The organism is Streptomyces chlorus, from assembly GCF_042655885.1.
Classification (GTDB): Bacteria; Actinomycetota; Actinomycetes; order Streptomycetales; family Streptomycetaceae; genus Streptomyces; species Streptomyces chlorus.
In genome coordinates, this window is record NZ_JBHSOA010000064.1 from 80,783 (window position 1) to 137,246 (window position 56,464).

The 56,464-nt window shown below is 69.0% G+C and carries 53 protein-coding genes, 2 tRNA genes and 5 pseudogenes (1 of these 60 only partly in view); 27 read left to right on the top strand and 33 right to left on the bottom strand.

The window, feature by feature from the left end; all coding sequences use genetic code 11:
* Window positions 1-83: 83 nt before the first annotated feature.
* The 7 genes from rho to ACFPZI_RS27565 all read right to left on the bottom strand — a co-directional run bounded on the left by rho (window position 84) and on the right by ACFPZI_RS27565 (window position 9,656).
* Window positions 84-2,165, bottom strand: coding sequence for a transcription termination factor Rho (gene rho / locus ACFPZI_RS27535; protein WP_381368332.1), 2,082 nt, complete (start codon window positions 2,163-2,165; stop codon window positions 84-86).
* A gap of 402 nt (window positions 2,166-2,567) precedes the next feature.
* Window positions 2,568-3,485 (bottom strand): homoserine kinase, encoded by a 918-nt coding sequence (gene thrB, locus ACFPZI_RS27540; RefSeq protein WP_381368334.1) that lies wholly within the window; start codon window positions 3,483-3,485, stop codon window positions 2,568-2,570.
* Between the two features lie 460 nt (window positions 3,486-3,945).
* Window positions 3,946-5,004: a threonine synthase gene (gene thrC / locus ACFPZI_RS27545; protein ID WP_381368337.1), complete on the bottom strand. Its 1,059-nt coding sequence runs from the start codon at window positions 5,002-5,004 to the stop codon at window positions 3,946-3,948.
* Between the two features lie 6 nt (window positions 5,005-5,010).
* Complete coding sequence (locus ACFPZI_RS27550) at window positions 5,011-6,303, bottom strand: homoserine dehydrogenase (protein ID WP_381368340.1); 1,293 nt, start codon at window positions 6,301-6,303, stop codon at window positions 5,011-5,013.
* Window positions 6,304-6,499: 196 nt separating this feature from the next.
* Entirely contained in the window at window positions 6,500-7,891 is a 1,392-nt protein-coding gene (gene lysA, locus ACFPZI_RS27555) for a diaminopimelate decarboxylase (RefSeq protein WP_381368343.1), read from the bottom strand.
* 15 nt (window positions 7,892-7,906) lie between these two features.
* Window positions 7,907-8,962 carry an ArgS-related anticodon-binding protein NrtL gene (gene nrtL / locus ACFPZI_RS27560; RefSeq protein WP_381368346.1) on the bottom strand — a complete coding sequence of 352 codons (1,056 nt, stop codon included), beginning with the start codon at window positions 8,960-8,962 and terminating at the stop codon, window positions 7,907-7,909.
* A gap of 94 nt (window positions 8,963-9,056) precedes the next feature.
* On the bottom strand, window positions 9,057-9,656 hold the full coding sequence (locus tag ACFPZI_RS27565) for a response regulator (protein WP_381368349.1): 600 nt from the start codon (window positions 9,654-9,656) through the stop codon (window positions 9,057-9,059).
* 59 nt (window positions 9,657-9,715) lie between these two features.
* Here ACFPZI_RS27565 and ACFPZI_RS27570 point away from each other — a divergent pair.
* Window positions 9,716-9,787 (top strand) — tRNA-Arg (locus ACFPZI_RS27570).
* Window positions 9,788-9,962: 175 nt separating this feature from the next.
* Here the strand turns inward: ACFPZI_RS27570 and ACFPZI_RS27575 are convergent.
* From ACFPZI_RS27575 to ACFPZI_RS27645, 15 genes are all read right to left on the bottom strand, one after another.
* Window positions 9,963-10,340, bottom strand: coding sequence for a DUF6083 domain-containing protein (locus tag ACFPZI_RS27575; RefSeq protein WP_381368352.1), 378 nt, complete (start codon window positions 10,338-10,340; stop codon window positions 9,963-9,965).
* Window positions 10,341-10,533: 193 nt separating this feature from the next.
* Window positions 10,534-11,907, bottom strand: a complete 1,374-nt coding sequence (locus ACFPZI_RS27580) for a tyrosine-type recombinase/integrase (protein ID WP_381368355.1) — start codon at window positions 11,905-11,907, stop codon at window positions 10,534-10,536.
* Complete coding sequence (locus ACFPZI_RS27585; RefSeq protein ID WP_161270550.1) at window positions 11,904-12,074, bottom strand: helix-turn-helix transcriptional regulator; 171 nt, start codon at window positions 12,072-12,074, stop codon at window positions 11,904-11,906. Before ACFPZI_RS27585 ends, ACFPZI_RS27580 begins: the two co-directional genes overlap by 4 nt.
* A 16-nt stretch (window positions 12,075-12,090) precedes the next feature.
* Entirely contained in the window at window positions 12,091-13,467 is a 1,377-nt protein-coding gene (gene repSA, locus ACFPZI_RS27590; RefSeq protein ID WP_381368358.1) for a replication initiator protein RepSA, read from the bottom strand.
* Window positions 13,468-13,470: 3 nt separating this feature from the next.
* Complete coding sequence (locus ACFPZI_RS27595; RefSeq protein ID WP_381368560.1) at window positions 13,471-13,653, bottom strand: hypothetical protein; 183 nt, start codon at window positions 13,651-13,653, stop codon at window positions 13,471-13,473.
* A 95-nt stretch (window positions 13,654-13,748) separates the two neighbouring features.
* Window positions 13,749-13,988 carry a hypothetical protein gene (locus ACFPZI_RS27600; RefSeq protein WP_381368361.1) on the bottom strand — a complete coding sequence of 80 codons (240 nt, stop codon included), beginning with the start codon at window positions 13,986-13,988 and terminating at the stop codon, window positions 13,749-13,751.
* An 18-nt stretch (window positions 13,989-14,006) separates the two neighbouring features.
* Window positions 14,007-14,552 (bottom strand): GGDEF domain-containing protein, encoded by a 546-nt coding sequence (locus tag ACFPZI_RS27605; protein ID WP_381368363.1) that lies wholly within the window; start codon window positions 14,550-14,552, stop codon window positions 14,007-14,009.
* 3 nt (window positions 14,553-14,555) lie between these two features.
* Complete coding sequence (locus tag ACFPZI_RS27610) at window positions 14,556-14,876, bottom strand: SpdD-like protein (RefSeq protein ID WP_381368366.1); 321 nt, start codon at window positions 14,874-14,876, stop codon at window positions 14,556-14,558.
* A gap of 22 nt (window positions 14,877-14,898) precedes the next feature.
* Window positions 14,899-15,054 carry a hypothetical protein gene (locus tag ACFPZI_RS27615; protein WP_381173338.1) on the bottom strand — a complete coding sequence of 52 codons (156 nt, stop codon included), beginning with the start codon at window positions 15,052-15,054 and terminating at the stop codon, window positions 14,899-14,901.
* A gap of 10 nt (window positions 15,055-15,064) precedes the next feature.
* Entirely contained in the window at window positions 15,065-15,256 is a 192-nt protein-coding gene (locus ACFPZI_RS27620) for a mobile element transfer protein (protein ID WP_381368368.1), read from the bottom strand.
* Window position 15,257: 1 nt separating this feature from the next.
* Window positions 15,258-15,452 carry a hypothetical protein gene (locus tag ACFPZI_RS27625; protein WP_381368371.1) on the bottom strand — a complete coding sequence of 65 codons (195 nt, stop codon included), beginning with the start codon at window positions 15,450-15,452 and terminating at the stop codon, window positions 15,258-15,260.
* Between the two features lie 20 nt (window positions 15,453-15,472).
* On the bottom strand, window positions 15,473-16,156 hold the full coding sequence (locus ACFPZI_RS27630) for a DUF2637 domain-containing protein (protein WP_381368374.1): 684 nt from the start codon (window positions 16,154-16,156) through the stop codon (window positions 15,473-15,475).
* 21 nt (window positions 16,157-16,177) lie between these two features.
* Window positions 16,178-16,378 carry a hypothetical protein gene (locus ACFPZI_RS27635; RefSeq protein ID WP_381368377.1) on the bottom strand — a complete coding sequence of 67 codons (201 nt, stop codon included), beginning with the start codon at window positions 16,376-16,378 and terminating at the stop codon, window positions 16,178-16,180.
* Between the two features lie 20 nt (window positions 16,379-16,398).
* A complete protein-coding gene (locus ACFPZI_RS27640; protein ID WP_381368379.1) occupies window positions 16,399-17,754 on the bottom strand; it encodes an FtsK/SpoIIIE domain-containing protein in 1,356 nt (451 codons plus the stop codon).
* A gap of 3 nt (window positions 17,755-17,757) precedes the next feature.
* Entirely contained in the window at window positions 17,758-18,111 is a 354-nt protein-coding gene (locus ACFPZI_RS27645) for an SCO3933 family regulatory protein (protein ID WP_381368382.1), read from the bottom strand.
* Between the two features lie 427 nt (window positions 18,112-18,538).
* Between ACFPZI_RS27645 and ACFPZI_RS27650 the strand changes: the two genes are divergently transcribed.
* Window positions 18,539-19,582, top strand: a complete 1,044-nt coding sequence (locus ACFPZI_RS27650; protein ID WP_381368563.1) for a tetratricopeptide repeat protein — start codon at window positions 18,539-18,541, stop codon at window positions 19,580-19,582.
* Here the strand turns inward: ACFPZI_RS27650 and ACFPZI_RS27655 are convergent.
* The 5 genes from ACFPZI_RS27655 to ACFPZI_RS27675 form a co-directional block, all read right to left on the bottom strand.
* Entirely contained in the window at window positions 19,566-20,360 is a 795-nt protein-coding gene (locus ACFPZI_RS27655; protein WP_381368385.1) for an NUDIX domain-containing protein, read from the bottom strand. The two genes, ACFPZI_RS27650 and ACFPZI_RS27655, sit on opposite strands and share 17 nt — an antisense overlap.
* Window positions 20,361-20,905: 545 nt before the next feature.
* Window positions 20,906-21,442 (bottom strand): hypothetical protein, encoded by a 537-nt coding sequence (locus ACFPZI_RS27660; RefSeq protein WP_381368388.1) that lies wholly within the window; start codon window positions 21,440-21,442, stop codon window positions 20,906-20,908.
* Window positions 21,443-22,368: 926 nt separating this feature from the next.
* Window positions 22,369-25,803 (bottom strand): DEAD/DEAH box helicase family protein, encoded by a 3,435-nt coding sequence (locus ACFPZI_RS27665; RefSeq protein WP_381368390.1) that lies wholly within the window; start codon window positions 25,801-25,803, stop codon window positions 22,369-22,371.
* 44 nt (window positions 25,804-25,847) lie between these two features.
* Window positions 25,848-27,011 carry a restriction endonuclease subunit S gene (locus ACFPZI_RS27670; protein WP_381368393.1) on the bottom strand — a complete coding sequence of 388 codons (1,164 nt, stop codon included), beginning with the start codon at window positions 27,009-27,011 and terminating at the stop codon, window positions 25,848-25,850.
* Complete coding sequence (locus ACFPZI_RS27675) at window positions 27,008-28,528, bottom strand: type I restriction-modification system subunit M (protein WP_381368396.1); 1,521 nt, start codon at window positions 28,526-28,528, stop codon at window positions 27,008-27,010. Before ACFPZI_RS27675 ends, ACFPZI_RS27670 begins: the two co-directional genes overlap by 4 nt.
* A 422-nt stretch (window positions 28,529-28,950) precedes the next feature.
* On the opposite strand from ACFPZI_RS27675, the gene ACFPZI_RS27680 reads away from it, so the two are divergent.
* From ACFPZI_RS27680 to ACFPZI_RS27725, 10 genes and pseudogenes are all read left to right on the top strand, one after another.
* Window positions 28,951-29,069 (top strand) — tRNA-Arg (locus tag ACFPZI_RS27680).
* 448 nt (window positions 29,070-29,517) lie between these two features.
* Window positions 29,518-30,177: a formylglycine-generating enzyme family protein gene (locus ACFPZI_RS27685; RefSeq protein WP_381368399.1), complete on the top strand. Its 660-nt coding sequence runs from the start codon at window positions 29,518-29,520 to the stop codon at window positions 30,175-30,177.
* Window positions 30,178-30,385: 208 nt separating this feature from the next.
* Window positions 30,386-31,957, top strand: a complete 1,572-nt coding sequence (gene istA / locus ACFPZI_RS27690) for an IS21 family transposase (protein WP_381368401.1) — start codon at window positions 30,386-30,388, stop codon at window positions 31,955-31,957.
* Window positions 31,954-32,769 (top strand): annotated as a pseudogene (gene istB, locus ACFPZI_RS27695) (IS21-like element helper ATPase IstB). Before istA ends, istB begins: the two are co-directional and overlap by 4 nt.
* 346 nt (window positions 32,770-33,115) lie before the next feature.
* Window positions 33,116-33,721, top strand: a complete 606-nt coding sequence (locus ACFPZI_RS27700) for a hypothetical protein (RefSeq protein ID WP_381368404.1) — start codon at window positions 33,116-33,118, stop codon at window positions 33,719-33,721.
* A gap of 549 nt (window positions 33,722-34,270) precedes the next feature.
* On the top strand, window positions 34,271-34,852 hold the full coding sequence (locus ACFPZI_RS27705; RefSeq protein WP_381368406.1) for a hypothetical protein: 582 nt from the start codon (window positions 34,271-34,273) through the stop codon (window positions 34,850-34,852).
* Between the two features lie 788 nt (window positions 34,853-35,640).
* Window positions 35,641-36,534: a serine hydrolase gene (locus tag ACFPZI_RS27710; RefSeq protein WP_381368409.1), complete on the top strand. Its 894-nt coding sequence runs from the start codon at window positions 35,641-35,643 to the stop codon at window positions 36,532-36,534.
* 329 nt (window positions 36,535-36,863) lie between these two features.
* Window positions 36,864-37,202, top strand: coding sequence for a hypothetical protein (locus ACFPZI_RS27715; protein ID WP_381368412.1), 339 nt, complete (start codon window positions 36,864-36,866; stop codon window positions 37,200-37,202).
* A 221-nt stretch (window positions 37,203-37,423) separates the two neighbouring features.
* Entirely contained in the window at window positions 37,424-37,957 is a 534-nt protein-coding gene (locus ACFPZI_RS27720) for a GNAT family N-acetyltransferase (protein WP_381368566.1), read from the top strand.
* Window positions 37,958-38,006: 49 nt separating this feature from the next.
* Window positions 38,007-38,253: pseudogene (locus tag ACFPZI_RS27725) on the top strand (mycothiol transferase); the annotation flags it as partial.
* Between the two features lie 80 nt (window positions 38,254-38,333).
* On the opposite strand, the gene ACFPZI_RS27730 reads toward ACFPZI_RS27725, so the two are convergent.
* The gene (locus ACFPZI_RS27730) at window positions 38,334-39,917 is read right to left on the bottom strand and encodes a Na+/H+ antiporter (protein WP_381368415.1); all 1,584 of its coding nucleotides are present in this window, start codon (window positions 39,915-39,917) and stop codon (window positions 38,334-38,336) included.
* 60 nt (window positions 39,918-39,977) lie between these two features.
* Between ACFPZI_RS27730 and ACFPZI_RS27735 the strand changes: the two genes are divergently transcribed.
* The 4 genes and pseudogenes from ACFPZI_RS27735 (at window position 39,978) to ACFPZI_RS27750 (ending at window position 44,207) form a co-directional block, all read left to right on the top strand.
* Entirely contained in the window at window positions 39,978-40,238 is a 261-nt protein-coding gene (locus tag ACFPZI_RS27735; protein ID WP_332424962.1) for a UBP-type zinc finger domain-containing protein, read from the top strand.
* Between the two features lie 299 nt (window positions 40,239-40,537).
* Window positions 40,538-40,894: pseudogene (locus ACFPZI_RS27740) on the top strand (MMPL family transporter); the annotation flags it as partial.
* 82 nt (window positions 40,895-40,976) lie between these two features.
* On the top strand, window positions 40,977-42,650 hold the full coding sequence (locus ACFPZI_RS27745; RefSeq protein WP_381368418.1) for an SDR family oxidoreductase: 1,674 nt from the start codon (window positions 40,977-40,979) through the stop codon (window positions 42,648-42,650).
* Between the two features lie 165 nt (window positions 42,651-42,815).
* The gene (locus ACFPZI_RS27750) at window positions 42,816-44,207 is read left to right on the top strand and encodes a cryptochrome/photolyase family protein (protein WP_381368421.1); all 1,392 of its coding nucleotides are present in this window, start codon (window positions 42,816-42,818) and stop codon (window positions 44,205-44,207) included.
* Window positions 44,208-44,337: 130 nt separating this feature from the next.
* Here ACFPZI_RS27750 and ACFPZI_RS27755 read toward each other — a convergent pair whose 3' ends face one another.
* A complete protein-coding gene (locus tag ACFPZI_RS27755) occupies window positions 44,338-44,511 on the bottom strand; it encodes a hypothetical protein (RefSeq protein ID WP_381368424.1) in 174 nt (57 codons plus the stop codon).
* 284 nt (window positions 44,512-44,795) lie between these two features.
* Between ACFPZI_RS27755 and ACFPZI_RS27760 the strand changes: the two genes are divergently transcribed.
* The 4 genes from ACFPZI_RS27760 (at window position 44,796) to ACFPZI_RS27775 (ending at window position 48,170) form a co-directional block, all read left to right on the top strand.
* Window positions 44,796-46,082 (top strand): ABC transporter substrate-binding protein, encoded by a 1,287-nt coding sequence (locus ACFPZI_RS27760; protein WP_381368427.1) that lies wholly within the window; start codon window positions 44,796-44,798, stop codon window positions 46,080-46,082.
* Window positions 46,079-47,017, top strand: a complete 939-nt coding sequence (locus ACFPZI_RS27765) for a carbohydrate ABC transporter permease (RefSeq protein WP_381368430.1) — start codon at window positions 46,079-46,081, stop codon at window positions 47,015-47,017. The genes ACFPZI_RS27760 and ACFPZI_RS27765 overlap by 4 nt, the downstream gene beginning before the upstream one ends.
* Window positions 47,014-47,874, top strand: a complete 861-nt coding sequence (locus tag ACFPZI_RS27770) for a carbohydrate ABC transporter permease (RefSeq protein WP_381368433.1) — start codon at window positions 47,014-47,016, stop codon at window positions 47,872-47,874. The genes ACFPZI_RS27765 and ACFPZI_RS27770 overlap by 4 nt, the downstream gene beginning before the upstream one ends.
* Before the next feature lie 155 nt (window positions 47,875-48,029).
* The gene (locus ACFPZI_RS27775) at window positions 48,030-48,170 is read left to right on the top strand and encodes a hypothetical protein (RefSeq protein WP_381368436.1); all 141 of its coding nucleotides are present in this window, start codon (window positions 48,030-48,032) and stop codon (window positions 48,168-48,170) included.
* Window positions 48,171-48,203: 33 nt separating this feature from the next.
* On the opposite strand, the gene ACFPZI_RS27780 is transcribed toward ACFPZI_RS27775, so the two are convergent.
* The 3 genes from ACFPZI_RS27780 to ACFPZI_RS27790 all read right to left on the bottom strand — a co-directional run bounded on the left by ACFPZI_RS27780 (window position 48,204) and on the right by ACFPZI_RS27790 (window position 50,951).
* Window positions 48,204-48,971 (bottom strand): hypothetical protein, encoded by a 768-nt coding sequence (locus ACFPZI_RS27780; protein ID WP_381368439.1) that lies wholly within the window; start codon window positions 48,969-48,971, stop codon window positions 48,204-48,206.
* Window positions 48,961-49,476, bottom strand: a complete 516-nt coding sequence (locus ACFPZI_RS27785; protein ID WP_381368441.1) for a SigE family RNA polymerase sigma factor — start codon at window positions 49,474-49,476, stop codon at window positions 48,961-48,963. Before ACFPZI_RS27785 ends, ACFPZI_RS27780 begins: the two co-directional genes overlap by 11 nt.
* A 671-nt stretch (window positions 49,477-50,147) precedes the next feature.
* Window positions 50,148-50,951 (bottom strand): NERD domain-containing protein, encoded by an 804-nt coding sequence (locus ACFPZI_RS27790; protein ID WP_381368444.1) that lies wholly within the window; start codon window positions 50,949-50,951, stop codon window positions 50,148-50,150.
* Between the two features lie 106 nt (window positions 50,952-51,057).
* Between ACFPZI_RS27790 and ACFPZI_RS27795 the strand changes: the two genes are divergently transcribed.
* From ACFPZI_RS27795 to ACFPZI_RS27815, 5 genes and pseudogenes are all read left to right on the top strand, one after another.
* The gene (locus ACFPZI_RS27795; protein WP_381368446.1) at window positions 51,058-51,564 is read left to right on the top strand and encodes a protein-tyrosine phosphatase family protein; all 507 of its coding nucleotides are present in this window, start codon (window positions 51,058-51,060) and stop codon (window positions 51,562-51,564) included.
* A gap of 149 nt (window positions 51,565-51,713) precedes the next feature.
* Complete coding sequence (locus tag ACFPZI_RS27800) at window positions 51,714-51,911, top strand: SH3 domain-containing protein (protein ID WP_381368568.1); 198 nt, start codon at window positions 51,714-51,716, stop codon at window positions 51,909-51,911.
* Window positions 51,912-51,954: 43 nt separating this feature from the next.
* Window positions 51,955-53,343: an FtsW/RodA/SpoVE family cell cycle protein gene (locus ACFPZI_RS27805; RefSeq protein ID WP_381368449.1), complete on the top strand. Its 1,389-nt coding sequence runs from the start codon at window positions 51,955-51,957 to the stop codon at window positions 53,341-53,343.
* Window positions 53,340-54,797 carry a penicillin-binding transpeptidase domain-containing protein gene (locus ACFPZI_RS27810; RefSeq protein ID WP_381368451.1) on the top strand — a complete coding sequence of 486 codons (1,458 nt, stop codon included), beginning with the start codon at window positions 53,340-53,342 and terminating at the stop codon, window positions 54,795-54,797. The genes ACFPZI_RS27805 and ACFPZI_RS27810 overlap by 4 nt, the downstream gene beginning before the upstream one ends.
* Before the next feature lie 49 nt (window positions 54,798-54,846).
* Window positions 54,847-55,113: pseudogene (locus ACFPZI_RS27815) on the top strand (DUF3291 domain-containing protein); the annotation flags it as partial.
* Between the two features lie 25 nt (window positions 55,114-55,138).
* Here the strand turns inward: ACFPZI_RS27815 and ACFPZI_RS27820 are convergent.
* Window positions 55,139-55,738, bottom strand: coding sequence for a Uma2 family endonuclease (locus ACFPZI_RS27820; protein ID WP_381368454.1), 600 nt, complete (start codon window positions 55,736-55,738; stop codon window positions 55,139-55,141).
* 225 nt (window positions 55,739-55,963) lie between these two features.
* Between ACFPZI_RS27820 and ACFPZI_RS27825 the strand changes: the two are divergent.
* A pseudogene (locus tag ACFPZI_RS27825) lies at window positions 55,964-56,360 on the top strand (diiron oxygenase); the annotation flags it as partial.
* Between the two features lie 54 nt (window positions 56,361-56,414).
* A protein-coding gene (locus ACFPZI_RS27830; protein WP_381368456.1) for a TetR/AcrR family transcriptional regulator crosses the window boundary here: on the top strand, window positions 56,415-56,464 show its 5' end (the start). The gene runs 604 nt beyond the window's last position; 50 of the gene's 654 nt are visible here — the first part of the coding sequence; the start codon lies at window positions 56,415-56,417; its stop codon lies beyond the right edge, outside the window.

Consider the following 56,464-nt stretch of genomic DNA (forward strand, 5'->3'; position numbering starts at 1 on the left):
CCCGGCGAGGGGAGCGGCCCTTGTGACAGGTACAGCAGGTCAAGCAGGTCGAGCAGGTGTAGCCGATGCGAGCGGGACGGACGTCAGTCGCTGTTGCCCGGCGTCGGCGTCGTCTTCTGGATCTGCAGCAGGAACTCGCCGTTCGACTTCGTCTGCTTCATCTTGTCGAGAAGCAGCTCGATCGCCTGCTGGGAGTCGAGCGCGTGCAGCACCCGGCGGAGCTTCCAGGTGACGGCCAGCTCGTCGCTGCCGAGCAGGATCTCCTCCTTGCGGGTGCCGGACGCGTCGACGTCCACCGCGGGGAAGATGCGCTTGTCGGCGAGCTTCCGGTCGAGCTTGAGCTCCATGTTGCCGGTGCCCTTGAACTCCTCGAAGATCACCTCGTCCATGCGGGACCCGGTGTCCACCAGGGCGGTGGCGAGGATGGTCAGCGAACCGCCGTCCTCGATGTTGCGGGCCGCACCGAAGAAGCGCTTCGGCGGGTACAGCGCCGTCGAGTCGACACCACCGGACAGGATGCGGCCGGAGGCGGGGGCGGCGAGGTTGTACGCACGGCCCAGACGCGTGATCGAGTCGAGCAGCACGACGACGTCGTGACCCAGCTCCACCAGGCGCTTGGCACGCTCGATGGCGAGCTCGGCGACCGTGGTGTGGTCCTCGGCCGGGCGGTCGAAGGTCGAGGAGATGACCTCGCCCTTCACCGACCGCTGCATGTCGGTGACCTCTTCCGGACGCTCGTCGACGAGGACGACCATCAGGTGGCACTCGGGGTTGTTGTGCGTGATCGCGTTGGCGACCGCCTGCATGATCATGGTCTTGCCGGTCTTCGGCGGGGCCACGATCAGACCGCGCTGGCCCTTGCCGATCGGCGACACGAGGTCGATGATCCGCGTGGTGAGAACACCGGGGTCGGTCTCCAGGCGGAGGCGGTCCTGCGGGTACAGCGGGGTGAGCTTGTTGAACTCCGGTCGGCCGCGGCCGTGTTCGGGTGCCATGCCGTTGACGGAGTCGAGGCGGACCAGCGCGTTGAACTTCTCGCGCCGCTCGCCGTCCTTCGGCTGGCGCACCGCACCGGTGAGGTGGTCGCCCTTGCGCAGGCCGTTCTTGCGGACCTGGGCGAGGGAGACGTACACGTCGTTCGGGCCGGGCAGGTAGCCGGAGGTCCGGATGAACGCGTAGCTGTCGAGGATGTCGAGGATGCCCGCGACCGGGATCAGGACGTCGTCCTCGGCGATCTGCGGCTCCTGCACCTCGTCACGACCGCGCCGGCCGCGACGGTCGCGGTAGCGGCCGCGCCGGCCGCGACGGCCGCTTCCGTCGTCGTCGTAACCGTCGTCCTGACGGCCGCCGCTCTGCTGCTGGCTCTGCTGCTGGCTCTGTTGCTGGCTCTGCTGACGGCCCTGGCCGCCCTGGCTCTGCTGCTGGTCGTCGCCCTTGCCGCGACGGTCCGCGCGGTCGCCCCGATCGCCGCGCTCACTACGGTCGTTGCGGTCACCGCGGTCGTTGCGGTCACGGCCGCGCTCGCGGCGGTCACGGCGGCGGGCGTCACCGCCGTCGTGGTCGGACTTGGCGTCGCCCTGCGACGGGGACTGCTGCGGCTGCGCCTGGCCCTCGGCCTTCGCGTCGCTCTTCACCTCGGCGGGAGCCTGCTCGGCCGCGGCGACCGGAGCGCCCGCGTCCGCGGTGGCTCGACGGCGACGCGCGACGGGGGCCTGCTCGGCCGGAGCCGTCTCGGCCGGGGCGGAGGCCTTCGGGGAGGGCTGGCCGGGAATGTCGATCTGCTGCTGGGCGGTGGCCTGTTCGGCGGGGGCCTCGGCGGCGGACGTCTTCTCGGCGGGGTCACCCGTACGGGTCCGGGAGGTGGCGCGACGCTTGGGCTTGGTCTCCGCGGCCTCGGCCGGGGCCTCGCTCTTCGGCGCGGCGGAGCCGCCCGACGCCTGGGCCTCCTTGATGACCTCGATCAGCTGGCTCTTGCGCATACGCGCGGTGCCCCTGATACCGAGGCCGGATGCGACCTGCTGAAGCTCGGCCAGCACCATGCCTTCGAGGCCGGTACCCCGGCGCCGCCGGGAGCCGGCACCGCTGGCAGGCGCGGAGGCGTCCGTGGCGGGCGCGGCAGCGGTCTCCTCGACACGTGCGCCCATCAGATCGGTGGTGTCGCTCACGAAGGGTCCTTCCCTGGAGCGGACGTCGGCCTGTCTGGCTCGGCGACCGGTTGTGCTGTCCGGCTTCGGTCCTTGCTGTGCGAACCGTGCCGGGGCGGTGGTCCGCCTGAACGGCGGAAGGGATATCTGGTGATGGCGCTTCCCCGAGCCGTGGCATTCAGTGTCACGTGGCGTGGTCGCACCGGTTCCGGAGCGTGCCCGGCGGGCCGTTCAGTGTCCTCGTACGACGTACTGCTCACGTACGAAGCAGAGAACACAGTTGGGCTTGGGGGGCTCCCGGAAGAATGTCTGTCCCGAGCGGGGACACGAGGCACCTCGCCATGGTGGGGTCGGGTGCAGACTTGAGGTTAACACTACCGGATCCAACAAACATTCCCCCTCTCCTTATCCGGCAACCGTGTGTCAGGTGGCGAGCGGAAGCACGCTCGCTCCCCGCAGATCGAGGCTGAGCCGGTTGGCGGCCCAGTCGTTGCCGGCCAGCGCTTCGACCTTGTCGGCGGTGTCCGCGTCGGCCAGTGCCATGACGGTGGGGCCGGCTCCGGAGATCACCGCGGGGACGCCGTCCGCGCGCAACCGCTCGACCAGCGCGGCGCTCTCGGGCATGGCGGGGGCGCGGTACTCCTGGTGCAGACGGTCCTCGGTGGCGGGCAGCAGCAGTTCGGGGCGCCTGGTCAGAGCCTCCACTAGCAGGGCGGCACGGCCCGCGTTGGCGGCGGCGTCGACATGCGGCACGGTGCGCGGCAGCAGGCCGCGCGCGGTCTCGGTGAGGACGGGTTTGCCGGGTACGAACACCACCGGCACGACGGAATCAGCGGGCTCCATCCTGATCGCGCGGGCCGCGCCGCTCTCCATCCAGGAGAGGGTGAAGCCGCCCAGCAGACAGGCCGCGACGTTGTCGGGGTGGCCCTCGATCTCGGTGGCGAGTTCGAGCAGCGCGGTGTCGTCGAGCCTGGCCTCGGCGCCTATGGTCACGGCGCGGGCGGCGACGATTCCGGCGCAGATGGCGGCGGAGGAGGAGCCCAGGCCCCGGCCGTGCGGAATGCGGTTGGCGCAGACGATCTCCAGGCCGCGCGGCTGTCCGCCGAGCAGGTCGAAGGCGGTACGCAGGGAGCGTACGAGCAGATGGTTCTCGTCGCGGGGGAGGGTTTCACCGCCCTCGCCGGCTATGTCGATATGCAGCCCGGCGTCGGCCACCCGGACGACGATGTCGTCGTACAGGCCCAGCGCGAGGCCGAGGGCGTCGAAGCCCGGACCGAGATTGGCGCTGGTGGCGGGGACGCGCACCCGGACGGCGGCGGCGCGGAACGCGGGACCGGCCATCGCTCGATGACTCTCCTTGTGCTGGGGACTGTGGCTGTGGCTGTGGCTGTGGCTGTGGCTGTGGCTGTCGAAGAATGTCGAAGAATGTCGAACGACATTCGATGACGTGCAAAACCCCTGGGATCGTCGCCGACCAGGGTGGCCGGCCGCTTCCCGAACCCCTCCGAGCCCCTCCGGGCCATGGTCCGGACCACGGAGACGACGCGGGACCGCGGCATATGCGGCGGTGGGTTGAGTACAGCCTATCGAAGGAAGGTTCTGTGTCGACATAGGGCGCACGGGAGGCGCACGATGCGTGCCGTAAGCCCCCCGTGCCCCCTGTGTGGGGAACTTTCCCGGGCAAGCGCCTTCTTACGCCCGTCCTGTCGACGCATGCTGCCGCCGCCAGGTGTGGAACGCCCGGGGCCGCGGCGGCCGGAAGGCCCGGGGCGCGCTGCCCGGGGCCTTCCGGTAGCGACGGTCAGGCCAGTCCGAGCCGCTCGGCGGCAATCGCGGCGTCCACGGGGACGGTGACCGGCTGCGGTGCGCCGGCGACGGCCCAGTCCGGGTCCTTCAGGCCGTTGCCCGTGACGGTGCACACGATGCGCTGGCCCGGGTCGACCTTGCCCTGCTCGGCGGCCTTCAGCAGACCGGCGACCGACGCGGCGGAGGCGGGCTCGACGAAGACGCCCTCCTGCGCGGCCAACAGCCGGTAGGCGCGCAGGATCTCACGGTCCGTCACCTCGTCGATGTGGCCGCCGGACTCGTCCCGCGCTGCGAGCGCGTACTGCCACGAGGCGGGGTTTCCGATCCGGATGGCGGTGGCGATCGTCGCCGGGTCCTTGACGACCTCGCCGCGCACGATCGGGGCGCTGCCGGACGCCTGGTAGCCCCACATCCGGGGGGTCCGGGTGGAGATGCCGTCGGCGGCGTACTCCCGGTAGCCCCTCCAATAGGCGGTGATGTTGCCCGCGTTGCCCACCGGCAGGACGTGGATGTCCGGTGCGTCGCCCAGCATGTCCACGATCTCGAACGCGGCCGTCTTCTGCCCCTCGATACGCGCCGGGTTGACCGAATTGACCAGCGCCACGGGGTAGTTGTCGCTGAGCGCGCGGGCGAGCGTGAGGCAGTCGTCGAAGTTGCCGTCGACCTGGAGGATCTTCGCGCCGTGCACCAGGGCCTGGCCCATCTTGCCGAGCGCGATCTTGCCCTGCGGTACAAGCACCGCGGAGACCATCCCGGCGCGCACCGCGTAGGCGGCGGCGGACGCGGAGGTGTTGCCGGTGGAGGCGCAGATGACGGCCTGCGCGCCCTCCTCCTTGGCCTTGGAGATGGCCATGGTCATGCCCCGGTCCTTGAAGGACCCGGTCGGGTTCGCGCCCTCGACCTTGAGGTGGACCTCGCAGCCCGTGCGCTCGGAGAGCACCTGCGCGGGCACGAGCGGCGTACCGCCCTCACGGAGCGTCACGATCGGCGTGGTGTCGGCGACCGGCAGCCGGTCCCGGTACTCCTCGATGATTCCGCGCCACTGGTGGGTCATTGCTGCTTACTCTCCTTCAACCCGCATGATGCTGGCGACACCGCGCACGGTGTCGAGCTTGCGCAAGGCGTCGACGGTGCCGTCGAGGGCCGCGTCGGACGCACGGTGGGTGACGACGACGAGGGAGGCCTCCCCGTCCTTGCCCTGCTGGCGAACCGTATCGATCGAGACACCGTGCTCGGCGAACACGGTCGCGACCTGGGCGAGAACACCCGGTTTGTCGGCCACGTCGAGGCTGATGTGGTAGCGCGTGACGACCTCGCCCATCGGGGAGACGGGCAGCGCCGCGTAGGCGGACTCGCCCGGTCCGGTCGTCCCGGCCAGCCGGTTGCGGCAGACCGCGACGAGGTCGCCGAGCACGGCGGAGGCGGTGGGCGCCCCGCCGGCGCCGGGCCCGTAGAACATCAGCTGCCCGGCGGCGTCCGACTCCACGAACACGGCGTTGTACGCGCCGCGGACCGAGGCCAGCGGGTGGGTGAGCGGGATCATCGCCGGATGCACCCGCGCGGTGACGGATCCACCGTCCGCGGCCCGCTCACAGATGGCCAGCAGCTTGATGGTGCAGCCCATCTCCTTCGCCGAGGCGAAGTCGGATGCGGTGACCTCGGTCATGCCCTCGCGGTGCACGTCGTCGAGCCGCACCCGCGTGTGGAAGGCGATTCCGGCGAGGATGGCGGCCTTGGCGGCAGCGTCGAAGCCCTCGACGTCCGCGGTCGGGTCGGCTTCCGCGTACCCGAGGGCGGTGGCCTCGTCGAGCGCCTCCTGGTAGCCGGCGCCGGTGGAGTCCATCTTGTCGAGGATGAAGTTGGTGGTGCCGTTGACGATGCCGAGCACCCGGTTGACCTTGTCGCCGGCGAGCGACTCGCGCAGCGGCCGGATCAGCGGGATGGCGCCGGCGACGGCGGCCTCGTAGTAGAGGTCCTTGCCGTGCTCCTCGGCGGCGGCGTACAGCGCGGCCCCGTCCTGGGCGATCAGCGCCTTGTTCGCGGAGACGACGGACGCGCCGTGTGCGAAGGCGGTGGTGATCAGCGTCCGCGCGGGCTCGATCCCGCCGATGACCTCGACGACGACATCGAGGTCGCCGCGTTTGACCAGGGCGGTGGCGTCGGTGGTGACCAGCCCCGGGGCGATGCCCTCGCGCACCCTGTCCGGGCGCCGCACGGCGACCCCGACGAGCTCCACCGGGGCCCCGATGCGGGCGGCGAGGTCGGCGGCCTGCGTCGTCATGATGCGCGCCACCTCTGAGCCGACCACTCCACAGCCCAGCAGAGCCACCTTCAGCGGACGCGTACGCATCATCCGACCTCGTTTCCTGATTACCGTCTAGGTTGCACCAGTCTCACTCACCGGACGGAAGTTTCTTCCCTTTGTCCGGATCGTGAGACATCAATTTCATCGGGAAGCCGGAAGAACCGAAGATCTTCCGCCCTCCCGCTTCTGTTGCTTCCGTTGCTTCTGTTGCTTCTGTTGCTTCCGCTGTTGTTCTCTTCTCTCCTCATCCGACGTCGAGGCGGAGGAGGTCGTCCTCCGTCTCGCGCCGGACGATGACCCGGGCCTCGCCGTCCGCGACGGCGACGACGGGCGGGCGGAGCACATGGTTGTAGTTGCTCGCCATCGACCGGCAGTAGGCGCCGGTGGCCGGTACGGCGATCAGGTCGCCCGGCGCCAGGTCCCCCGGCAGGAAGGCGTCACGCACCACGATGTCACCACTCTCGCAGTGCTTGCCGACGACCCTGCAGAGCATCGGCTCGGCGTCGGAGCTACGGGAGACGAGGGAGACGCTGTACTCGGCGTCGTACAGCGCGGTGCGGATGTTGTCCGACATCCCGCCGTCGACGGAGACGTACGTGCGCAACCCGTCGAGCGGCTTGATGGTGCCGACCTCGTACACCGTGAAGGCGGTCGGCCCGACGATGGCCCGCCCGGGTTCGACGGAGATGCGCGGGGTGGCGAGGCGGGCGCCCTCGCACTCGCGGGTGACGATCTCGGTCAGCGCCTTGGCGATCTCGTGCGGCTCACGGGGGTCGTCGTCGCTGGTATAGGCGATGCCGAGGCCACCGCCGAGGTCGATCTCGGGCAGTTCGATCCCGTGCTCGTCCCGGATCTCCTTGAGCAGCCCGACGACCCGGTGGGCGGCGACCTCGAACCCGGACATGTCGAAGATCTGCGACCCGATGTGCGAGTGGATTCCGATGACCTCCAGCCCGTCCAGCTGGAGCGCCCGCCGCACGGCCTCGGCGGCCTGACCGCCGGCGAGCGGGATCCCGAACTTCTGGTCCTCGTGCGCGGTGGCGATGAACTCGTGCGTGTGCGCCTCGACGCCGACGGTGATACGGATCTGTACCCGCTGCCGCCTGCCGAGCGACTGCGCGATGTGCGCGACCCGGACGATCTCCTGGAAGGAGTCGAGCACGATCCGGCCGACCCCGGCCTCGACGGCCCGGCGGATCTCGGCCACGGACTTGTTGTTGCCGTGGAAGGCGATCCGGTCGGCGGGCATACCCGCGGACAGGGCGGTGGCCAGCTCCCCGCCGGAGCAGACGTCGAGGTTCAGCCCTTCCTCGTGGAGCCACCGCACGACGGCCCGGGAGAGGAACGCCTTGCCGGCGTAGAACACGTCGGCGTCGTTCCCGAAGGCGGTGCGCCAGGCCTGCGCGCGGGCCCGGAAGTCGGTCTCGTCGAGGATGTAGGCGGGGGTGCCGAACTCCTCGGCGAGCCGTGTGACGGGAATCCCGCCGACGGTGAGCGCGCCGTCCTCGTCACGGCTGACGGTCTGCGCCCACACCTTGGGGTCGAGGGCGTTGAGATCGGCGGGCGGTGCGGAGTAATGCCCCTCGGGCAGGACGTCGGCGTAACGGGGCCCGGCGGGATGTGCGGAACGGCTCATTCTTCGCGTGCTCTCTCAAAGGTGGTGGGGTGCGTCGATGCCGAGCAGGGACAGGCCGTCGGCCAGCACCGTCCCGGCGGCTTCGGCGAGCGCTAGCCGGGCACGGTGGACGGCCGAGGGTTTCTCCGCGCCGAACGGCAGCACGGCGGGGAGCAGCGGCTGCGTGGCATCGGCGACGGTGACGAGATGCCGGGCGAGCCGGTCGGGAGCGCGGTGCCGCGCGGCGGCCGCGAGAACGCGGGGGTGGTCGGCGAGGGCGGCGAGCAGCGGCCGGGTTCCGCTCACGCCGACGGGGCCGGGCTCGGGACGGAACCCGAGGCCGGCGGCGTTGCGCAGGAGGGCGCGGGTCCGGGCGTGGGCGTACCGCACCCGGAAGAGGGGGTTGCTCTCCCGCTGGGCCAGGTGCTCCGCACCGATCCGCGGCCGGTCGTGCGCCGCGGGCCGCAGCAGCGCCCACCGCGCGGCATCCCGGCCGAGCGGCAGCGGGTCGGCGGGTGCGGGCACGGGGCGGACGTCGATACGGGTGGTGTCGGGGGCGCGGGCGGGCTGGTGATCGATGCCGCCGCCGAGCACGGCGATCCACTCGGGCTCGGGCGGAACATCGCAGCCGGCCCGCACGAGGTGCCCCTGGGACCGCAGGATCCGAGCAAGCACATCCATCTGAACGAAGGCACGCACCTCGGCCGCACCCTGCAGCAGCAGACGCTCCCCACTCCCCTCCGGCAGATGCCCGTAAGGGGTGTCACCCGCGCTGAGGATCTCCTCCACGAGGGCGGGGGGAACGGCGGACCCGCGCAAGCTGATGTTGATGAACCCGGGTCCGGTGATGACGACATCGCCGATGCCGTCGGCGCGAAGGAGGCGGGCCCGGAGAACCTCGGCAACGTGCTGCGACGTCCGCCCGGCCGGGCGGGCCAGCTGAAGGGCGACGTTGGTGGCGTACTCCCCGCACCCCCCGGGCCCCGGCGGAGCGACGACGACCCTCTCGGGCACGGCCACCCGCAGCTCACCGTCGTCGACAGCACAACGCACCGCGTGCAGCACGGTACGGGAGAGCTCGACGGGGGTCACGGGACAAGGGTAGGGGAGGAGGGGGGTCGGGAGGCGAGCCGGTTCGGCCGGGATCCCGCCATGTGGACGCCCGGGTGGACAGACCCGGGCCCGGCTACCCCGGAGCGTGCCCGGCGGCCCGCTCGGCACCCCCGAGGCCACTGCCACCGCTCATCCCACCGCCGCTCCCGCTGCTCCCACCGCTACTCCCCCGCCTCCGCCGCTCGACCAGCTGCCAGACGACCCGCACGAGTTCCGTGGGCTCGAAGGGCTTGGCGAGGAAAGCGTCAACGCCGACCTCAAGCCCGCTCTCGACCTCGTACTGGGTGCAGGCACTGATGATGGCGAGCGGAAGGTCACGGGTCCGGGGATCGGAACGCAGCCGGGCCGCGGCCCTGAGCCCGTCGAGCCGCGGCATGGCGACATCGAGGGTGACCAGGTCGGGCCTCACCTGATGGACGACTTCCAGACACTCGGCACCATCGGCCGCGGTCACGACCTCGATGCCCTCAAGCTCGAGATTGACCCTGATCAACTGCCGGATGACCTTGTTGTCGTCCACAACAAGCACCCTGCGCGACACCCCTGGCACAACTCGAGAGTAGGTCGAGACCGGCCACCGCGTCCGCGTTTTCCCTACTTCCACCCCCAGGGGTGACTCCTCGAACGCGCAGGGAGACCCCCACCTCCCCCGACCCACGGAAAACGGGTTCATGACCACCCCGCCAGAACTGGTACTGTTCTACCCGTCGAAGCGATCATCGCAACCGACACGCCCCCGTAGCTCAGGGGATAGAGCAACGGCCTCCGGAGCCGTGTGCGCAGGTTCGAATCCTGCCGGGGGCACCTTGCATGAGGTGCCCAAAGACCCCGCCATCAGCGCTTTCGCTGAGAACGGGGTCTTCGCGTATGTGCAGCCGTGTGCCGCCCTGAGCGGCCGTATGCCGGGGCCTGTGGACTATTCGTGGACAGGAACATGGGCTGTCTCCCCTGGTCAGCCCCAGGGTTTCCGGAGCGTCCATCAGCCGGCGTCCGGCCACTCCTCAGGAGGCTGCTCCGGATCGTTCTGTCGCTCCACTTGCCGCGCGTTCTCCCCTCGCAGGGACGTCAACCACGGCCATAGATCCGGCAGAGGTTGCGCGGGGCAGGCGAGGCGGTGCTCGACGCGGCACCGCTGGAACTGATCTGGCGGACACACCCCGTAGACCGTCACCCGCCCATTGGACAGTTCGATCCACCGATGCTCCGCCGGCACCGTATGAGCCAGGGGATTCATGTCCGGCTCCAGCAGCACCCAGTCCTGCTCAAGCGTCGGCACCCGGTCCTGCAATAGCCCACAGTCAGGGCAACGGGACTGCCCACCACTCAGCCGCCGCGGTTCCTTCTCTAAAAGCCCCATACCGTGAGGGTCGCTAGTCCGTCAGCCCAGGCGTAGAGCGTGAACCGGACGCAACCCCTGGGGCAGCAGTCCACCAGCGATACAAAATGCGACGCGGCAGGTGCAGCCAACAACCAACGACCGACGACACACGGCCGAGATACGGCGAAGCCCCCAGTCCATGCGGGCTGGGGGCTAACGACTCACGTACGTGTCACTCGTACTCGCGCAGCAACTCTTCGATCTTGCGATTGACAACCTCTTGCCGCCCGTCGATGCATTTTGCGTACCGGCTCAGCAAGACCTCCACGCTGTTACCTGCGCGTTCGGCGACCTCCGTCGGGTCGACACCGGCGTTGAGCCAGGTGGACAACGCCGAGTGTCGCAGGTCGTAGGGACGGGCAGCGAGTGGTGAGGCCTCCGCGGCCGGCGGAAGAGCGAGCGCACGAGCCTCCTGCCATACGCGGTAGTACGTCGAGGAGCCGACCACTCCCCCACGCTCATTGGTGAACAGCCGCCCGTCCTCGGCGGTGCCGAAGGTACCGAGGTGCTGTCTAAGGACGGCGACGAGCTGGGGCGGGATCGGCACGAGCCGCACCTCCTCGGCAGGCCGATTCTTCAGGCCCCGGTCATCGTGGGTCTCCCCCGAGTCCGTCCACTGCTTGCCGGCACTGGGGCGCGTCCGGTGCAGCAACGCCGTGCCCCAGCCTGTCTCCGGCAGCTTCAAATCTGCCGCGGTGAGGCCCACAGCCTCAGCGGGACGGAAGGCCCCGTAATACATGCAGGCGAACAGGCCGACCAGTCGACGGCCGCGAGCCCGACCATACCCACCGACGTACGACACAGCGGTCAGCAAGGAGCGCACCTGCTCTGGATTGGCCACCACCCGTGGATCGACTTCTCCGGCGACCTTCGGTTTCTTCCAGCGAATGCCAGTGATCGGGTTCTCTTTGAACTCCCCGAGGTCCACCGCGTAGTGCAGGGCGTTGACGAGTGTCCGGCGCTTGCGCCGAACAGTCTCCGCAGCTGCCGCTGTGCCGTCCAGTTTCAGCTTCAACGCGTCCAGCACGGCCCTGGCAATCGCAGCATCGCCGAGATCGGCGAGGGGACGGGAAGCCTTCGACACCCAGTGCAGCGCATGCGCGATCTCATCCGGCAGTTCGCGGTCATCCGGACCAGGAAGGACAAAAGCCCAGTTACGGAGCGCCCTCCTGATCAGTTCCTCCGGCGGCCGGCCCGGTCGATCGTCGAGCAGGGTCATGGTCACCGCGGTCAGCGACTCGTTGATGCCATTACGCGTGTTGGGAGCGGCGTGCGGCCACTTCATGGCGAGGTACCTCAGAGCGAAGGCGTACCAGCTCATAGAGGACGCCTTTTCGACCATCGAGTCAGGCAGCCCCGTGACCGTGTCGAACTCCTCGCCTCCATGAGTGGCCCGGAGGAGCTTGGAACGGTAGTGATCCGCCAGCCCCTTGGTGCGGAACTGGTCGGAGAACACATTCCCGGCCACGATCCACCGGACGTCATAGGACGACTTTTTCGTGTTCCTCTTTCGAACCCCCCAGACCTTCACGTCGAGAGACTTCACGCGGCGGCCTCCAACTGCCGCAACCAGGTCCGGAAGTCGCTCCGCCAAACTCGCAGTTCCCCGTTGGGAAGCTTGAAGGCAGCTGGCCCCTGCCCCAGCTCGCGCCACCGGTAGAACGTCCGCCGCGACACTCCGCCGAGCTCATCAAGGATCTGCGGGACGGTCATCAGCTCGTCTTTCACGTCAGGCTCCTTCCAGGGCTGCGAGTTCTTCGCGGGCGGTTTGGCGGTTGAGTTGGATGTCGCGGGCGATGGTGGCGGCGAGGGCGGATTCACCGGGGGTGTGGCCGTGTCCGGCGTACTGCCAATCGGCCAGGACCAGGACGGTGTCCGGCTCGCGGCCCTCGAGGCCGAGGGCGGCGTGTTCCTGAGCGGCGCGGTAGTCGGCGCGTGCCTGGCGCAGTTCGCCGAGGGTGGTGGAGTAGCGGCGGGACTTGGAGGAGAAGTGGCCGCGGAAGCCGAGCATGTGCGCCCAGGCCCACAGCCGCCGGTCCGGATACAACGCGTCGAGATCGCGGCATGCGGTGATCAGGCGGCGGGTGTGGTCGGGCACGCCGTGGCGGTCGAGTTCGGCGAGTTCGCCGATGCGGCGATCCAGGGTGCCGGTGTTCTCGGCCGCCTTGGTGGCGTACTTGGCGACGTAGGAGGCGACGGCCTGTTCGGTGATGTCGGAGCCGTCGCCGAACGCCTTCACCGGCCGGACGTCGAGCTGGGTGCCCCAGCGGAAGGTGCGGGCGGGTTGGTCGGCGACCGCGGGGACGGAGACCGAGGTGTAGGAGTGCGCGGCGGCGGCGCGGATCGCGTCGGTGAGCAGGTCGACCGTCGCCCAGGAGGGCGGCGGGGTGTCCGTCCCGTCGGGTCCGTCGAGGCGGACCACGGCGTGGAAGTGCACGGCGCCGCGTTTTTGGAACTCGGCGACCTTGCCGTACGACAGCCGGGCCGACTCCTTCAGCTCCCGCTGGGTGAGGCCGGCGCGGGCGGCGATCTCGCGGCGGAGTCGGTTGGTGAAGCGCTGCCACAGCTGTCCGGCGTGGTTGTTGAACAGCACCGCGCCCGCATAGTCGTAGGTGGCCGGGTCCAGGGCGGTGCCCAGCTCCGGGGCGTCCGGGGCGTGGCGGGTGCCGCAGCGGCAGACGCCGCGGTCGGGCCGGTTGTGGACCGGGCCGAACGAGGGCGCGGTGAGCGTGGCAAAGACGCGGGGGTGGTCTCGGACGGTGGCGGGGATGCCGCGGCGGTCGTCCCCGGCGAGGCCGGCGCGGATGAGGTGGTAGGTGTCGCCGGCGTAGGTCCAGGCGCAGGCGGGGCAGCGGGAGGCGCGGCGGTTGCCGCAGGCGACGCGGAGCCGTCCGCCCGGCTCGTGTTCGGTGGTGTAGTGGTGCAGGGTGGCGCCGGTGGTCTTGTCCTTGGTCAGGGTCCAGCCGGTCAGGTGGATCGGGTCGGCGCAGCCGCCGGTGCGGCGGATCTGCTCGTGCCAGCGGTCGAAGCCGGGGGACCCGGCCACCCGCAGCAGATCGCCGAGGGTGACCGGGTCCAGGCCCGCCGGGGTGGCGGTGTCGCTCACGTCCTACCTCCCGGCCCGGACGAGGCCGGCGGCGGGGTGGGTGTGGCCGGTGCCCTGACAGGCCGGGCAGGCGATGCGGAGGGTGGTGCGGGTGCCGTCGCTGTGGTGGGTGCCGGTGGTGATGGCGACGATGGGAAAGCCGTCGCAGGCGCGGCAGACGCGCGTGGCCGGGGTGCGCTGGGGCATCATGGGATCTCCCTTTTCGGGTCCGTTGGATCTGGAAGGTGGGAAGGCGCCCGGAGCGGCGGAAGTTTGGCGACCGAGGCCGCTCCGGGGGCCGGTTAACGGCGGCGGTTGCGCGACCGGCTGTAGGCGGGCGGGATGGCCTCGTACTCCTGGCGGCCCTGCTCGAACGAGGTCCGGTCGCTCTCGTTCAGGCCGGACGTGCCGATCTGCCGGGTGATGCGGCCGAGGGTCTTGCGGTCGCCGTGGCGCTTGGCGATGGCGTACTCGCGGCCCAGTTCGGCCATCTCGGAGTTGGCCGGCGGGGCGTCGTTGGTCTTGCGGCTGAAGAGGCCCATGGATCCTTCTTCCTGAGATCAGTGGTGGGTGTTGCGGCGGCCGTGGCCTTTGACCGCGTACATCGCGGCGTCGGCGGCGGACAGCGCGTCGGTGAGAGCCGGTACCGGCAGGTCGGTGCGGTGGCAGAGGCCGACCGAGGCGGAGACCGGCAGCAGGTGTCCGTCGTGAGCGACGGGCCGGCTCAGCGCGGTGTGCAGCGCGCTCGCCCCCAAAGTGCGGGCGGGGTCGGTGACGATGGCCGCGAACTCGTCTCCGCCGAGGCGGGCGGCGACGCCGTGGCGACCGCTCCAGTCCCGCAGCCGGCGGGCGGTCGCGGTGAGGACGGCGTCCCCGGCGGCATGGCCGTGCGTGTCGTTGATGCTCTTGAAGTCGTCCAGGTCGATCAGGACGACCAGCGCGGCCGGGTGCCGGTTGAGCAGGTGCTCGGCGCGGGTGGTCCATCCGACGCGGGTGTGCAGGCCGGTCAGCGGATCGCGGCGGGCGCTGGCCAGGCGGCGGACGAGGAGGCCGCCGTGAACGGCCCAGCCGAGCGCCGGTAATGCGGCGGCGATCAGGGTTTCCACGGCTCACCGCCCCTTGTGCAGGTCGTTGACAAGCAGCCGCAGGACGACGGCGACCACGGCGACCGAGACACCGGTGACGGCGACCGCCAGCAGCAGTGAGACGAGGACCGCGCCGACGACCAGGACCACGGCGGTGCCGCCGCCGACCAGGGCGAGCGCGGTACCGGGCGTGAGCTGAACCGTCGAGCGGGACGGCGCCGGGACGATGGGGGCCGGCGGCGGGGCCGAGGCGGCGGGGGTGATGGTGGTCGGCTGGACGACGACCGCGGGCGAGGTGAGGTGGCCGGTGGGCTGGGGCATGGTCGGGGGCTTGGGCCTAAGCACGGGCGGATCTCCTTTCAGCGGGTTACTTGACGGCGGTGTCGATGACCGGGGACAGGAGGCTGTCGGCGAGGAGGTAGCCGCCGAGGAGGAGCACGGCGATCAGCCACCAGGGCGGGCGGATGAGCTTGACGCCGAGGACCCCGACGCAGAGCAGGGCGAACCAGAGCGGAACATCCACGGGTGGCCTCCTAGCGGACCGTGCAGCGGTGGGTGCGGGCGGCGAGCTGGGCGGCGGACTGGCTGGTGTAGTCGGCGGACCAACCGCAGCCGTCCAAGCCACAGACGGCGGCGTGCTTGGTCCGGCCGTGGCGGTCGCGGTGGGTGCCGATCTGCACCGGGCCGATCCGCATCACGGAGTGGAAGAAGTCGCGGGCGGGCATGTCAGTCGGTCTCCGTCCGGGTGGTGGTCGGGTCGGGGAAGGAGGCGCGGATACCGGCGGCGGCGGCCGGGTCGGCGGTGCGCTGGGCGGCCTCCTCGGCGAGCAGGTGGGCGAGGTAGGGCCGGTCGGCGGCGGTCATCTCGCGGGCGGCGTCGAGGTGGTCGGCGGCGGTCAGGTCGGCCGGGTCACGGGTCACGGGTGCTTCTCCCTTCGGTGTCAGGTGAGTTGGGCGGCGATGGCGTCGGCCAGGTGCGGCGGGACGCCGAGCCGGGCGCGGAGGGTGTCGGGGTCGATGCGGGTGCCGGTGCGGGCGTGGTGGTCGTCGGCGACCTTGCGGGCGTGGTCGACCAGCGCGGCCGGGACCGGCACCGCCGGCGTCGGGGTGGGAGCCGGGTCGGCGGCCGGGAGGGCCGGGGTGTCGTCGGCGGCAGCCACCGGGGTCGGGTCCGGGTCGGCGACGGTGGGCGGCTCCGGTTCCACCTCGGGCACGGGGTCCGGGTCCGGGGCGGTGGGTGCCGGCGAAGCCGGGGAGGGGTCGGCGGAGGAGTGGGCGAGGAGGGTGCCGCCCATGAAGGCCAGGGCGGGCCAGGCGGCGACCAGGATGCGCAGCCAGGCCGGGACGTCGGTCAGGTCGAGCAGTCCGGCGGTGGCCACGTTGGCGCCGAGCGAGGCGACCAGGGCGATCAGGAACCAGCACCAGGCCAGCCGGGACGGCCCGTCGGTGCGCAGTCGACGCCAGGCGGCGACCAGCAGCAGATCCACGCTGACCGGGTAGGCCCAGGCCTTCCAGCCGTCCTGTCCGGCGGCGGCGGCGAGGTCGTGCAGGTGGGCGAAGGACAAGGCGCCGGCGATGACGGCCTGGACCAGGACGGCGTCCACGCGCAGGGCGGAGCGGGCCATGACGGGTGTGTCCTTCCTTGCTCAGTCGGCGGCGTGGCCGGTGCCCCAGCAGGTGAGGCACAGCGCGGTCTGGTGGTTGTCGGTGGCGCGGCCCTTGCGAGCGCCGACGCGGACGGTTTCGGCGGTCTCGCCCCTGCCATCGCAGTCGGGGCACTTCGCGGGCTCCGGCTTCGGCTTCGGTGTGGTCATGCGGCGGGTGGCGGGCTTCTTCGCGGCGGGCATGAGGGACCTCCCAAGCGGGGTCAGGCGGCGGCCGGGGCGGACTCGACGGCCGGGGCCGGAACCGGGGCAAGGGTGCCGAGGGCGGGCCGGAACGGTGCGAGGGCGGGCAGGTCCGGGGTCAGGTCGGCGTGCCGGTTGCAGGTGTTCACGGCCTGGCGCAGCGAGGTGTGCGGGGCACGGATGCGGGCCCAGCCACCGGACGAGTCACCGGTGACGGCGACGCCCGGGGTGTCGGTGGGGATCTGGATCGCGGCCAGCACGGCATCCGGGGCGATGTCGCCGAAGGCCATGTTCGCCGAGGATTCGTCGTTGACGCGGTGCGCGGTGCGGCCGGTGAGCTGGGCGCGGAGCATGGTGATGCCCTTGCCGAGTTCGGAGCCGAAGCGCTGCCCGCAGATCTCCAGGTAGATCCCGGCGGCGCGGCCGAGCTGAGCGAGTCGGGCCAGGGCGGTGATGATGCGGTCCCGCCGTTTCTCCTCCTCCTTGCTGGCGAAGAGGGCGAGTTCGGCGACCTCGTCGACCAGGACCACGACCGGTACCGGGCGCAGGTCCTCGCGCAGGTCCCAGATGTCGGCGGCGATCTCGGCATCCGGCACGTCGGCGGTGATCCGCTGCTCGGCCCGGATGAGCCGGTAGACGTCCTGCATGTGAGAGACCAGCGCGTCGAGGAGTTCGGCGGCGGTGTCGGGGTTGTCGGCGAGCGCGGAGAACCGGCGGGCCAGCGGGAACAGTTCCACGCCCTGCTTGCAGTCGATGCCGACCAGGGCCACATGGTGCGGGGCGAGCGCGGCGACGAGGTTGCGCTGATAGACGGACTTGCCGGACTCCGTGGCGCCGAGGGTGAGCGCGTGCGGGACGGTCCGGTAGTCGCGGTAGTGCACGGCTCCGTCCTCGCGCAGGGCGACCGGGACCCGCATCGGCCGGGTGTCGACCAGGGCCGGCATCTGCACCCGCTTGAGCACGTCGTAGCCGGTCATCCGCACCTCGACCACGCCCGAGCGCAGCTCCCGGGAGGTGACGCCGTACAGGGCGAAGGAGTGGCGCAGCCGGTCGCACGAGGCGGCGACGTCGAAGGCGTCCTGACCGGGGCGGAGCTTGAGCCGCAGGACCAGGCCGGTCCGGGTCACCCGCACCCGCAGGATGCGCGGGGCGCGAGGACCTGGGACGGGCCGGTTGGCCACCCGGGCCACGGTCAGGCGCCAGCGGGGGGCGGGGACGGTCAGGCCGCAGGCGTCCATGACCGAGCCGTACCGGAGAAGGACCCGCAGCGCGGCGAGGGTGACCCCGAAGGTCAGCCAGTACCAGGCGGGGCGCCGCCACCGCAGGAGACCCGCAGCGACGACGACCAGCACCAGGGCGACTAACAGCCACGTCATGGCTCAGGCCGCCTTCGAGGCCGAGCCAGTGGCGGCGAGCGAGGTGACCGCGACCGCGCGGAAGGCGATGCCGTGCCGCTTCTGGCCGTTGAACTCGTTCTCCCACGCCGAGGCGACCAGGCCCGTCAGCGCGACCGGGGTGCCCATGGTCAGGTCCTCGGAGACGCCGGGCTGCGGGACGGTGAGCTTGAGGATCTCGACCTCGTCGGGCGTGGAGAACATGACCTCCACCGTCATCAGCGTGACGCCGTCCTTGTCGAGGGCGATCTCACCGGTGCGGCGGTCCTTGACCTTGGGCTGCGGGGCCTTGGCGACCATCACGGTCGCGTTGGAGGTGTCGACGGGGATCTGACGCATGATGGAACTCCCTTTCGGAGGGGCGGGAGCGGCGTACTTGCTTGGCGGTGGGTCGCCGCTCCTGTGCGTTGGCGGAAGCCCGCAGCACAACCGCAGGCTTTGCGCGCTCTCATCTGGTGCGCACCAGTAGATTGCATCTGGTGCGCACCAGATGTCAAGCGCTGCCGCGGCTCGGGCGCTTCAACTGCCCTTGCTGCGACAGTTCCAGGGAATCGCTCATGCCAACGCCCCGGTAGCCAACAGGGGTTAACAGGAGTCTGGTTAACCCCTGACGACCTGCGTTGATGTGAGGCATGCTGCTGTTACGGCTCAACACCCATACGCAGGGCGGCACTAGGCGATGAACGGGCTCAAGTCGGCAAGAAACGCGCGTGAGTGGTCACAGGAGCGCCTAGTTCGAGAGATCGAACGCCACGCGCGCCAACACATGCTCACCGTGGCATCGACGGCGAGTCTGCGGGTGTACGTCTCGGAGTGGGAGAACGGCCGGCGTCCCATCTCTGCGCGGTACGCGAAGATCCTTCGTGTCCTGCTCGGCGTCACGGACGACGAGCTGACCGGCAAGCCGGAGGCATCGCCTGCCGTCCCTGCGACTGATGGTTACGACGAACTCATGAGCCGTATCGATGCGGCCCGCAGCGTCAGTCTGACGATGGTCGAGACGTTCATGGACCAAACGGAGCTACTCCGGACCATGGACCGGCAGCTGGGTGCCGCGAGTCTGGTCGACCAGATGACCGCGCACCTGTCGACCCTTGAGGACGCTCTCACGTTCGCAGTGCTTCCCGAGACTCGACGCCCGGTCGCCCGAGCGTTGGCAGGGGCGGCAACCCTGGCCGCTTGGCAGGCGCTCGATGTCGGCGCGGTTGAACGAGCCTGGCGGCACTACGAGCTGGGCAAGCGAGCGGCTCAAGAGGCCGAAGAACCGATGTACCTGGCCCACGCCACAGCAGAGCAGGCGTACGTACTTTGCGACGCCGGACGCCCATCCATGGCGATCGGGCTGATACGGGACGCGCAGCGACTCGGCGGCAAGGCCATGTCCCCACGTCTCAGGGCTTGGCTGTACGCCGCCGAAGCCGAGATCTGTGCCCGGTCTGGGCTCCAGGACGAGTGCCGACGAGCGCTTGACAACGCAGTGCGGTGCCTACCGCCGGGAGAGGAGGCCCGGGACCCGGACATGCTGAGCATCTTCCTGAACGCGGGGCACCTTGCCAGGTGGCGCGGTAACGCACTGGCGCTGATAGGTGATGACGACGCAGTGAGCAACCTCTATTCCGCGCTGGAAACGGCCGACCCGACGTTCGTACGGGCATCGGCCGGACTGCGCTGCGATCTCGCACAGGCACACCTCGCCCGCGGCGAGTACGACCAGGCGCACGAGCATCTGCGGCAGGCCCGATTGGTGGCGAGCCGGACCGGGTCAGTGCGTCATCGACGACGGATCGAGCAGCTCACGCAGCGGTTGTAGGCGAAGCGCCGGCGCCCCGGGAAGCGAGCACGTGCAGCAGGGCGACGAGGGTGCCCGAGCCCATGAGTTCGCCACGTTCCATCAAGCCGGGAATGTCGGCGAGGGGCACCCAGGCGATGTGCCCGGCTTCCTCGAGGTCGGTCGGTTCGCCGACCAGCTTCGCGCCCTGGCCCACGTAGATCTCATGCGGTGAGTCGACCATGCCGACCATGGGCTGATAGGTGACCACGTGCTCCAGAGAGTTGGGCCGCCAGCCGGTCTCTTCCTCGAACTCACGCATGGCCGTCTGCAAGGGGTCTTCTCCCTCGTCGACGATCCCACCGGGAAGCTCCCAGCCGAAGGACTGCGGGACGAAGCGGTAGCGCCACATCATCAGGACGCGGTCCTGGTTGTCGAGGACGGCGGCGATGGCCACGTGGTGCAGGCGCACGACGTGATGTTCGAAGCGCTTCACGCCGGGCGGCTCGACGTCGACGAGCGCCAGCTTCACCCAACGGTTGTCGTAGAGCGTCCGCTCACCATGGATCTGCCAGGGCTCGACATCTGTCGGCGCCTCGGTCGTCACGGACCGATCAGGAACACGGTAGGAACTACGGCCGTGCACCTCGACGACGTGCTCAGCCACGAGCTTGGCCAACACCTGACGCAGTGCCGTACGGCCAATGCCCAACTCTTCTGACAGGGTCCGCTCGGACGGGAGCCTGGAACCTGGCGAGTACTTGCCCGTCGCGATCCACTCGCGAATCGTGCGGTACACCCGCTCCGACTTGGGTCCCATCCGCTGAGCACGCTCCCGTTGCCTAGTTGTCCTGGTCGACCCCAGCGTAGCTACCTACTCACGTGAGTAGGTAGTCCCAATGGAGACGACCCACAGCCAGGAGCGCGGTAAGACTTTCTCTACTTCATCAAGCCCGCGCACGGCGCGGGTGCGCGCCGCCTTGTCGGCGGGGCCGCCGCCCTGTCTTCGCCAGCGGCGGCCCCGCCCGGCGGCGCGCTGCGTGCAAGCGGGCAAGGGCGGGACGTCATCCGCGGGCACAAGATGATGCCTCCGGCGGGGGATCGGCCGGCACCGGGATGGAGGGGGCGGCGTTGCCGACCGCAGGCCCGTAGTGGTGCGCGTGGGGTGCTCCCCTCCCGTCCACCGTCGACCCAGGCAGAGCCGAGCAGACGCGGCCCCTGGCGTCCAGGTCGTTCGTACAGTGGCGCGCTCCACCTGGACGCCAGGAACCACGCCCGCTCCACGGTGTGTGGGTCGACGGCGGACGGGATGGGAGCTGGGGAGAGTGGTGGGCTGAGATGGACGACCTGTCCAGCACGCCGTCGTCATTCGAATGAGTAAGAGGCTTCCGTCCACCACCGTGGCTGCGCACGACGCTGACGCCAAACCGCGACAGCCTGATCAAGGTGCCCCAAACTGGTGAATGAGACGAAAGCTGTATCCGCTAGCTCCCCAGTTTGCCGTTCAGCTTGCCGAAGCTCTGCAGGTTGATTCCGATCAGTCTTCAGGGCTTCCTCAACGGAGGCTGCTAGTCGGCGGTGTAGAGACTGCCTGGTGACGCCGTACGAACTTGCAAGAACATCCCAAGGGATGCCGCTATGGCGGAGCACCGCGATGATGAGAGTTTCCATCTCCTGTTGCTGGTGAGCGATCTCCCGCGCGAAGCGCAATCCGAAGACGGGCCCGTCCACTGGTTGAGAGATGGTCGCTGCCGAAGCCGCCAGGTCTAGTGCTGCCTTGGACAGGCTGGTGATCAGCCCGAGCCAGCGTTCATCCATGTCAGGAGGCATGCGCTCAGGCTGCCAGACGCTTGTCAGCAAAATGCTGACATCGACGAAGAAGCCTCCCTTGAAGCTGGTCACGCAACCGCAGTCGCCCAGCTTGGGCGTCCCGCTGACGTGGCCACAGGAGGCTCGCATGCAATCCATGAACCGCAACACCAACGCCAGCACAGAGACTCCAACGACACCTTCTGTCCCCGAACCCACCGAAAGCGTTACCGGGCGAGCCGCTGCGCCAATCGCGGGATCAATCGCTGCTTGGTCGGTACTGAGTGGTGGTGAAGCGGTCATCGTTGCCACTACCAAGTTGATTGCTGTCTTGACTATCTACGTCATAGCGGTGACTATCCGTGACGCTCTCACCGGCCGCGTGCAACTGCTAGGGCGAGTTAGGCAGGCGTTCAACGGCCGCAGTCGGATGCTGCTTCGTAGGCGTCGCAATCCTGGCGTACCGCAGACGGACCACCAGGAGGACGACCACAGGCGACGATGATTCATAGCAGGTCGAGAGGGTTCGCCCGCATACACAAGACGCTGGAGTAGGCCATGATCTTCATGGAAAGCGTGGCCTACCCCAGCCGTCTTCACCCCGCCTGTCGGGCCGTCGCGGGGCCGTCGAAGGGCACTCAACAGCAACCAACACTGACAATCACCGACAGCTAAGTCGCAGGTCGCAGCGTTGATCGATTACACGGCCACAGGTTAGAGACCCGGCCCTTCACTTCTTTGACTACTGGTGGCACTCGACGGCGTTGACTCGCCCATTAAGACTCCACCGACCTCCGGGAGCACGTTGTCATCGCCGGTGGGATTCCACTTCAGGCGCAGCGGGCGTCGTCCATCCACTCGGCTGCAGCCCGCAAGGTCATGTCCACCACGTGCGCGGCGCGCCGTGAACGGCGGGCCGAGAGTGTCGGGATAGTTGACCTAACGCCCGGCCCGGCCAACGGATCACGGATTCATCGATGCAACGCACACGCACTCCAGACTCCCCGGAGGTTACACCGCTACGACGCCTGTTCCAGCGGAATCGCCGTGACGCGAATCGCGTCCAAGATCGCCACGACAGTATCGACGTCCTCCTCCGCAAAAATGTCCTCGGGGCCGGTCGGCGCGATGGCGGTGAACGGCGCCTCGTAGAGATCCCCAGCTTCCATAATCCCGCGCTGGGCAAGGAAGTCGACGATCTGCTGGAGGAAGTCCATCTGCTCGGAGGCGAGGGCCCGTCCCGCCTGAAACTGGTCGAACGCGGCAGTCGCGGCCCCACGGTCCAGCCCGCCCAACGACCGCAAGAACAAGCCAAGCCCGCCAGCCCCCTGCTTAGCCCTCTCCAGGTCAGCGTCGGTACCGATGCCCTGCTCGATGAAAGTGCGTTCCAGCTCGGTCAGGTCGGCCGAGGTGATCTGGCGGTTGCGACGCAGCTTCTGTACAGCCAGATGATCCTCGTGTTTGCGCAGGTACGCCCGCACCTTCTGCTCGAAGCGCGACCACTCGGTACCCAGGGCCACGCCGCGCAGTTCGGTGGAAGTGATCTCGCCGAGCTCGTCCTCGAAGTCGGTGTAGACGATGGTGCGGGCCTTGCGTGGTATCAGTTTGACCAGTCCCCGGATACGGCGGCGCATAGCCTCGAGCATGGGCAGCGTCACGTCTTGCCACCAGGCCTCCCCGGACATCTCCTCAAGGAGCTGTTGCTGTGCACGAATGGCCGGGATGGTCGTCGAGTCCAGCAACGCAGAGGCGATCTCCTGCACCTGCGTACGGAGCCGGTCCCAGCCGGGCTCAGCGTTCAACTGGGTGAGCTGGAGGCGCAGCGCGAGCAGATCGAAGCGCTTGGCCTCCTCGCTCATGTCGTCATCCCGGTACTGGGTGGGCAACGCAGCCAAGTGTTCGGTCAACTCGGTGTGCGACTCGGGGGTGAGGCGGTGCCAATTGGAGAAGTCGGCATAGACCTCGACCTGCTGGCGGTGGGGGCGAACCAAGAAATTGTCCGGGTTCATGTTCTCCACCGTGCGGTGGAGATTGCGGGCGACAGCCCAGCGCAGCCCGGCCTCGGTGCGGATGCCCTCAGGGTCGTCGTCGGATTCGGCAGCGGCGAGGTCCGGGTGCCGCTGGTCCAGGACGAGCAACAGGTCGACACGGTTCTGGAACAGCCTCTCGCCGAGCGAGGGGGCGAGTCGGCCTTCGGCCGGCATGAGGTCCTGGTTGAAGAACTCCACGTTCTGGCACAGGTCAAAGACCATGAACTCGCTCTTGTCCTGGCTCGGCCCGAACAGGTCTGGGCACAGGCGGGTGCCGCGGCCGATCATCTGCCAGAACTTGGACTTGGAGCGAACCAGCTTGAAGAAGAGCAGGTTGACGACCTCGGGCACGTCGATACCGGTGTCCAGCATGTCGACAGAGATCGCGATGTGCGGGTCCTTCTCCTTCTGCGCAAACTTGTCGATCAGGTCCTGGGCGTAGTCGTATTGGTAGGTGATGACCCGCGCGAAGTCGCCGCGGTACTCGGGATAGTTGACGTTGAAGCGCTCGGCGATGAAGTCGGCGTGCGCGTTGTTCTTCGCGAAGATGATGGTCTTGCCGAGCCGATCCCCACCCGCGACCTTCAAGCCGTGGGTCATCAGGGCCGCCAGGGCCTTGTCCACGGTGTCGGAATTGAACAGGTACTTGTTGAGCTCCTCGGAGTTCACCGAGTCGGGGATGTTGCCCTCATCGTCCCACTCCATCTCGTCCCAGCGCTCCTTGTCCTCCTCGGACAGGTCTGCGTAGCGTATGCCCTCCCGCTGGAACTTCAGCGGGACGTCGACGGTGCGCGGTGGCACGAGATACCCCTCGTCTACGGCCTCGTCGAGGCTGTAGACATCGGTGGGGACGCCATCCTCCAGGTGGAACCGGCGGTAGGTGTTGCGGTCGACCTCATCCTTGGGAGTCGCGGTCAGGCCGACGAGGAGCGCGTCGAAGTAGTCGAAAATCGCACCATATTTCTGATAGATCGAGCGGTGGGCCTCGTCGATGACAATGAGGTCGAAATAGCCGGGTCCAAAGATCCGCAGGTCGTCACTGGTCTCGTTGATCAGCCCCATCATGGTCGGGTACGTGGAGATGTAGACCCGGGCATCGGGGTTCTTCTCGGTCAACAGGTTGATCGTCGGCACGCCAGCGAGGTGCTGTTTGAAGGCGTTCGTGGCCTGCGTGACTAGGGCCTTGCGGTCGGCGAGGAAGAGGACGCGCTTGGTCCAGTTGGCGCGGATCAGCAGATCGACCAGGCCGATGACGGTACGGGTCTTGCCAGCACCAGTCGCCATCACCAGCAGCGCCTGCCGCTGCAGGTCCCGCTCAAACGTCTCGCCAATCCGGCGGATCGCCCGGGTTTGGTAATGGCGGTCGGCGATCTGCTCGTTGATCCGTACTCCAGCCAGGGCCTGTCGGCTTACCCGGCGCTGGACGAGCAGTCGCAACTCGTCTTTGGTGTAGAAGCCCTGAACCTCGCGGGGCGGGTAGCGGAGGTCGTCCCAGAGGTGGGTCTTGTAGCCGTTGGTGTAAAAGATGATGGGCCGCTGTCCGTACATCTGCTCAAGGCAGTCGGCATATAGCTTCGCCTGCTGTTGCCCCTTCGTCACATCGTGTGTGGTCCGCTTGGCCTCGACCACGGCCAGTGGCTTGCCGTCGTCTCCCCACAGGACGTAGTCCACGTACCCGGTACCAGTCCCATACGGCATCCCGGTGACCTCGAATTCCCGGTCCCGGGGATTGTTTAGCGCCCACCCGGCCTCCTTGAGGAGGAGGTCGATGATCAGGTGCCGGGTCGCGGCCTCGTTGTAGTCATGGGTATCGGGCCGAGCGGCATTGGCCGCCTTGGCCGCCTCAATCTCGGCCCGGAGCCGTGTAATTTCCGCTTCCTTGTTAGCGTCCCGCTCCTTGATGGCGGCGAGCTCGGCATCCAGTTTGGTGTACTTCTCGGCCTGTGCCTTGAGCTCGGCCTGCTTCTTCAGCCGCACCTCGGCGGGAAGCGGCCGGGGGATGACCGCTTGATCGAAGGCCAGGCCAGCGGCGGGCAGGTCGGCGGGGTTACGGGAGTACCGCCGAGCTATCCAGTACATGACATGGAACAGCTCGGCGACCACCTTCACCGAGTCGTTCGCGGCCACAGGCCCGGGCCGATGCACGGCGGCGTTTCCCTGCCGCCGGATGATGTCCATCTTCGTCCGGATGGCAGGACCGACCAAGTTCACCATCGTCGGCTCAGCGATCATTGCCGCCAGGTCGTTCTTGTAGGGCGGCCGAAGCGTGCTGTCCGCCCGATACAGCCACGTCACCGCGACCTCCAGCGCGCGCCGCGCGTAAAAGCACGACGCGCGCGGGTCCGCAAACGCGATCCGTTCGGCCCTCGTGGTCTCGTCATGGAGCTCAGGCCACTCGGCCTGCAGGAACACAAAGTTGCTCACGAAGTGACCTTCCCCGGGGTGACGGTTACGGCTGGCGGCACGGCTTACGTGAGCGAATCGTCCCACAACTCCCCACTGAAAGCGCGGTGTTGCGCGGAATCGAAGAGGGCGTCGAGTTCGGCGAGATGCGTTTGGTGTGAGGACTTAAGCCGGGCAAGTTGATTGATTCGCTGGTCAAACTCCTTCTGCATTTCGAGTGGCGGAAGAAGGACGGGAAGCGCTTTGATTTGCCCTTGGAATAGATTTGCCTGACTTGACGCATTTGCCCGCTGTAGCATGCGCGCCTTGAGGGCCGATGTCTGGAGAAGGCCGGCAAGATAACCGGTGGTGATTACATCCCTCTTTGGTCTGATCAGAGCTACACTTCGAACTAGAGTGAACGGTTCATCGGTCTCGACTGGCGCAACTCGCCCAATAGTCCCCGAACAGGAAATGAGTACATCTCCGCGACGAGGGTCGCATCGTCTCTTGATTCGCTCGTATTCGTCGACCCCTACGTAGTCGACATTTCCAAAATCAAGGTGCCCGCTTCTCACATTGCGAGCAGATAGCAGCTTAATTCCTTCCGATTCCCTCTTAGGCGTCAAGTGCTCTCCATCGGTCACCTTCTCGGCGATCTCTTCCACGGTGGATTCACGCAGGCAGTGCGGGTTTGCGATTGGCTCTCCGAACATGTCGGTGAAGATGGACTGAGTGAGATCATCGAGAAGGGCCATGGCCTTCCGACGCTTAGCGCGCAGCGCATCGATCCGCCCCAGCACCTCTGCGATTCGCCGCTGCTCTGAGAGGTTAGGAGCGAAGAATCTTGTAGCCAGCAAGTCGCCCTTGTTGACGTGCTTCATAGTGGCGCCATGTAGATGGCGCTGCGCTTGATCAAGGACGCGTACAAGTGCGTATCTTAGATACAGTTTATCGACCTTGGAATAATCTGGCTCTACCCGAAAGATGTGCTGATTCAGGACAGCCACATCCGGCCCTTGCCATTCGAATACTCCAAGGGTGGCCGACCATGAAACCAGCAGATCTCCCGGATGAACTTGGATGCTCGAGGGGGTGGGTCGGCGCGTACGGTTGAACGGCTTCTTGGAATCGGTAAGATTCTGAATGCGAATGATCCGGGAGCCGTCCTCGCTCCATTCGGACGACTTGAAGGCGGCGCCATTCGTGAACCTGGCCACTTCACCCAGGGTGGAGTACTGCGACATCATCCCAGCAGTCCCTTCAGCTCCGACATTCCCTGCTGGATTTCAGTTTCGATCTGTGCCAGCTCGTTTATGATCTCGACCGGGGCACGGTGCGCGATCTCCTCGTGGACGATTTCCTTGTAACGGTTCAGGCTCAGGTCGTACCCCTGCGCTGCGATGTCCGCCTTCGGGACGCAGAAGCTCTGTTCAGTTCGCTTGCGGTCACGCTCGCTTCCGTTCCGCTGCGCCCAACGTGCCAGCACATCCGGCAAATTGTTCTTTACGTGCTCCACTGCGTCCAGCGGCGCACCCACCAGTGCGGCCCCGAGCTTGTCCTCGGTCAGCAGCGGCGACCGCTTGTCGTCGAGGCTCCAGCCATCTGCCATGACCTCGTAAAACCACACGTCATCCGTGCCGCCGCTGTCCGTCCGCGTGAAGAATAGAATCGCCGTGGACACACCCGCATACGGCTTGAATACGCCGCTTGGGAGCTTGACTACAGCGTCCAGCTTGTGCTCCTCGACCAACATTCGGCGAAGCTCCTTGTGCGCCTTCGACGCGCCGAACAACACGCCCTCCGGGACGATGACAGCCGCTCGGCCGCCTGGCTTGAGCAGCCGCAGGAACAGAGCCAAGAACAGCAGCTCGGTCTTTTTCGTCTTGACGATCCGTTGCAGGTCCTTCGCTGTCGCCTCATAGTCGAGACTGCCGGCGAAGGGTGGGTTGGCGAGGATCAGCGAGTACTTGTCGGCCTCGGCGGCTGCGCTCTCCGCCAGCGAGTCCCGGAAGCGGATGTCCGGGTTCTCCACGTCATGCAGCAGCATGTTCATGCTGCCGATCCGCAGCATGGTGCTGTCGAAGTCGAAGCCGTGGAACATGCTGTTGTTAAAGTGCTGCCGCTGCTCAGCTCCCATCAACGCATCGTTGTGGGTGCGGCTTACATATGCAGCGGAGGCCACCAAGAAGCCCGCGGTTCCGCAGGCCGGGTCGCAGATCTCGTCCTCCGGGCCCGGCGCCGTCATCTCGACCATGAGCTGGATGATATGACGCGGGGTGCGGAACTGGCCGTTCTGTCCGGCAGTGGCGATCTTGCTGAGCATGTACTCATACAGGTCGCCCTTGGTGTCCCGCTGGGCGAGGGGGATGCCCTGGAGCATGTCGACGACCTTCGCCAGGAGAGCAGGGTTCTGGATTGTGAACCGGGCATCCTTCATGTGGTGTGAATACGTCGACTCCTCGCCCCCCAACCCCCGTAGGAACGGGAAAACCCCATTGGCGACGATCTCCAGCATGCTATCCGGTGCCTCGTTGGTGAAGCGGGACCACCGGAGGAGCTGGGTGTCCTCGGTGAAGACCGGGTTCTCGATCGGCTTGCCAGTGCGGGCGGCCTTCCGCTCCTTGGCGATCTGGATGTCATCCAGACGCCGGATGAACATCAGGTAAGTGATCTGCTCGATGACCTCCAACGGGTTGGAGATGCCACCTGACCAGAAGGCGTCCCAGACACGGTCAATCTTGCTCTTAAGCTCACCGGTAATCACGGAGCGCAGCGTACCTGAGCTCACTGACGCCGCAGGCAGCATCTGCAGTGCTGGGCGCCCGGCTGACATCAACAGGCCCACATGTCAAGGGACAGCGGGAGACGACTGACGTACCTTGCCCCGCTCTTGCGGTGGTGGAAGAGCCCACAGCGACGGGGGAAAGACGTTGCATACGCCTGCGAATCATGAGGTCACACCACTACGAGGTGACTCAACTCTGGCCGGACCGTCTCAGTCTCACCACCGCAGCACAGACCCGTCCCCGGCAGTGCGGCAAACCCAACGATCACTCCCAATGATCCGAGCATGTACGCAGGTGAACGAGTCTGGACGCCGCCCAGCGGCCCACCTCCAGGCTTGGAAAGGGTACGCTTCTGTGATCTTGGTTAGCGGCAGCCTTGGTATTCGTCGTGCTCTCCGCGGCCTATCTGTGGACCAGCGACGTACGGCCTACAGCTTGCGCCCGCCTGACCTACTAAAACGCAGGAGTCACACGGGGCCTCCGGAGCCGTGTGCGCAGGTTCGAATCCTGCCGGGGGCACTCGCCACACAGCCAGCAAGAATCAAGCGCTGAGCTGGGCGGATGCCGACATGAGAGAGCGGGAGTCAGTCTCACTGACTCCCGCTCTTTCTTGCTCTCTCTCACTGTCCACGCACTATCTGCGATACACGCGACACACCTCCGACACAGCCTCCCGGCGGGTGCGCTACCTCGTGGCGGCGCGTCTCGAGCCAACTCCTAGGCCCGAGGTGCGGTAGGGCGAGTACCCGGAGCTGTTTGTAAGCGCTTCTTTGGGCTCCACCGCACGGACGAGAAGTGGCTCCACGGCGTACGAAGTTGATCTGGCCCCACCGCTGAGCGGACGGAGGTGCTGGGCGCTGGTCTCGCAACGGCTCCGCTGCCTCCTCAGATCCCTCAGAGAGATCGGTAGAGCGGTGGGAAGACGCCGGTAGGGTGGGCCATTGTGGACGCGGGGGCAGGAAACGAGATGGTTGCCGTCCCGTCGGGACGGGTGACGCTGTCGGACCGGCGGACGCAGAGGAATTGGCCGGTCGAGGTCGCGCCGTTTCAGATGTCGGCGTTCCCGGTCACTCAGTCTTGGTACGCACTAATCACCGGCCGACGGCCGAGTAGCACCCAAGGCGAGCGGCTGCCGGTTGAGGGTGTTTCGTGGTGGGACGCGGTCCAGTTCTGTAACGCCTTGTCCCGGCGCGAGGAGCTGACGCCCGCGTATGACCTGTGCGTCGACGACGAGACGGCCGAATGGGACACCTCCGCAGACGGGTACCGGCTGCCGACCGAGGCCGAATGGGAGCACGCCTGTCGTGCGGGGACCACTGGCGCGCGGTACGGCCAGCTCGACGAGGTCGCCTGGTACCAAGGCAACTCTGATGGGCGGATCCATGCTGTCGGCGGCAGGCAGCCCAACGCATGGGGGCTGCACGACATGCTGGGCAATGTGTGGGACTGGTGCTGGGACGTCTACGACGCCGAGGTGTATGGCACCTACCGGGTGCTCCGTGGTGGTGGATGGGCCGACGAGCACTGGAGCTGCCGGGCGTCGGTGCGGCGGCGCAGCCACCCGACGTTCCGGATCGACGACGTGGGATTCCGCATCGCGCGCTCCACACCACTGCCTCGGCCATAACAGCCTCATTCTGAAACGGTCAGTTAAGCGGGTGTGACTGGCTCCGATGTCGGGCGCCGTGCCCTCTTTGGAGTGAATGCGCTGCTCCATCCGTCCGGCGACGGCAGGGTGTGTGCGTCGATCACGGTCGTGTCGGGAGGCCGGGGTGAGTTTGTCGCGGGCTGAGTTGTTCGCCGCCATCCGGAGGGACAGGCGTCTCGATCCGGAGATGTCGCAGCGGGCCCTCGGGGAGAAGTACGGAGTGCACCGGCGGACGGTGCGCCAAGCTCTCAACTCGGCGGTTCCGCCGCCGAGGAAGAAACCGGTGCCGCGGGCGACGGTTCTGGACCCGGCCAAGGGCTGGATCGACGCGATGCTGCGGGAGGACCTCACCGCGCCGCGCAAGCAGAAGCACACCGCCCGGCGAATCCACCAGCGGCTCGCGCAGGACTACGGCTTCGACCAGGCGTCATATTCGACGGTCTGCGACTACCTCCTGGTCCGCCGCCCGCAGATCGAGGCCGAGGCCCGGGAAGGCCACCGTCATTTGGACGGGATGGTTCCTCAGGTGCATCTTCCCGGCGAGGAAGCGGAGGTCGACTTCGCCGACGTGTGGGTCCGGCTGGCGGGCGAGGTGGTCAAGTGCCACCTGTTCACGCTGCGGATGTCGTACTCGGGCAAGGCCGTCCACCGGGTCTATGCCTCGCAGGCCCAGGAGTCCTTCATGGAGGGGCATGTCGAGGCGTTCAACGTGCTGGGCGGGGTCCCGGCCCGGCACATCCGTTACGACAATCTGAAGCCGGCGGTCAACCGGATCTGCACCGGCCGCAGCCGGGTGGAGTCCGAGCGGTGGCTCACTTTCCGCGCTCACTACGGCTTCGATGCCTTCTACTGCATCCCCGGCCAGGAGGGCGCCCACGAGAAGGGCGGAGTCGAACACGAGGGCGGACGCTTCCGCCGCACGCACCTCGTCCCGGTTCCCGACGTTGCCTCGCTGAGCGAGCTGAACGAGAAGATCGCCGCGATCGACGCGGCCGAGGACGCCCGGATCCTGTCCGGCAGGCTGACCACTATCGGTTTCAACTTCACCATCGAGACAGACCAGTTGGCGCCGTTGCCGTTCGAGGAGTTCGAGTGCGGCATCACGCTGACACCGAAGGTCGACCGCAGCAGCCGGATCACGGTCCGCCAGTGCCACTACTCGGTGCCTGCCCGTTTCATCGGGCAGAACGTGCGCGTGCTGCTGCGGGGCAATGAACTGCTGGTGTTCGAGCGGCGGACGGTCGCGGCCCGTCACCCGCGGCTGACCCGGCGGGGCGAGTTCCGCGACGAACTCGATCACTACCTGGAGATCCTGCTGGCCAAGCCGGGCGCCATGGCCGGCTCCACGGCACTGGCGACCGCCCGGCAGACAGGATCGTTCACCGAGGTCCATGAGGCGTTCTGGGCCGCGGCCCGCACCGCGCACGGAGACGCGGCCGGGACCAGGGCCCTGATCGAGGTTCTGCTCCTGCATCGGCGCATGCCGGCCGAGGCGGTCCAGCTGGGCATGGCGGCTGCGATCCGGGCGGGCGCCGCCACCGCGGACGTCGTGGCCGTCGAGGCACGCAAGGCCGCCGCGCAGGCACCGGATCCGGCCGAGCATCTTGACGACGGGGACGATCCGCCGCCGTGGGCCGAGCCCAGCGGGGTGGTGTCACTGACGGCCCGCAGAGCCCAACTGCCCGAGGACAAGCGCCCGCTGCCGACTGTGAGCCACTACGACCAGCTCCTGACCCGCCAACCGAAAGGCACTGCATGAGCACGACCGCTGCACCCACCCGCCAGCACGTCCCTCCGCCCCGCCGGGATGTCGGACCAGAGGAGGCCGTGGACACGGCCATTGACGAGGCATGCCGGAGCCTGCACCTGCCCACCATCCGCAGCCGGGTCGGGGAGATGGCCGACGAGGCGATGCGTCAGCGGTCCAGTTACAAGGACTTCCTGGCTGACCTGCTGGAAGCCGAGTGCGCCGAACGTGAGGAACGGCGCAAACAGCGGCTGGTCAGGGACGCCAACTTCCCCCGGCCCAAGCGACTAGAGGACTTCGATTTCACCGAGAACCCGAATGTCACACCGGAACTGGTCGGCACCCTGTCGGACCCGGCCTGAGTCAAGGCCGGGCAGCCGCTCTGCCTGATCGGCGACTCAGGCACCGGCAAGTCCCACCTACTCATCGGGATCGGCACCGCCATGGCCGAGGCCGGACTCAAGGTCCGCTACACGACCACGGTCAACCTGGTCAACGAGCTCGCGGAAGCCGCCGACGAGAAGAAGCTGGCCCGCACCATCGCCCGCTACGGACGCGTTGACCTGCTCTGTCTGGACGAGTTCGGATATCTCGACCTCGACAAGGCCGGAGCCAAACTGCTGTTCCAGATCTTCACCGAGCGCGAAGAACGCAGGGCTATCGCCATCGCGTCGAATGCTCCGTTCTCCGAGTGGAAGCAGACCTTCACCGACCCCCGACTCTGCACCGCGATCGTCGACCGCGTCACCTTCAACGCACACATCGTCGAGACCGGCACCGACTCCTACCGCTTCGCCCAGAGTCAGAAGAAACGACGCCGCTGACCTCGAACGACAGCTGCGGCCGGCCTCCCTCACGGGACGCCGGCCGCAGCCGCGTTGGGCCCGGCCGCCAAGTCCCAGTGCCGACCGGACCATCGCCCGTTCTCGTCCAGCCGCCACGGGCACTGGGCGGCCCGCAACCTGAGTCGAGTCGGGTCGGCAGCCTCCACGCACCTGTCGGGGGCACGCTGACGGAGGTCTGGCCGAGGCTCCAAAACTACCGCGCCGACCCCCGGTCTCGGCCAGCGGAACCACTCGTTCGAAGTGGGGCCAAATCACCTTGCTACAAGGGCGTGAATCACACCAATAAACGCCCCCTCCAACCGGTGAGTGGAGCCAAAAGAACTCCGTGCACTGGAGCCAAAACAAGTGCTTACAGACAGTCTGCGCGGAGGTCGGCGCCTGGTACGAGGCGTACGGCGCGATCGAGAACACCTACTACGACACCGACTACGCGCGGGGGGCGAGGGCGAGCACTGTGTGCGGGGATGCAGCCGAGGCTGCGCTGCACCGTGCAGGGTTCGAGACGCACTCCTTCGACACGGATGCGGAGGTGTATCACGCCGCGTTCATTGCCCTGTCCAAGGCTGGAACTGTCCATGACTGCCGGCCACTCGCACGCGCCGCACTCGACGTCCTCGGCGCAGACCCGCTGTGGTGCTCCGACGTGATTCGCACCCGTGGCCGCGCCCCCTTCACCTACGAGACCACCATCTCCCTTACCGGTCCCGAGACACGCCTTGCCATGGCCGCTCGTCATGCCGCGCGCGCGATGGCCACCGCATCTGCCGTCAGGTTCAGCGGAGACGAGCAGTGGTACGAAGCCGCCAGCCTCATGGTGGAGGCCGTCTGGTACATGAGCGTGGCCGCTGGGCTCCCACCGCTGCACAACCGTCGCGCATACCAGGAGTTCTATTCGTCCTACATGGACGGCTCCCTCCCCACAAAGTCCTGACCCCTGCAGCAAGGGCGCAGGCGACGACAAGGGCCCCGAGCCGTGTGCGCAGGTTCGAATCCTGCCGGGGGCACTCGCCGGATCACCTACGAAAATCCGTACGTGACCAGGGCGGATGCCGACAGAAGAGGGCGGGAGTCAGTCTCACTGAGGCTGCCCTCGGCCCGTGCAAGAGGTGGCGCGCGGCCGGCGCTGGCAGGTTTTCTCCTGGCCATCAACGAAGCCCGACCGTCAGTTAGGTCCCGGACGTGTTTCCGGACCGCCCCCAGACAGGCCGGGGATGCAACCATTCCCTCCAGAGCTGGAACCCCTGGAAGCCGACCGCGCGCTTGAGACCATAGCCGCAGACACTGACAACGGGCCCGCTATGAATGGCAGTTAGGGTCTTTCATTCGGATCATGCAGGGTTCGTGTGCCCCGGCATAATGGGCGGGCCCCTGCTTCAGGGCTCCCGGCAACAGCCTAGAAAAGTCCGAGGGTTCCGCAGAGGCGTACCGGGGGGAGTACCTGCCGTGGGGCGAGTCCTTCCGACTTCACGAAGGGGGCATCATGGGCGCCAGTTGGGCGGGGTTGTTGATCGCCATGGTAGGTGTGGCAGGAACGCTGGGAGCCGCGCTGCTGACACAGAACCGCGCGGACCGCACCAAGCGCATGGAGCTCCAGGCCGCCGCTGAACAGCGGCGCGAGGAACGCGGTCATGCCGAGGAGTTGCTCCGGGCGGAGCAGGCCAGACAATGGCAGCGCGAGAGCCTTGAACGGCGGCGCACCTGCTACATCACACTGAACACTGCCTCACGCCAGTACCTGACGGCGATGACCAACTATCTCTACTCGCTTCAACGCAGCGAGGAAGTTGACACGTCCCTGAAGAATCTGGAGGCGGGCAGGCTGGCCTATCGGGACAGCTACGCGGAATCCCAGATGGTTGTTCCGGACGCGGTGTTGCGCGCCTCCGGCACGGCAAAGAAGCGTTTGAACGCCGCGTACGGCAAGCTCAGGAAGTACGGAGCGGCACCCTCCACATACGCGGAGGAACTGGCGACGCTGGAGGGTGAACTCCACGACGAGGTCTGGCCTTACCTGGGGGTACTGAAGCAGTCCATGCGCGCCGATCTGGGCGTCGACGAGTAGCTTTGGCCAGTCAGCCCCGCACCACAGCCGCACCAAAACGGGCGGGGAACAGCGGTAAATCACGGTGAAGCCAGGTATCACCGCCAAGGCCGCGCCCCAACCGTTCGCCCAGTTCAGGGGCTGATTCGGCCCACATGGTCGCAGCTTCCCAAGCTGAGGACTCCGAAGCCGCCGCCACGGGCCGACCGCCGCGGCTAATTCTGGTCGGCGACACACGACGACACACGACGGCAGCGCGGCTGAGGCCGGTGAGGGTGCAGCGAGGCACCCCGCATTGCACAGCATCCCTCACCGGCACTGAGACAGCCGACGTACTCCACGCCCAGACCAACCTCGATGACACCCACAGCCACGCCGCGCAACTCCCCCAAACGCTGCAAGGCGCTCACCGGGAAGAGTGACGTGGATAGGCCACCGCACCCGGGGGCCAGGGGGTGGCGCGTCGCACGACATGGCGGCGCGGGGCAGGTGCACAGGGCCGCGAGAGACGGGTCTTCGCTTCATTTCCAAGGGGCCGTCAGGTGGCGTCTGCCGTGAGCGTGTTACGCCTTTAGGGGGAAACCGTCCCGGGATGCGGCGCGCCTCACCCCGGAAAAGACTGTGGGCGTGGTTCTCCCTCCGGCTGTCTCCCGCTTGTGCGATTGAGGTTCCCGATGAATCCGAATCATGCTGCCTGTCCACCCCACGGAATGGGGCACCAGCCTGTCCCGCCCGGCCCGAGCCGACACGACAAGGCCTGCGCGCGGCGGGAGCGGATACAGCTGGTGCTGGCATGCTCAGCAGCGGGCATGCTGCTCACGGGCTGCTTCACTGCCGGTCACACCACAACCGGTGCCCGGGTCGGACGCCCCCTGGCACAGAACCAGGCACCTTTGACGCCGGCAAACAGCAAGCCGGCCCAAGCGCCGCCAGGCCTCCCCGACGCGCGGACGCCGGCCCCGACGGATGTGAACAACGCGCTCACTCGTTTGCTCGAACCGATTCGGAAACAGAGCGGCACTCAGGTGTCGGTCGCCGTTCTGGAGCCCAGGACCGGCCGACGGACGGTGTACGGCTCACAAACACACATCACCGCGAGCGTGGTGAAGGTAAATATCCTGGCGGCACTGCTGCTGCGTGCCCAGCGCGAAAGACAGTCGCTCACCCCGTGGGAGACATCCACCGCCGCCTCAATGATCCAGAGCAGCGACAACGACTCCGCAAGTGCCCTGTGGCAACGTATCGGCGGCGGCCCAGGACTCGCTGACGCCAACAAGGCCCTGGGGCTGACCTCCACCCAAGCAGGACCAGGTGCCTACTGGGGCCTCACCCGCACCACCGCGGCAGACCAACTAACCCTGTTGACCGCCGTGTTCACCGACCATTCACCGCTCAGCGAAGCCTCACGCCACCTGATCCAGACCTTCATGGGCCGGATCGACGCCGACCAGGCCTGGGGGGTGTCTGCGGAAGGCAGCCGTTGGCAGCTCAAGAACGGCTGGCTGCAGCGCTCCCAGTCGCAACGCTGGGCAATCAACAGCATGGGGCGAGTCAAAGCACACGGGAGCACGTTCTACATCGTCGTCCTCTCTCACGGCAGCCCGAGCATGTCTCACGGCATCTCCACGGTGGAGCGAGCAGCGCAAACAGCCGTACATGCCCTTCGTAGCACCGCCCCTCCTGTGTCCCCGATCATCCACTGACCTCTTTCCTGCCGACCCGAGGCCGCATCTGCTGCCCATGGAGAAGGAAGGCATGGTGGGCGACGGTCGTCTTGCCGTTTTCTCCTGCCAGGACCGGACCTCACGAGCACCGGTATCCACACCGAGACGGCCTCCCGCCGCTTCCGCCGGCTGACGCTGTTCACGTGGTCCACGGCTGGGCCGTCCGAAGCCGCTCAACAGCAGCCAACGACGAGCCTCGGAGGAGAAGCTCGGAGCACTCCTGGTGCTCCTGCCTCCGGGATCCGGGCTCCCGGAGGAATGGGAGGTGCGGGGCAACGGCAACGGACTGGCCGGAGAAACTGCCGCACATGGCGGAGTGGGTGAAGTCCAGGCATGGCTGGATGCTCATCGACTTCCCGGTCGACAGCGGCCTCGCCTTCCTCTCGGCCGTGGCGAACTCCGGCCCCCGGAACGCGTTCTACGTCCGGATGACGCACTGGGCGGCTCCGGACGCATGGGCCGTGGAGGTCAAACCGATGGACGCGGCGATGTTCCATGAGGAGCTGCCATCACGGTTTCGTCCGCAGCTGCTCCAAGTGAGCTTTCCGGCGTACGACCTGCCGGAACTGACCCGGCGCCTGCGCGAGCACGCTGCGGGCCGCTCGACTCCGCCCGCCCTCACCGATTGGAGCACCGTCGGCCGTTAGACCGCCGTGGGGTGTCCTCTCGACGACCGCTCCCGTCTGCCCCGAAACCGGCGGGAGGCTCCGGGCCGTGCCTTGGCGCAACGCTTTCTGCGTCGACTGCGGCGACTCGGCCTGCGGCATCGGGCGATGGGCGAGGGGCGGCACGGCGACGGGTCGGGGGGTGTCCGCTCAGGCGAAAGTGGTTTGCCGGCTTGGAAGCCGCGTGGGTAGCGTCGTCGTCCGTGACTCCTACTCTGCGCACCGAGCGGCTGCTCCTGGAGCCGTACGTACCCGAGGACGAAGAGGACTTCGTCGCTCTGTTCCAGGACACGAGGGTGTCGCAGTGGATGGGTGACGGCCCTGCTTCCGAAGCAGCGGACCGGGCACTGTTCGGGCGGATCTTCACGAACGTCTATGCACGGGATCTGTTCGATGTCTGGGCCGTTCGTCGCGACGGGCTCCTGGTCGGGCATGCCGAGATCAAGCCGACCGACGTCGTCGGAGGCCACGAGATCATCTACGCTCTGGCGCCCACGGCATGGGGGTCCGGCCTGGGGACCGAGCTGGCAGAAGCGATCGTCGCCCACGGCTTCGACAGCCTCGGACTGACCACGGTGCATGCCACCGTAGCCGCACCGAACGAATCCTCCCTGATGCTGCTGGACAGAATCGGTTTCGAGCATGTCCGGGACATCGAAGAGGATGACGGCAGCACCACGCGCGTGCTGACCCGCCGCCGTACTGCGACGACCGACAAGTCGCCCTCAGCCCGGTAGAAGCGAGCAAACACCTGGATCGTGACCGGCGGACGCGTGTCACGGACGCGCCGACCCGGCGGTCGTGGAGGACGCCTGGCGGCAATGGCGGACCGAGGTGGAACTCACCGGCCGATTCCTGGCAGGCGTCACCGAACTCGGCACCCGGAGCGCCGGTTTCTCCGACCTCGGTCCCGAACCCGGTGGGGGCCGTGCAGCTTCGCGATGTCCTGGTGGCGCAGATCGCGGAGTACGCGCGGCACTGCGGCCACGCCGACCTCCTGCGCGAGCGGATCGACGGCCGCGTGGGCCAGTGATCACCGGGCTCGCTCACCGCGGAAGCACGGTCGCCGCCGTCGTCACCGGGCGCCCCTTCCCGTGAGCACGGGGAACCGTTCTATGCCGTCTCCCGATACGCCGCCGCCTCCTCCAGGTCCAGCCGCCGCAGCAAGGTACGCAGCATCTCGTCGTCGAGGTAGCGGGCGTCGCGGAGTCTGACGAACACGTCACGCTCCGCGCTGATCATCTCCCGCGACAGCCGCCGGTAGGTGTCGTCCACGGACTCCCCGGTGACCGGGTTGGCCTGGCCCAGACGTTCCCAGACGGCGTTGCGGCGGCGCTCCAGGACGATGCGCAGACGGTCGGCGAGCGGGGCCGGAAGAGCGTTGCGCTCGTCGGACAGGAGCTCGTCCAGCCGCTGTTCGGCGACCCGCGAGGCCTGCGCCTGGGCGTTGGCCTCCGCGAGGGTCTCGGCCTGGATGTCGCGCCCGGGGATCTTCAGCAGATGGATCAGCGGGGGCAGTGTCAGACCCTGCACCACCAGCGTGCCGATGACCGTGGTGAAGGTCAGGAAGAGCAGCAGGTTGCGCTGCGGGAGGTCTGCGGTGAGCGGGATCGAGAAGGCGATGGCCAGCGAGACCACGCCGCGCATGCCGGCCCATGCGATGACGAACGGCGACTTCCAGCCGAGTCTCCCCTCGCGTTCCCGGATCCGCGCCGACAGCAGCGGTGGCAGAAAGGCCGCCGGGTACACCCACACGAACCGCGCGGCGACGACCACCGCGAAGACGGCCAGCGCGTACCAGGCGGCCTCGGCACCCGCATACTCCCCGAGCCCCTTGAGGACGATCGGCAGTTGCAGTCCGATGAGCGCGAACACCGCGGCCTCCAGGACGAACGCGACCATCCTCCACACCGCCTCCTCCTGGAGCCGGGTGGCGAAATCGACCTCCCACGCGCGGTGTCCCAGATAGAGCGCGACGACCACGACCGCGATGACCCCGGAGGCGTGCACCTGCTCGGCGGCGGCGTAGGCGACGAACGGGATCAGCAGGGAGAGCGTGTTCTGCAGCAGCGCCTCCTTCACGTGGGTGCGCAGCCAGTGCAGCGGAACCATCAGCACCAGGCCGAACGCGAGGCCGCCGAACGCCGCGAGCAGGAACTCGCCGATCCCCCCGGCCCAGGTCGCGCCCTCGCCGACGGCCGCCGCCACGGCCACCCGGAACGCGGTGATAGCGGTGGCGTCGTTCAGCAGGGACTCGCCCTGGAGGATCGTGGTGATCCGGGACGGCAGTCCGACCCGGCGCGCCACCGCCGTCGCCGCGACCGCGTCCGGCGGGGCCACCACGGCACCGAACACCAGAGCCGCGGTGAGCGACAGGCCCGGCACGAGCAGGTACAGGGTCCAGCCGACGACGAAGGTCGCGAACAGTACGTACCCCACCGACAGCAGCGCGACCGGCCGCAGCTGCGCCCGCAGACCGAGGTAGGAGCTGTCGGTGGCAGCCGTGTACAGCAGCGGGGGCAGGACGAGCGGAAGGACGATGTGCGGGTCGAGCGTGTAGACGGGCACGCCGGGGACGTAGCTGACCGCGAGACCGGCGGCGACCACCAGCAGCGGGGCCGGCACCGGAGTGCGTCTGGCGGCGGCGGAGATCGCGGCACTGCCCGCCACCAGCAACAGCAGCGGCATCACGTCCATGTCGTGCCCACCCTCGAATCTCCGCGCAGTGACCCGTGCAGCCGTCGTAATCTGGCCATCATGAAACAGTGCACGCACGCCGACGCGCTGCCGCTCCCGGAACCCGTCCCACTCACCGAGACGTGTCCGGAGTGTCTGCGGGACGGCACGGATCCGGTGCAGTTGCGCCTGTGTCTCAGCTGCGGTCACGTCGGCTGCTGCGACTCGTCGCTGGGCCGGCACGCGACGGGGCACCACCGGGAAACGGGCCACCCCGTGATGCGGACCCATGAGCCCGGGGAGAACTGGCGCTGGTGCTTCGTCGATCACGTACTCGTGTGACCGGACGGAACCCGGGTACCGGACGGTTCGACCGTCTGACGTCTGGGTACGTCAATCCGGCGCACGCTCTTCCCCTGTGTGCCCGCAGACCTGCGACCGCGGAGCGTACTCGTCATTCTACTATGAGTGAAGGCGCGGGGTCGGGGTCCCTGGGACAGGACCATTGAGAGCGCGGTGGCGTCGCCGCTGAACCACGTATCGCGTCATCCGGGGGCGATCCCGGCCCTGAAGGATTCCTCTTCGTCATGCGGTGGCAGCGGGTCGACGGTCCGCTTTGCGGGCTCTGCGGCATCGCACTGGTACGGGAGACGGCCCTCACCCACGGCAGTCGGCAGGGCGTGCTGCGCGGGCTCACCACGACCGGCGGGGTCATCACCTCGGCCGGTGTCGTCCTCGCGGCGACGTTCGCGGCCCTGATGCTGATTCCCCTGGCCTTCCTGGTCCAGATCGCGTTCATCGTGACCCTCGGCGTCCTGCTCGACACCCTCGTGGTCCGCTCGCTCCTGGTACCCGCGCTCGTGATCGACATCGGTCCGCGGGCGTGATGGCCGAGCGTCCTGGCCCGCAAGGGCGATGCGGGGGCCGGTGCCGACTCCGGGTCCGGTTCCGGTCCCGCCTCCGACGCCGGGTCCGGGCCCAGTTCCCGGCCCGGCTGAACGGGCGCGGGCACCGCGCTGCCGCCATGATCGGACGAGAGGAAGAGGAAAGCGGCCTCGGGCGAGCGCGGAGGAGACGGACATGGGCACCGACGCGGGGATGAACGCGGGCTCGGACGGACAGCGGGACGCGGGCTCGGACGGACAGCGGGACGCGGGTCCGGACGGACAGCGGGACGGGGGCGGCGCCGAGCGGCTGCACTGCCTGGTCACCGGCGCCTCCGGATACATCGGCGGGCGCCTCGTACCGGAGCTGCTGCGGGCCGGCCACCGGGTGCGGTGCCTCGCCCGCACCCCCCGCAAGCTCCGCGACCATCCCTGGGCGGGTGACGTCGAGACGGTCCGGGGTGACGTCACCGACCCCGGTTCGGTCGCCGCGGCCCTGCGCGGGATCGACGTCGCCTACTACCTGGTGCACGCCCTCGGGACCGGCTCCGGGTTCGAGGAGACGGACCGGCAGGCGGCCCGGACCTTCGCGGAAGAGGCCCGGGCCGCCGGCGTACGGCGCATCGTCTACCTGGGCGGGCTGACCCCGCGCGGTGTCCCGGAGCGGTCCCTGTCCCCGCATCTGCGCTCCCGCGCCGAGGTCGGGCGGATCTTCCTCGACGGGCCGGTGCCCGCCACCGTGCTGCGGGCCGCGGTCGTCATCGGTTCGGGGTCGGCGTCGTTCGAGATGCTGCGCTATCTCACCGAGCGGCTGCCGGTCATGGTGACCCCCAGCTGGGTGCACACCCGGATCCAGCCGGTCGCGGTACGCGATGTGCTGCGGTACCTGGTGGGCTCGGCCGGCATGCCCGCCGATGTCGACCGGGCGTTCGACATCGGCGGGCCGGACGTCCTCACCTACCGGGAGATGATGCGGCGGTACGCCGTCGTCGCCGGACTGCGGCGGCGGCTCGTCGTGACGGTGCCGGTGCTCACCCCGAGCCTGTCCAGCCACTGGATCGGGCTCGTCACCCCCGTACCCGCCTCCCTGGCCCGGCCGTTGACGGAATCGCTGCGCCACGAGGTCGTCTGCCACGAGCACGACATCGCCCGGTACGTGCCCGACGCACCAGGAAGTCCACTGCCGTTCGACGAAGCACTGACCCTCGCGTTGCGGAGGGTGCGGGAGGCGCAGGTCGCCACGCGCTGGTCGTCCGCGAGCGTGCCGGGCGCGCCCAGCGATCCGCTGCCCACCGACCCCGACTGGGCCGGCGGGAGCCTCTACCGCGATGAGCGCCGGATGCCGGTCGAGGCGTCCGTGGAATCGCTGTGGAAGGTGATCGAGGGCATCGGCGGGGACAACGGCTGGTACTCCTTCCCGCTGGCCTGGGCGGTACGGGGCTGGCTGGACCGGTTCGTCGGCGGTGTCGGCCTGCGGCGCGGGCGGCGTGACGCCGAGCGGCTGCGGGTCGGTGACTCGCTGGACTTCTGGCGGGTCGAGGAGATCGAGCCCGGCCGGCTGCTGCGACTGCGGGCCGAGATGCGGCTGCCGGGCCTCGCATGGCTGGAGATGTACGCCGGCACGGACGACGAGGGCCGCACTCATTACCGGCAACGTGCCCTGTTCCACCCGCGCGGGCTGCCGGGCCATGCCTACTGGTGGTCCGTCGCCCCGTTCCACGCCGTCGTCTTCGGCGGCATGGCCCGCAACATCACCCAGGCGGCCGCGAAGGGCATGAGCGCGCACGGGGCCGATGCACGCGCGGGCCGCCGCGAAAGCCATGAGTCCGCACGACACGTACGGCGCGCACGGCGCCTGCGCCGCGGGTGACGCGGGTGACGCGGGTGACGCGGGTGACGCGGGTGACGCGGGTGACGCGGGTGACGGTGGCCTGCCCGGCGGCAGTGTGCCCGGCTCCGCATCCGCGTGCCGGGAACAGCCCGAAGAGACGGCGAGAAAGCAAGCAATGCCTCATGCACGACCAGGAGTAGCCCCATGACCGTCGCGGTCGTCCTGTTCACCTCGGATCTGCGTCTGCACGACCATCCACCGCTGCGCGCCGCGCTCGCGGCGGCCGACGAGGTGGTGCCGCTGTTCGTACGCGACCCAGGTGTCCACGCGGCCGGCTTCGACGCGCCGAACCGTGCCGCCTTCCTCGCCGACTGTCTGCGGGATCTCGACGCCTCGCTGCGCCGGCGCGGCGGCCGGCTCGTCGTGCGTACGGGGCCGGTTGTCCGGGAGGTCGGCGCGGTCGCCGCGGAGTGCGGGGCCGCGGAGGTGCACATGGCGGCGGGCGTCAGCGGCTACGCCCAGCGGCGGGAGGAGCGGCTGCGGGAGGACCTCGGCGGGCGCGGGGTGGCGCTGCGGGTGCACGACGCCGTGATCACCGCCGTCGCCGCCGGGGCCGTGACGCCCGCCGGGTCCGACCACTACGCCGTGTTCACCCCCTACTTCCGCCGCTGGTCGCAGGAGCAGCTGCGGGGAACCTGCCCGGCGCCGTGCACCGTGCGGGTCCCCGACGCGGTGCGCGGCGAGCCGCTGCCCTCCCGTGACGGCATGTCCGGCCTCTCGCCCGGCCTCCCCGCCGGGGGCGAGACGCAAGGGCGCGAACGGTTCGCCCGGTGGGCCCGGTCCCGGATGCCGGCGTACGAGGAGGGGCACGACGATCTGGCGGGCGACGCGACCTCCCGGCTCTCGCCCTACCTCCACTTCGGGGCCCTCTCGCCGGTGGAACTCGTCCAGCGGGCCCGCTCGCGGGGTGGAGCCGGGGCGGAGGCGTTCGTGCGCCAGTTGTGCTGGCGCGACTTCCACCACCAGGTGCTGGCGGCGCGGCCCGAGGCGTCCCGGCGGGACTACCGCCCCCGGCACGACCGGTGGCGGACCGAGGACGAGGCGGCCGAGGACATCGCCGCGTGGCGGGAGGGCCGTACCGGCTATCCGGTCGTCGACGCGGCGATGCGCCAACTGCTCCACGAGGGCTGGATGCACAACCGGGCACGGCTGCTGGCCGCGAGCTTCCTGGCCAAGACGCTGTACGTGGACTGGCGGGTCGGCGCCCGGCACTTCCTGGACCTGCTGGTGGACGGCGACCTCGTCAACAACCAGCTCAACTGGCAGTGGGTCGCCGGCACCGGCACCGACACCCGCCCGAACCGCGTCCTCAACCCCGTGCGCCAGGGCCGGCGTTACGACCCGAGCGGCGCCTACGTACGGCGCTGGGTACCCGAACTGAAAGACGTGGACGAGCGGAACGTGCACGAGCCCTGGCGACTGCCGGAGGACCGGCGCGCCGCCCTGGACTACCCCGCCCCGCTGATCGATCTCGCCGACGGGCTGACCCGCTTCGCACACGCCCGCGGCCTCAACCGTGACGGCGACCGTGCCTGATGCCCGGTTCCTGACGGTTCCGGGGTGAGGACTCGGAACGAGGCGTTCACCGCGTAATGGGCGCGGACAGGTCGACGCCGAGGGCGTGCGCCGCGGTGCGGGCGGCCAGCCTGGTCAGGTGTCCGTCGCCTCAGCCGATGCCGAGCACGCCGTCCGTGTCCTGGAGACGTGCGGCGTTCAGGAGCGGGGTGTTGGCGGGGTCGTTGAGGGCGTCGTAGCGCGCCTGGTGGTCGGCCCAGTGCCGGCCCTCGTATCCGTTCCACGCCTCGGCCTGGTGGGTATTCACGATCCGGTTGTCGCCCATACGCCCCATGGTGCCGTACAGGGCTTCCGATCGGACCGTGCCGTCCCGGTGGCACCACTGCTCGCGCCACCTCTCGCACCCCCACCGGCACGACCGATTGCTCACCGATCACCCCCTCATGGTTCACGTATATAAATGCTGTTCACTGTCTTGATGGAGTGGGTTGTCTGTGCGTAGAGTCCGGTCACCTCGCCCGCACGCACTGGACGGAGCCACTCGTGTCCAAGCAACTCCGCAAGCCAAGAGGAGGGCGGCAAGCCGGCGTTCTCGCCGCCGTTCTTGCCGTGACCGCTGCCACCGTCACCGCTTGTTCCTCGGGGGGCACAGCCCAGCAGGACGACTCCCAGCCCTTGGAGGTCTGGATCCGGCAGGACGCCGGGAGTCCCTCCGCGGAGTCGGCCGAGGCCCTCACCAAGGCCTTCACCAAGGAGAGCGGCATCGAGGCGAAGCTGGTCGCCGTCGGTGTGACGGACTTCGAGACCAAGCTTCAGCAGCGCACCGCGCAGAAGAACCTGCCGGACATCGTCATCAACGACACGGGCCAGCTGGGCAACTTGGTGACCCAGGGGCTGGTCCGCGAGGTCGACCGCGACGGTGTGGCCGGGAGCGCCGATCTCGCCGACCGCGCCTGGGAGGCCGCCCAGGGCTACGACGGCAAGTACTACGGCGTGCCCTTCAACTCGCAGGCCTTCGCACTGCTGGTGCGCAAGGACTGGCGGGAGGCCGTGGGCGCCGACGTTCCCAAGACCTGGGACGAACTCACCGAACTGGCGGTGAAGTTCACCGAGGACGATCCGGACGGCAACGGCAAGAACGACACCGCCGGCATGGTCATCCCCGGGAGCACCACCCGTGGCTATCTGACCTGGTGGTTCTCGACCATGCTGTGGTCCGAGGGCGGCGACTTCGTCAAGGAACAGGGCAAGGGCTACGCATCCGCGATCGACGAGCCCGCGTCGGTCGAGGCGGTCGAGAAGCTCCAGGCGATGTTCTGCGACTCCAAGGTCGCGCAGCCGGGCGCCAGTACCGCCGACTCCTCGGCCACGCACACCTTCTTCGAGAGCGGCAAGGGCGGCATCTACCTGACCGGCCCCTACATGCTGCCGCGCTTCGACGGGTCGCTCGGCAAGGACAAGTACGAGGTGATCGCGCCGCCGCCGGGCGCCGGCGGCGAGGCCGTCCTGGCGGAGGGCGAGAACGTCTACATGATGGCCGGCTCCCACAACGAGAAGGGCCAGCAGGAGTACGCCGAGTTCGCCGCCTCCCCGGCCGGCCAGAAGATCGGTCTCGGCGTCGACAACGGCGGCATCATCGTCCGGCTGCCGGTCAACACGACGGTCGACGGGGCCGCCGAGCGCAAGGACCCGCGCTGGGAGACCTTCCAGGAGGTCTACAACACGTCCGGCCGCAACGCGCCGGCCCTGCCCAACTGGTCCACCATCCGGCAGATGTCGTCCGAGGGCCTGAACGGCGTCGTCTCCGTATGCTCGCGCGACGCGGGCAAGGCGATGGGCGAACTGGCGGGCGAGCTGGACGCCGAGCTCGAAAAGCAGGGGGCCAAGGGCGAATGACGGTGACCGAGGCACGGACGTCACCGGGTCCAGGCACCCGGCGTCCGCTCCGTGCGGGCCCGCCGGCGAAGGTGCGGCTGCGACGGGCCGCGACACCGTGGCTCTTCCTGGCCCCGGCCCTGCTGCTCTTCCTGTACTTCAAGTTCATCCCCATGGCCCAGGCCGTGCGGATGAGCTTCGAGGAGGTCCGTCCGTTCCTCGGCAACACCTACGTCGGCGGCGCGAACTACGCGGAGGTCGCGGGGAGTTCCGACTTCGGCGCGGCGGTGTGGCACACCGTGGTCCTGGCCGTGGCGACCACCGCCGGGTCGATCGTGCTCGGTCTCGCGCTGGCGCTCCTGCTGGAGGGACAGACCCGGAGCCTGTGGTTCATCCGGTCGGCGATCTTCCTGCCGGTGGTCACGGCCATGGCGGTGGTGGCCGAGGTGTGGCGGGTCATGTACTACCCGGCCGAGGGCGGGGCGCTGAACTCGGTGCTGTCCGTCTTCGGCCTGGGGCCGAGCGAGTTCCTCAACTCACCGGACAGCTCACTGGCGTCCATCGCCTTCGTCGGCATCTGGCGGGGCGCCCCCTACGACATGATGATCTTCCTGGCGGGGCTGGCCGGCGTGGACCGGGTGCTGTACGAGGCGTCGGCGGTCGACGGCGCCTCGCGCTTCCGCCGGATCTGGCACGTCACGCTGCCCGGCCTGCGGCCGGTGTTCGCGATCCTGCTGACCCTGGCGGCGATCCGGGGCCTGCGGATCTTCACCGAGGTGTTCCTGCTCACCAACGGCGGGCCGGACGGCTCGACGGAGGTGCTGCTGACGCTCACGTACAAGCTCGGACTCGAACGCAACGAGCTGGGCGTGGCGGCGGCCGGAACCGTCCTGCTGTTCCTGGTTCTGCTGGTGCTGACCGTCGCGGCGCGACTGCGCAGGAGGGAGGCCCGATGAGGAACGAGACCGCGCTCGGCCTGCAGGAGGCGCACGGACCATGGGCCCGGGTGGCCCGGTTCGTCCTGTACACCGTCCTTTTCGTGATCTTCGCGGGGCCGCTGCTGGCGCTGATGATCGGCGCCTTCACGCCGACCGTGGACCCGACGCAGTTCACCCTGTTCCCCGACCGGCTGTCGCTCGACAACCTGGAACGGGCGATCGACCGGGGCGTCCTGGACTATCTCCTCAACTCCTTCATCGTGGTCGGCGGTGGCCTGGCCCTGCAGGTCCTGGTCAGCGTCTTCGCCGGCTACGCCCTGGCCCGTAAGCGCTTCCGCGGTTCGGCGGCGGTGCTGGTGATCGTCCTGGCGACGATGATGCTGCCGGAGGAGGTGCTGGCCGTACCGCTGTCGGTCCTGCTGGCGGATCTGCCGGTGCTGCACATCAGCCTGGTCGGCTCGCTGGCCGGCATGATCGTGCCGGTGGCGGCGTGGGGCTTCTCCATCCTGGTCATGACCGAGTTCATGAAGGAGATCCCCAAGGAGCTGGAGGAGTCGGCGAAGCTGGACGGCGCGGGCGAGTTCCGCATCTTCTGGCAGGTCGTGCTGCCCCTGTGCCGCCCCGCCCTGGGCGTCATCGGCATCTTCGGTTTCACCATGATCTGGGACCAGTACATGCTCCCCCTGCTGGTCGCCACGGACCCGGCCCAGTACACCCTGCCGCTGGCCCTGCGCTCCATGCGCTCGGACGACCAGGTGGGCATCGGCGTGCTGCTCGCGGGCGCGTTCCTGGCCATGCTGCCGTCGGTACTCGCCTTCCTGGCCCTCCAGCGCTCGTTCATCCGGGGGCTGACGTCGGGGGCGGTCAAGGGGTAGGGAGCCGGCCCGTTCCGGAGACCGGCCCGCGATCACCCGTGGCCGTGGGCCGGACGGTGTTCGCCGGATGGGTGTTCCGCGCTCGTCAGGCGGGATTCCGCGTTCGCAAGGCCGCTCTCGTAGGCGATGACGACCAGTGGGGCGTGGTCGCGGGCGTGCAGCTTCGCGAAAAGAGATCCGGTGTCCGGGCCGATGTGGCCGAGCAGCATCCGCACCGTGAAGGCGAGTCCGTCGACGACGCACCCGCCGAACTCACCACCGCCCTGTGCTCGTTCCTCCGGCAGGTGATCCGCTGACCCAGCCCCGCGGTCGGTCAGGTCCGCGGTCGGTCAGCCCCGCGGTCGGGAGGTCGCGGTTCCGGTTTCGGGTCCGGGGTTCGACCCGTCGGTCGGGTTCGGCGTCGGTGCGGGCGGGGTCGGGGTGGCCGTGGAGGAGATCTCGACGTGTTCGCCCTGCCGGACACGGGTGTAGAACCATCGCGCGTCCTTGACGCTCAGGCCGAGCCAGCCCGTCCTGGCGTCGAGGGCGCCGAGGGATCTGGTGTCGAAGGCGAGGGCGCCCGCGTAGACCGGCGGCCGGTCGCCGGTGCGCAGCTCCACCACGTACGGGACCTTGGCCTCGTAGCGGTTCTCGACCCTCGCATCGCCCCGCAGCAGCATGACCTCGTGCTTGGCCCGCACGGTCAGTTCGCGGCCGGGCGGCAGCAGCGTGGCGAAGAAGTGCGAGTCGACGCGCATGACACGGCCGTCGAACGTGAGGGTGTGGCGGCCCAGGTCGAGGACGGCCTCCTCGGTGCCGGCCGACCGGTCGGTCGCCGCCTCGGGTGCCCGGGGGCTGGACGTCGACGCGCCGATCGCCTCGGTGCCGGACGAGGTGGCCGGGGTGTGCGGGCCCTCGCCGGGCTCCTCGGCGTGCACGGTGAGTCCGATCGTCGCCAGCATGCCGGCCACCGACGTCGCCAGGCCGAAGCGGAGGGTGGTCCGGCGACGGCGGGAGCGGCGTCGCGCCCGGGTGCGGACCTCGGCGGCCGGTACGGGTGGCGGAACCTCGTGTGCCTCCGCCAACTCGCGCAATACTGTGGCGAGTTCATCCGACACGGCCGCCCTCCCTCCAGGCCGGCTCCTCGGCCTCGTCCACCGCCAGCTGTTTGGCCAGTGCCGCCCGCCCCCGGGACAGCCTGGTCTTGACCGTTCCCACGGGTGCACCGGTCTCGGAGGCTACCTGTTCGACGCTGAGGTCGCACAGATGGTGAAGGACGACCGCCATGCGCTGGTGCTCGGGCAGTTCGCGCAATGCGGCTACCAGCGCGGCGCGTTCGGGACCGGGGCCGGGGGTCGTTTCCGGCAGCGCGGAATGGCGCACCAGCTCCAGCCAGCGTCGCGCGCGGCGCCAGCGGCTGACCGCGAGACGCATGGCGACCGTGCGTACCCATGCCTCGGGTGCCCCGTCGGCCTGAAGCTTGTGGCGCCCGCCCCAGGCCCGTACGAACGCCTCCTGGACCACGTCCTGAGCCTCGCCCAGGTCCCCCGTGAAGGCGAAGAGCTGACCGGTCAGACGGGGGAACGCGGCCGCGTAGAAAGCGTCGAACTCGTCCTCGGTCATGCCCTCCACCGGTGTCCGTGAATGTGCGTACGACCGGCCGTCCCTGACATGCACACAGGTCCGACAGATCACGCACATGGAAGCACAGCCCTGGAGGAAGACGCGGAACACGGGCCCCGGGATCCATCAACCGCCGTACGGGTGAACGCCGTTTCCCTGTCCCGCAGCCGCGGGCGACCGTCGGCGACCGCCCACGGTCGCCCGCGGTTGCCGGCGGTCGCCCGCTGCCGGGTCAGGCCGACCGTTTGCGCGGGGTGGCCTTCTTGGCCGGGGTTCTGCGCGCCGTCAAGGCCGTGGACGTCGACTTCTTGCCGCCGGTCGGCTTGGGTGTCCGGCGGACGGACCTGCGCTGCCGGAGAGGTGTGGCCTCGGTCTCCCCGCCGGACTCGCCGTCCCCCGGCCCTCGTCCCCGCCCTCTTCCTCGTCCCGCGGCGCGCGGGCGGCGCGGACGCTGCTCTCCAGGGCCGCCATCAGGTCCAGGCCCTCGCCGCCCCGGCCGGCCCGCTCCACCCCGTTCGGCCGGCTCGGCCGACCCAGCCCGCCCGACCTGCTCAGCCCGCCCGACCTGCTCAGCATGCCCCACCGACTTCGCCCGCCCGGCCGAATCAGCCCGCCCCACCGACTTCGCCCGGCCCGCACTCCGCCCGCCCGGTCGGCTGCTCCCGCCCCGCTCAGAGCCGGGCCCATGTGTTCCGGTCCCGTGCCATCGCGTGCAGGGCCTCCACGTCGGCAGGTTTCAGCACGCCCCCCAGGTCGCCCAGACGCTCCACCTCGCCGTCCGTCAGGACGCGTACCTCGCGCGGCGGGGTCCTCACCGTCACGTGCGACGCTCCGACCAGGACGAGCACCGGGCGGACCTCCGCGGTCAGGGCGTACGAGACCCGGTCGGCGTCGGCGCGGACACGGCGCAGCACGGGGTGCGGCTCGCGGCGGCCGAGGGCGACCAGCGGGTCGTCGACCGTCACCCGCTGCCTGCGGGCATACACGGCGTGCATGGCGTACAGCCCGCCGGGGCCGATCACCAGGTGGTGGACGCGGTCGCCGCCGGGGAGCGGGATCGAGTGCAGGGCGCGTACCCCCAGGCCGTCCATGCGGTCCAGGGCCTCGCCCACCGTCCGCTCCGCCTCGAGTGCCCGGTGACGCGGGTCGGTGCGAAGGCGGCGGACCGGGCCGGGGTCGCGGTCGAGCGCGACCAGGAGGGCCTCGCCGGGACGGTTCGGGGCGAGGTCGTCGTCGGGATGGAGGGTGAGTCGTGCCAGCTCGGCGGGGGTGGGGACCGGGGGCGGGCCGACCTCGACCGGGCCGGTGAGGAAGGGGCCGAGCGCTTCGAGCACCTCCGCCTCGCGGTCCTCGCCGAGCAGGCTGACCCTGGCCGCGTCACGGTCGTACCAGGCGATGTTCCCACCGTCCGGGAGACAGACGTACAGCCGCTCCTGACCGTGCCGCCAGGCCGGTACGACGCGCAGACCGTTCATGCACCATCACCCCGTCTTCCCTCTTCCATGGGAACAGGCGGGGTGCTCCAGGGGCAAGAACCCGGCTACCTTGAGAAGACTTGGCGGTGATGCTGGGGAGGCACCGTTGCATACCCGTAGGAAGCAACCCGACGTACCCGCACCGGGCACTCCATGGGACGAGATCGCGCCCGGTCTGTGGATGGGCGGGCACGAATTCAGGGGCCGGACCGGGCAGCTGGAGTTCGCGGCGGTTCGCCAGGAGTTCGATCTTGTGCAGACGCTGCTGCGGATGCCGGGGCACGGGCCGGCCCCCGGGGTCGAGCACCATGTGTGGCCGATCCCGGACGGGCCGCTCGACGGGACCCAGCTCCTGGGGGTCATCCGGCTCGCCGAGGCGGCGTGCGAGGCGCTGGACGACGGCCGCAAGGTCCTCGTGCGCTGCTATCACGGGTACAACCGCTCCGGACTGGTCGTCGCGCACGCGCTGATGCACCGGGGCAGCTCCGCCGAGGAGGCGATCCGGCTGATCCGGGCCCGCCGCTCGGGCTGGGCCCTGCACAACGAACTGTTCGTCGACTACCTGCGGGCCGGGCTGACGACGGCACGGCTGCTGGAGGAGCTGACGGAGTGAGCGGCGGGACGCCGTGGGGTGTGCGCGTCGCGTCGACAACCCTGCCGTGCCCTCAGCACGGGGCTGTCACCAGCGACGCCATGAGGTGATGCGGCGGAGGCGGCGACCGGGGTGAGTACAAGGGTGTCGTCACGACCCAGTCGCTCGCCCTGCGCACCTCGCCGGACCGCGGCGCAAAGGTCATCCGGTACGCCCACAAGGGCGAGGTCGTCTCGATCTACTGCAGGGCCGGCGGGGACACCGTCCAGGGCCACCCGCTCTGGTACCTGGTCATCGACGGCAGAATCTGGACCTGGGGCGCCGCCCGCCACATCGACAGCATCGGGCCCGCGCCACGCTGGCACTGACCGGCACAGCACACAAGAGGGCGCATATAGGTAGGTTCCGGACATGAGCAAGGCCGGAATCTCCCTGGCGACGGCTGATCCGCCCACGCCCACCACTCCCCTCCCCCGGCGCCGCGGCGTCGAACTCGCCCTCATCGTCCTGGCCGTCCTGCTGTCGGTGTACGGCTACTGCGCCGTCGGCTTCGCCAGGAACGGCTCCGTCCCGCCCGGCGCCGCCGGTTACGGCGCCGGGCTCGGCGTGCTCGCGCTGGTCGCGCATCTGGCGGTGCGCTTCCGGGCACCCGGGGGCGACCCGCTCCTGCTCCCCATCGCCGTCCTGCTCAACGGGCTCGGCCTGGTGCTGATCTACCGGCTCGACCTGGAGACACCGGGCGACGAGGCCGCCCCGACCCAGTTGGTGTGGTCGACGCTGGGCGTGGCGCTGTTCATCGCGGTCGTCCTGCTGCTGCGCGACCACCGGGCGCTGCGGCGTTTCACCCGCGTGTGCGCCGCCTCGGCGCTCGTCCTGCTCACGGCGCCGATCCTCTTCCCCGCGGTGAACGGGGCCCGTATCTGGATCCGGGTCACCGGGTTCTCCATCCAGCCGGGGGAGTTCGCGAAGGTGCTGCTCGCGGTGTTCTTCGCGGCGTACCTGGCGGAGAACCGCGGCGCGCTCACCTATGCCGGCCGCCGGTTCTGGCGGCTGCAACTGCCCACCGGACGGGTGCTCGGCCCGATCGTCGCCGTGTGGCTGGTGAGCGTGGGCGTGCTGGTCCTGGAACGGGACCTCGGCACGTCGCTGCTGTTCTTCGGCCTGTTCGTCGTCGTGCTGTACGTCGCCACCGGCCGTACCGGCTGGCTCGCCGTCGGCCTGCTGCTGGCGTCGCTGGGCGCGGTGGCCGTGGGCCGGCTGGAACCTCATGTGCACAGCAGGATCGAGACCTGGCTGAATCCGTTCGCCTCGATCGAGGCGGGCGAGGGCCCGAACCAGCTGGCGCAGTCGCTGTTCGCCTTCGCGGAGGGCGGGCTGCTCGGCACCGGGCTGGGGCTCGGGCATTCCGTGCTCATCGGCTTCGCGGTCAAGTCCGACTTCATCCTGGCCACGGCCGGTGAGGAGCTGGGTCTCGTCGGGCTCTCCGCGATCTTCCTGCTGTACGGGCTGCTGGTGGAGCGCGGCTACCGGGCCGGCCTCGCGCTGCGCGACCCGTTCGGCCGGCTGCTCGCCGTGGGGCTGGCCGCGATCGTGGCCCTCCAGGTGTTCGTGATCGCGGGCGGGGTGACGGGGCTGATCCCGCTGACCGGGATGGCGATGCCGTTCCTGGCGCAGGGGGGTTCGTCGGTGGTCACCAACTGGGCGATCGTGGCGCTGCTGGTCCGGCTGAGCGATTCGGCATGGCGCCAGGGGGACGGACGTCCTCTGCCCGACGGGGCGAACGGAGGTACGGGTTCATGACGCGGCACATCCGGCGTGCCGCCGTGTTCTGCGCGCTGCTGCTGTTCGCCCTGCTGGTGAACGCCATCCGCGTCCAGGTGCTGCATGCCGATGCCTACGACGACAACCCGGCCAACCGCCGTGACACCATCGCCCGTTACCACCAGCCACGCGGCGACATCCTGGTCGACGGCCGCCCGGTCACCGGCTCTCGGGACACCGGGGAGCATCTGCGCTACGAACGGACCTACGTCGACGGCCCGTTGTACGCGCCGGTGACCGGCTTCGCCTCACAGGAGTACGGGACGACCCTGCTGGAGCACACGGAGGACGGACTGCTGGCGGGCACCGACCCGCTGCTCCAGCCGCTGCCGCTGTGGAACGACTTCACCCGCTCCCGCAACGCGGGCGGCGATGTCGTCACGACGATCCACCCGGCCGCCCAGCGGGCCGCGTACGAGGGGCTGCGCTCGCGCAAGGGCGCGGTGGCGGCGGTGGAGCCGTCGACCGGGCGGATCCTGGCGCTGGTGTCCGTCCCGTCGTACGAGCCGGAGCTGCTGTCCGGGAACGGGGCGGCGGCGCGGCGGGCCTGGGCCCGGCTGAACGCCGACCCGGACAAACCGATGCTGAACCGGGCCGTGCGGCAGACGTATCCGCCGGGTTCGACGTTCAAGGTGGTCACCGCGGCGGCGGCGCTGGACGCGGGCGTGGTCACCGACCTGGACGCGCCGACGGACTCCCCCGTGCCCTACACCCTGCCGGGGACGACGACGCGGCTGACGAACGAGTCCCGGGGCTGCGCGGACGCCTCGGTGCAGGAGGCGTTCACCTGGTCCTGCAACACCGTGTTCGCCAAGCTGGGGGTGACCACGGGCCTGGCGGACCTGACGGCCACGGCGGAGGGCTTCGGTTTCAATGAGGAGGGGCTGCGGGTGCCGTTCCCGGTGGCGCGCAGCACCTTCGACACCACGATGGACCGGGCGCAGCTCGCGCTGTCGTCGATCGGTCAGTACAACACCCGGGCCACTCCCCTGCAGATGGCGATGGTCGCGGCGGCCGTCGCCAACAACGGGTACGTACGGGAGCCGTACCTGGTGGAGCGGACGACCCGGGCGGGCGGCGGCACGGTGTCGGCGGCCGGCCCGGGGAAGTCCCGGCGGGCCATGTACCCGTCGACGGCGCTGCGGATGCGGGAACTGATGCGCGGGGTGGTGGAGGAGGGCACGGGCACGAACGCCGCGATCCGCGGTGCCGTGGTCGGCGGCAAGACCGGCACCGCCCAGCACGGCATCGGCAACTCCGGTACGCCGTACGCCTGGTTCGTGTCCTGGGCGCAGGGCGACGGGGACGCGGAGGCGAAGGTCGCGGTGGCGGTCGTGGTGGAGGACGCGGCGGCCAGCCGCCGGGAGATCAGCGGCGGCGGCACTGCGGCACCGATCGCCCGGGCGGTGATGGAGGCGGTACTGAGGCCGTAGGCATCGCTGGGCGGATCATCTGTTGAGCCGAGGGATGCCGAACCCGCCCCTCCCCGCGTACATGTACCAGGGACGGCACCGGGAGATGCCGGGCCGGCGGCGGGCGTGGTTCGAGCAGGTGCGGGAGGCGATGACGGCCCTGTGGTGGGTCCCGAAGGTCCACCGTCCCACGGTCGCAAAGGCCGAATCCCGCCTCCTCCACCTCCGCACCCACGGACCCGCCCCGCACGCCTTCACCCTCCGGACCTCGTTCCCGCCGGAGACGCCGACCCCGGTGACCGGCGAGGTGCCGGACGACCTGGGCTGCTCGGCCTGAGGTCTGTCCGGCTCGAGAGTCTGCACTATCGGCGGCGGTTTACGGCAGTGAGATCAATGTCGACGGGGAAGGGAACGGTCAGCTTGAGGCGGTTGTGGAAGATACCCATGGGAATGTACGCCTTGGTCGCCGGATCCAGCTCGTAGACGTAGATCACGGGGAGTTCCTCGTTCTCCTCCACTCGCCAGAAGTGCTTGATACCGGCGGCCGCGTACTTGCGGGGTTTGACCTCGCGATCCCGGTCGACCGAGTCCGCGGATACCACCTCGACGGCGAGAACCACGTCCTCGTGCAGAAGGCGGGTCCGCTTCGGCCCGGTGTCGGCGTCGGCACGGGCCACCATGACATCGGGTTCCGGGCGGTTCCGCTCGTTGAGTGTCACGGTGAACTCGCGGTAGACCTCGAACTCGTCAGGCGCCTGGTCGAAGAGGGCGTTGTCCAGCAGGCGGATCGTGCGCATGTGGAAGGTGGTCTGCGGACTCACGAGGACGAGGCTCCCGTCGATCAGCTCCGTGTGCGGAGGCAGGTGGGGAAGCTCGTCGAGGTCGTCCGCCGTCCAGCCGCCCTGCGGCGGACGAGGCCACTCGTAGTCGTCGTCCAGTTCGGAGTCACGTACGGCGCTCATGATTGCTCCCATGCGCTGGAGTCTGACCGGCACAGTCAGACTACCCAGGGTGAACGTCGATTCGCCGTTCCATGAGGTGATCCGAAGGGCGCGCCGTTAACGCCCACCCGGGGGAGAGCGTCCGCCGACAAGTCGCGCGCAGGGGATTGACGGGCTTGCTGACAAACAGTCTCATAAGCGAGGTGAACCGCCGGTAACCCGATACGCCCACGAGATGGAACCGCCATGACGACCCAGCCCCTGACGGATGCCGACGCCCTCGACGGACTGCGCGACGCACTCGGCCTGCTCAAGGACCGGGAGCAGGTCGCCCAGCGGCTGCTCGACGCCTCCGCCAAGCACTCCTTCGACCCGGACGAGGAGCTGGACTGGGACGCGCCCTTCGAGGAGGGCCTGTGGTTCTGGCCGCCGGAGCTGGTCTCGCTGTACGGCACCCCGCTGTGGAAGCGGATGAGCGAGGAACAGCGCATCCGGCTGTCGCAGCACGAGGCGGCGCTCGCCTCGCTCGGCATCCGGTTCGAGCTGATCCTGATGCAGCTGCTCGTGCGGCACATCTACGACAAGGCGGCCACGAGCGCGCATGTGCGGTACGCGCTCACCGAGATCGAGGACGAGCGCCGGGGGGACGGACGGGCGCCGGGGCAGCCGCCGAGGGCGGGCGGTTACGCTGCGGGGCATGACCCCGTCGGCCCCCACCCCCGCCTACCGGCGCCTCGGCGTCGAGGA

Coding starts and splice junctions, on each gene's coding strand:
- thrB (WP_381368334.1), bottom strand. CDS start 3,485: ATGGCCGGTCCCGCGTTCCGCGCCGCCGCCGTCCGGGTGCGCGTCCCC.
- thrC (WP_381368337.1), bottom strand. CDS start 5,004: ATGACCCACCAGTGGCGCGGAATCATCGAGGAGTACCGGGACCGGCTG.
- ACFPZI_RS27550 (WP_381368340.1), bottom strand. CDS start 6,303: ATGATGCGTACGCGTCCGCTGAAGGTGGCTCTGCTGGGCTGTGGAGTG.
- lysA (WP_381368343.1), bottom strand. CDS start 7,891: ATGAGCCGTTCCGCACATCCCGCCGGGCCCCGTTACGCCGACGTCCTG.
- ACFPZI_RS27565 (WP_381368349.1), bottom strand. CDS start 9,656: ATGAACCCGTTTTCCGTGGGTCGGGGGAGGTGGGGGTCTCCCTGCGCG.
- ACFPZI_RS27575 (WP_381368352.1), bottom strand. CDS start 10,340: ATGGGGCTTTTAGAGAAGGAACCGCGGCGGCTGAGTGGTGGGCAGTCC.
- ACFPZI_RS27585 (WP_161270550.1), bottom strand. CDS start 12,074: ATGACCGTCCCGCAGATCCTTGATGAGCTCGGCGGAGTGTCGCGGCGG.
- ACFPZI_RS27595 (WP_381368560.1), bottom strand. CDS start 13,653: ATGCCCCAGCGCACCCCGGCCACGCGCGTCTGCCGCGCCTGCGACGGC.
- ACFPZI_RS27600 (WP_381368361.1), bottom strand. CDS start 13,988: ATGGGCCTCTTCAGCCGCAAGACCAACGACGCCCCGCCGGCCAACTCC.
- ACFPZI_RS27620 (WP_381368368.1), bottom strand. CDS start 15,256: ATGCCCGCCCGCGACTTCTTCCACTCCGTGATGCGGATCGGCCCGGTG.
- ACFPZI_RS27630 (WP_381368374.1), bottom strand. CDS start 16,156: ATGGCCCGCTCCGCCCTGCGCGTGGACGCCGTCCTGGTCCAGGCCGTC.
- ACFPZI_RS27635 (WP_381368377.1), bottom strand. CDS start 16,378: ATGCCCGCCGCGAAGAAGCCCGCCACCCGCCGCATGACCACACCGAAG.
- ACFPZI_RS27640 (WP_381368379.1), bottom strand. CDS start 17,754: ATGACGTGGCTGTTAGTCGCCCTGGTGCTGGTCGTCGTCGCTGCGGGT.
- ACFPZI_RS27645 (WP_381368382.1), bottom strand. CDS start 18,111: ATGCGTCAGATCCCCGTCGACACCTCCAACGCGACCGTGATGGTCGCC.
- ACFPZI_RS27650 (WP_381368563.1), top strand. CDS start 18,539: ATGCTCACCGTGGCATCGACGGCGAGTCTGCGGGTGTACGTCTCGGAG.
- ACFPZI_RS27655 (WP_381368385.1), bottom strand. CDS start 20,360: ATGGGACCCAAGTCGGAGCGGGTGTACCGCACGATTCGCGAGTGGATC.
- ACFPZI_RS27670 (WP_381368393.1), bottom strand. CDS start 27,011: ATGATGTCGCAGTACTCCACCCTGGGTGAAGTGGCCAGGTTCACGAAT.
- ACFPZI_RS27685 (WP_381368399.1), top strand. CDS start 29,518: ATGGTTGCCGTCCCGTCGGGACGGGTGACGCTGTCGGACCGGCGGACG.
- istA (WP_381368401.1), top strand. CDS start 30,386: ATGTCGCAGCGGGCCCTCGGGGAGAAGTACGGAGTGCACCGGCGGACG.
- ACFPZI_RS27705 (WP_381368406.1), top strand. CDS start 34,271: ATGGGCGCCAGTTGGGCGGGGTTGTTGATCGCCATGGTAGGTGTGGCA.
- ACFPZI_RS27710 (WP_381368409.1), top strand. CDS start 35,641: ATGCTGCTCACGGGCTGCTTCACTGCCGGTCACACCACAACCGGTGCC.
- ACFPZI_RS27715 (WP_381368412.1), top strand. CDS start 36,864: ATGGCGGAGTGGGTGAAGTCCAGGCATGGCTGGATGCTCATCGACTTC.
- ACFPZI_RS27730 (WP_381368415.1), bottom strand. CDS start 39,917: ATGGACGTGATGCCGCTGCTGTTGCTGGTGGCGGGCAGTGCCGCGATC.
- ACFPZI_RS27735 (WP_332424962.1), top strand. CDS start 39,978: ATGAAACAGTGCACGCACGCCGACGCGCTGCCGCTCCCGGAACCCGTC.
- ACFPZI_RS27745 (WP_381368418.1), top strand. CDS start 40,977: ATGGGCACCGACGCGGGGATGAACGCGGGCTCGGACGGACAGCGGGAC.
- ACFPZI_RS27750 (WP_381368421.1), top strand. CDS start 42,816: ATGACCGTCGCGGTCGTCCTGTTCACCTCGGATCTGCGTCTGCACGAC.
- ACFPZI_RS27755 (WP_381368424.1), bottom strand. CDS start 44,511: ATGGGCGACAACCGGATCGTGAATACCCACCAGGCCGAGGCGTGGAAC.
- ACFPZI_RS27765 (WP_381368430.1), top strand. CDS start 46,079: ATGACGGTGACCGAGGCACGGACGTCACCGGGTCCAGGCACCCGGCGT.
- ACFPZI_RS27770 (WP_381368433.1), top strand. CDS start 47,014: ATGAGGAACGAGACCGCGCTCGGCCTGCAGGAGGCGCACGGACCATGG.
- ACFPZI_RS27785 (WP_381368441.1), bottom strand. CDS start 49,476: ATGACCGAGGACGAGTTCGACGCTTTCTACGCGGCCGCGTTCCCCCGT.
- ACFPZI_RS27790 (WP_381368444.1), bottom strand. CDS start 50,951: ATGAACGGTCTGCGCGTCGTACCGGCCTGGCGGCACGGTCAGGAGCGG.
- ACFPZI_RS27805 (WP_381368449.1), top strand. CDS start 51,955: ATGAGCAAGGCCGGAATCTCCCTGGCGACGGCTGATCCGCCCACGCCC.
- ACFPZI_RS27810 (WP_381368451.1), top strand. CDS start 53,340: ATGACGCGGCACATCCGGCGTGCCGCCGTGTTCTGCGCGCTGCTGCTG.
- ACFPZI_RS27820 (WP_381368454.1), bottom strand. CDS start 55,738: ATGAGCGCCGTACGTGACTCCGAACTGGACGACGACTACGAGTGGCCT.